57 protein-coding genes and 1 tRNA gene (1 of these 58 only partly in view) are annotated in these 55,000 nt (G+C 55.8%); 33 read left to right on the top strand and 25 right to left on the bottom strand.

The window, feature by feature from the left end; genetic code table 11:
• Both AC0IM9_RS14675 and AC0IM9_RS14670 read right to left on the bottom strand, forming a co-directional pair.
• Positions 1-479 carry the 5' portion of a diguanylate cyclase domain-containing protein gene (locus AC0IM9_RS14675; protein ID WP_278210878.1) on the bottom strand. Its footprint begins 283 nt before the window's first position, so the window shows 479 of its 762 coding nt (coding positions 1-479); its start codon is at positions 477-479; its stop codon lies off the left edge, out of view.
• A 258-nt stretch (positions 480-737) separates the two neighbouring features.
• The gene (locus AC0IM9_RS14670; protein WP_482804516.1) at positions 738-1,850 is read right to left on the bottom strand and encodes an NADH:flavin oxidoreductase/NADH oxidase; all 1,113 of its coding nucleotides are present in this window, start codon (positions 1,848-1,850) and stop codon (positions 738-740) included.
• Positions 1,851-2,111: 261 nt separating this feature from the next.
• Here AC0IM9_RS14670 and AC0IM9_RS14665 point away from each other — a divergent pair, with 261 nt between their 5' ends.
• From AC0IM9_RS14665 to AC0IM9_RS14655, 3 genes are all read left to right on the top strand, one after another.
• The gene (locus AC0IM9_RS14665) at positions 2,112-2,792 is read left to right on the top strand and encodes a hypothetical protein (protein ID WP_482804515.1); all 681 of its coding nucleotides are present in this window, start codon (positions 2,112-2,114) and stop codon (positions 2,790-2,792) included.
• A 17-nt stretch (positions 2,793-2,809) separates the two neighbouring features.
• The gene (locus AC0IM9_RS14660; protein WP_278210881.1) at positions 2,810-3,478 is read left to right on the top strand and encodes a hypothetical protein; all 669 of its coding nucleotides are present in this window, start codon (positions 2,810-2,812) and stop codon (positions 3,476-3,478) included.
• Between the two features lie 210 nt (positions 3,479-3,688).
• Entirely contained in the window at positions 3,689-3,838 is a 150-nt protein-coding gene (locus AC0IM9_RS14655) for a hypothetical protein (RefSeq protein WP_186289520.1), read from the top strand.
• Between the two features lie 58 nt (positions 3,839-3,896).
• Here AC0IM9_RS14655 and AC0IM9_RS14650 read toward each other — a convergent pair whose 3' ends face one another.
• Positions 3,897-4,847 carry a hypothetical protein gene (locus AC0IM9_RS14650; protein WP_482804514.1) on the bottom strand — a complete coding sequence of 317 codons (951 nt, stop codon included), beginning with the start codon at positions 4,845-4,847 and terminating at the stop codon, positions 3,897-3,899.
• A gap of 121 nt (positions 4,848-4,968) precedes the next feature.
• Positions 4,969-5,559, bottom strand: coding sequence for a molybdenum cofactor guanylyltransferase MobA (gene mobA, locus AC0IM9_RS14645; RefSeq protein ID WP_140911773.1), 591 nt, complete (start codon positions 5,557-5,559; stop codon positions 4,969-4,971).
• A 17-nt stretch (positions 5,560-5,576) separates the two neighbouring features.
• Between mobA and AC0IM9_RS14640 the strand changes: the two genes are divergently transcribed.
• The 4 genes from AC0IM9_RS14640 to AC0IM9_RS14625 all read left to right on the top strand — a co-directional run bounded on the left by AC0IM9_RS14640 (position 5,577) and on the right by AC0IM9_RS14625 (position 8,844).
• Positions 5,577-6,035: a DUF302 domain-containing protein gene (locus AC0IM9_RS14640; RefSeq protein WP_482804513.1), complete on the top strand. Its 459-nt coding sequence runs from the start codon at positions 5,577-5,579 to the stop codon at positions 6,033-6,035.
• Between the two features lie 28 nt (positions 6,036-6,063).
• Entirely contained in the window at positions 6,064-6,462 is a 399-nt protein-coding gene (locus AC0IM9_RS14635) for a hypothetical protein (protein WP_482804512.1), read from the top strand.
• 93 nt (positions 6,463-6,555) lie between these two features.
• Positions 6,556-7,086, top strand: a complete 531-nt coding sequence (locus AC0IM9_RS14630; protein WP_482804511.1) for a hypothetical protein — start codon at positions 6,556-6,558, stop codon at positions 7,084-7,086.
• A 6-nt stretch (positions 7,087-7,092) separates the two neighbouring features.
• Entirely contained in the window at positions 7,093-8,844 is a 1,752-nt protein-coding gene (locus AC0IM9_RS14625) for an LTA synthase family protein (RefSeq protein ID WP_482804510.1), read from the top strand.
• Here AC0IM9_RS14625 and AC0IM9_RS14620 read toward each other — a convergent pair.
• Together AC0IM9_RS14620 and AC0IM9_RS14615 are read right to left on the bottom strand one after the other, a co-directional pair.
• Entirely contained in the window at positions 8,807-9,427 is a 621-nt protein-coding gene (locus AC0IM9_RS14620; protein WP_482804509.1) for an alpha-ketoglutarate-dependent dioxygenase AlkB family protein, read from the bottom strand. The genes AC0IM9_RS14625 and AC0IM9_RS14620 overlap by 38 nt on opposite strands.
• Positions 9,428-9,445: 18 nt before the next feature.
• A complete protein-coding gene (locus AC0IM9_RS14615) occupies positions 9,446-11,107 on the bottom strand; it encodes a putative transporter (protein ID WP_482804508.1) in 1,662 nt (553 codons plus the stop codon).
• A gap of 134 nt (positions 11,108-11,241) precedes the next feature.
• On the opposite strand from AC0IM9_RS14615, the gene AC0IM9_RS14610 reads away from it, so the two are divergent.
• Entirely contained in the window at positions 11,242-11,811 is a 570-nt protein-coding gene (locus AC0IM9_RS14610) for a c-type cytochrome (RefSeq protein ID WP_482804507.1), read from the top strand.
• A gap of 34 nt (positions 11,812-11,845) precedes the next feature.
• Here AC0IM9_RS14610 and AC0IM9_RS14605 read toward each other — a convergent pair whose 3' ends face one another.
• The 4 genes from AC0IM9_RS14605 to AC0IM9_RS14590 are packed head-to-tail and all read right to left on the bottom strand — an operon-like array spanning position 11,846 to position 14,920.
• A complete protein-coding gene (locus AC0IM9_RS14605; protein ID WP_482804506.1) occupies positions 11,846-12,361 on the bottom strand; it encodes a hypothetical protein in 516 nt (171 codons plus the stop codon).
• Positions 12,362-12,374: 13 nt separating this feature from the next.
• Entirely contained in the window at positions 12,375-12,770 is a 396-nt protein-coding gene (locus AC0IM9_RS14600; RefSeq protein WP_482804505.1) for a hypothetical protein, read from the bottom strand.
• A 7-nt stretch (positions 12,771-12,777) separates the two neighbouring features.
• A complete protein-coding gene (locus tag AC0IM9_RS14595; RefSeq protein ID WP_482804504.1) occupies positions 12,778-14,232 on the bottom strand; it encodes an ATP-binding protein in 1,455 nt (484 codons plus the stop codon).
• A gap of 1 nt (position 14,233) precedes the next feature.
• Positions 14,234-14,920 carry a response regulator transcription factor gene (locus AC0IM9_RS14590; protein WP_140911784.1) on the bottom strand — a complete coding sequence of 229 codons (687 nt, stop codon included), beginning with the start codon at positions 14,918-14,920 and terminating at the stop codon, positions 14,234-14,236.
• A 184-nt stretch (positions 14,921-15,104) separates the two neighbouring features.
• Between AC0IM9_RS14590 and AC0IM9_RS14585 the strand changes: the two genes are divergently transcribed.
• The 4 genes from AC0IM9_RS14585 to greA all read left to right on the top strand — a co-directional run bounded on the left by AC0IM9_RS14585 (position 15,105) and on the right by greA (position 20,653).
• Positions 15,105-15,545, top strand: coding sequence for a Spy/CpxP family protein refolding chaperone (locus AC0IM9_RS14585; RefSeq protein ID WP_482804503.1), 441 nt, complete (start codon positions 15,105-15,107; stop codon positions 15,543-15,545).
• A gap of 240 nt (positions 15,546-15,785) precedes the next feature.
• Positions 15,786-16,913: a glutamine-hydrolyzing carbamoyl-phosphate synthase small subunit gene (gene carA, locus AC0IM9_RS14580; protein WP_482804502.1), complete on the top strand. Its 1,128-nt coding sequence runs from the start codon at positions 15,786-15,788 to the stop codon at positions 16,911-16,913.
• Positions 16,914-16,935: 22 nt separating this feature from the next.
• Positions 16,936-20,157 carry a carbamoyl-phosphate synthase large subunit gene (gene carB, locus AC0IM9_RS14575; protein WP_482804501.1) on the top strand — a complete coding sequence of 1,074 codons (3,222 nt, stop codon included), beginning with the start codon at positions 16,936-16,938 and terminating at the stop codon, positions 20,155-20,157.
• 19 nt (positions 20,158-20,176) lie between these two features.
• Positions 20,177-20,653 (top strand): transcription elongation factor GreA, encoded by a 477-nt coding sequence (gene greA, locus AC0IM9_RS14570; protein WP_064020763.1) that lies wholly within the window; start codon positions 20,177-20,179, stop codon positions 20,651-20,653.
• Between the two features lie 36 nt (positions 20,654-20,689).
• Here the strand turns inward: greA and yhbY are convergent, their stop codons facing one another.
• Positions 20,690-20,956, bottom strand: coding sequence for a ribosome assembly RNA-binding protein YhbY (yhbY, locus tag AC0IM9_RS14565; RefSeq protein WP_482804500.1), 267 nt, complete (start codon positions 20,954-20,956; stop codon positions 20,690-20,692).
• A gap of 49 nt (positions 20,957-21,005) precedes the next feature.
• Here yhbY and rlmE point away from each other — a divergent pair, with 49 nt between their 5' ends.
• The 16 genes from rlmE (at position 21,006) to AC0IM9_RS14485 (ending at position 38,527) form a co-directional block, all read left to right on the top strand.
• Positions 21,006-21,623, top strand: a complete 618-nt coding sequence (rlmE, locus tag AC0IM9_RS14560) for a 23S rRNA (uridine(2552)-2'-O)-methyltransferase RlmE (RefSeq protein ID WP_140911789.1) — start codon at positions 21,006-21,008, stop codon at positions 21,621-21,623.
• Positions 21,624-21,743: 120 nt separating this feature from the next.
• Positions 21,744-23,660: an ATP-dependent zinc metalloprotease FtsH gene (ftsH, locus tag AC0IM9_RS14555; protein WP_186289524.1), complete on the top strand. Its 1,917-nt coding sequence runs from the start codon at positions 21,744-21,746 to the stop codon at positions 23,658-23,660.
• A 71-nt stretch (positions 23,661-23,731) separates the two neighbouring features.
• Positions 23,732-25,072, top strand: coding sequence for a phosphoglucosamine mutase (gene glmM, locus AC0IM9_RS14550; RefSeq protein ID WP_140911791.1), 1,341 nt, complete (start codon positions 23,732-23,734; stop codon positions 25,070-25,072).
• A gap of 54 nt (positions 25,073-25,126) precedes the next feature.
• The gene (tpiA, locus tag AC0IM9_RS14545) at positions 25,127-25,873 is read left to right on the top strand and encodes a triose-phosphate isomerase (protein ID WP_482804499.1); all 747 of its coding nucleotides are present in this window, start codon (positions 25,127-25,129) and stop codon (positions 25,871-25,873) included.
• Between the two features lie 21 nt (positions 25,874-25,894).
• Positions 25,895-26,305 carry a preprotein translocase subunit SecG gene (gene secG, locus AC0IM9_RS14540; RefSeq protein ID WP_482804498.1) on the top strand — a complete coding sequence of 137 codons (411 nt, stop codon included), beginning with the start codon at positions 25,895-25,897 and terminating at the stop codon, positions 26,303-26,305.
• Positions 26,306-26,313: 8 nt separating this feature from the next.
• A tRNA-Leu gene (locus AC0IM9_RS14535) sits at positions 26,314-26,398 on the top strand.
• A gap of 68 nt (positions 26,399-26,466) precedes the next feature.
• Positions 26,467-29,064: a type I restriction-modification system subunit M gene (locus tag AC0IM9_RS14530; protein ID WP_482804497.1), complete on the top strand. Its 2,598-nt coding sequence runs from the start codon at positions 26,467-26,469 to the stop codon at positions 29,062-29,064.
• 44 nt (positions 29,065-29,108) lie between these two features.
• Positions 29,109-29,399, top strand: a complete 291-nt coding sequence (locus AC0IM9_RS14525) for a GIY-YIG nuclease family protein (RefSeq protein WP_482804496.1) — start codon at positions 29,109-29,111, stop codon at positions 29,397-29,399.
• A gap of 789 nt (positions 29,400-30,188) precedes the next feature.
• The gene (locus AC0IM9_RS14520) at positions 30,189-31,445 is read left to right on the top strand and encodes a restriction endonuclease subunit S (protein WP_482804495.1); all 1,257 of its coding nucleotides are present in this window, start codon (positions 30,189-30,191) and stop codon (positions 31,443-31,445) included.
• The gene (locus AC0IM9_RS14515) at positions 31,438-31,950 is read left to right on the top strand and encodes a DUF4433 domain-containing protein (protein WP_482804494.1); all 513 of its coding nucleotides are present in this window, start codon (positions 31,438-31,440) and stop codon (positions 31,948-31,950) included. The genes AC0IM9_RS14520 and AC0IM9_RS14515 overlap by 8 nt, the downstream gene beginning before the upstream one ends.
• Complete coding sequence (locus AC0IM9_RS14510) at positions 31,845-32,087, top strand: DarT ssDNA thymidine ADP-ribosyltransferase family protein (RefSeq protein ID WP_482804493.1); 243 nt, start codon at positions 31,845-31,847, stop codon at positions 32,085-32,087. The genes AC0IM9_RS14515 and AC0IM9_RS14510 overlap by 106 nt, the downstream gene beginning before the upstream one ends.
• On the top strand, positions 32,087-33,181 hold the full coding sequence (gene darG, locus AC0IM9_RS14505) for a type II toxin-antitoxin system antitoxin DNA ADP-ribosyl glycohydrolase DarG (RefSeq protein ID WP_482804492.1): 1,095 nt from the start codon (positions 32,087-32,089) through the stop codon (positions 33,179-33,181). Before AC0IM9_RS14510 ends, darG begins: the two co-directional genes overlap by 1 nt.
• 17 nt (positions 33,182-33,198) lie before the next feature.
• Positions 33,199-33,558, top strand: a complete 360-nt coding sequence (locus AC0IM9_RS14500) for a hypothetical protein (RefSeq protein WP_482804491.1) — start codon at positions 33,199-33,201, stop codon at positions 33,556-33,558.
• Positions 33,559-33,584: 26 nt separating this feature from the next.
• Positions 33,585-36,845: a type I restriction endonuclease subunit R gene (locus tag AC0IM9_RS14495; protein WP_482804490.1), complete on the top strand. Its 3,261-nt coding sequence runs from the start codon at positions 33,585-33,587 to the stop codon at positions 36,843-36,845.
• A complete protein-coding gene (locus tag AC0IM9_RS14490; RefSeq protein ID WP_482804489.1) occupies positions 36,845-37,552 on the top strand; it encodes a M48 family metallopeptidase in 708 nt (235 codons plus the stop codon). Before AC0IM9_RS14495 ends, AC0IM9_RS14490 begins: the two co-directional genes overlap by 1 nt.
• Positions 37,553-37,624: 72 nt before the next feature.
• Entirely contained in the window at positions 37,625-38,527 is a 903-nt protein-coding gene (locus AC0IM9_RS14485) for a cation diffusion facilitator family transporter (protein WP_482804488.1), read from the top strand.
• 12 nt (positions 38,528-38,539) lie between these two features.
• Here the strand turns inward: AC0IM9_RS14485 and AC0IM9_RS14480 are convergent, their stop codons facing one another.
• The 3 genes from AC0IM9_RS14480 to AC0IM9_RS14470 form a co-directional block, all read right to left on the bottom strand.
• Entirely contained in the window at positions 38,540-39,214 is a 675-nt protein-coding gene (locus AC0IM9_RS14480; RefSeq protein WP_482804487.1) for a transaldolase family protein, read from the bottom strand.
• A 170-nt stretch (positions 39,215-39,384) separates the two neighbouring features.
• Positions 39,385-39,876: a DUF2380 domain-containing protein gene (locus AC0IM9_RS14475; RefSeq protein ID WP_482804486.1), complete on the bottom strand. Its 492-nt coding sequence runs from the start codon at positions 39,874-39,876 to the stop codon at positions 39,385-39,387.
• Positions 39,877-39,889: 13 nt separating this feature from the next.
• Positions 39,890-40,339, bottom strand: coding sequence for a cupin domain-containing protein (locus AC0IM9_RS14470; RefSeq protein ID WP_482804485.1), 450 nt, complete (start codon positions 40,337-40,339; stop codon positions 39,890-39,892).
• Between the two features lie 191 nt (positions 40,340-40,530).
• Here AC0IM9_RS14470 and AC0IM9_RS14465 point away from each other — a divergent pair, with 191 nt between their 5' ends.
• From AC0IM9_RS14465 to AC0IM9_RS14450, 4 genes are all read left to right on the top strand, one after another.
• Complete coding sequence (locus AC0IM9_RS14465; RefSeq protein ID WP_482804484.1) at positions 40,531-41,886, top strand: histidine kinase; 1,356 nt, start codon at positions 40,531-40,533, stop codon at positions 41,884-41,886.
• Positions 41,883-42,533, top strand: a complete 651-nt coding sequence (locus tag AC0IM9_RS14460) for a response regulator (RefSeq protein ID WP_482804483.1) — start codon at positions 41,883-41,885, stop codon at positions 42,531-42,533. The genes AC0IM9_RS14465 and AC0IM9_RS14460 overlap by 4 nt, the downstream gene beginning before the upstream one ends.
• A gap of 193 nt (positions 42,534-42,726) precedes the next feature.
• A complete protein-coding gene (locus tag AC0IM9_RS14455; protein ID WP_140911800.1) occupies positions 42,727-43,068 on the top strand; it encodes a hypothetical protein in 342 nt (113 codons plus the stop codon).
• Positions 43,069-43,223: 155 nt separating this feature from the next.
• Positions 43,224-43,385: a hypothetical protein gene (locus AC0IM9_RS14450; RefSeq protein WP_445371390.1), complete on the top strand. Its 162-nt coding sequence runs from the start codon at positions 43,224-43,226 to the stop codon at positions 43,383-43,385.
• Between the two features lie 53 nt (positions 43,386-43,438).
• On the opposite strand, the gene AC0IM9_RS14445 is transcribed toward AC0IM9_RS14450, so the two are convergent.
• Positions 43,439-44,086, bottom strand: coding sequence for a DUF2959 domain-containing protein (locus AC0IM9_RS14445; protein ID WP_482804482.1), 648 nt, complete (start codon positions 44,084-44,086; stop codon positions 43,439-43,441).
• Positions 44,087-45,076: 990 nt separating this feature from the next.
• Between AC0IM9_RS14445 and AC0IM9_RS14440 the strand changes: the two genes are divergently transcribed.
• Positions 45,077-46,018: a DUF1152 domain-containing protein gene (locus tag AC0IM9_RS14440; RefSeq protein WP_140911802.1), complete on the top strand. Its 942-nt coding sequence runs from the start codon at positions 45,077-45,079 to the stop codon at positions 46,016-46,018.
• A gap of 315 nt (positions 46,019-46,333) precedes the next feature.
• Here AC0IM9_RS14440 and AC0IM9_RS14435 read toward each other — a convergent pair whose 3' ends face one another.
• The 10 genes from AC0IM9_RS14435 to AC0IM9_RS14390 all read right to left on the bottom strand — a co-directional run.
• Positions 46,334-47,296 carry a hypothetical protein gene (locus tag AC0IM9_RS14435; protein ID WP_140911803.1) on the bottom strand — a complete coding sequence of 321 codons (963 nt, stop codon included), beginning with the start codon at positions 47,294-47,296 and terminating at the stop codon, positions 46,334-46,336.
• Positions 47,289-48,053, bottom strand: coding sequence for a 4Fe4S-binding leucine-rich repeat protein (locus AC0IM9_RS14430; protein ID WP_482804481.1), 765 nt, complete (start codon positions 48,051-48,053; stop codon positions 47,289-47,291). The genes AC0IM9_RS14435 and AC0IM9_RS14430 overlap by 8 nt, the downstream gene beginning before the upstream one ends.
• Positions 48,054-48,062: 9 nt before the next feature.
• Positions 48,063-48,329: a DUF6129 family protein gene (locus tag AC0IM9_RS14425; protein WP_140911805.1), complete on the bottom strand. Its 267-nt coding sequence runs from the start codon at positions 48,327-48,329 to the stop codon at positions 48,063-48,065.
• A 2-nt stretch (positions 48,330-48,331) separates the two neighbouring features.
• The gene (gene nifX / locus AC0IM9_RS14420) at positions 48,332-49,024 is read right to left on the bottom strand and encodes a nitrogen fixation protein NifX (protein ID WP_482804480.1); all 693 of its coding nucleotides are present in this window, start codon (positions 49,022-49,024) and stop codon (positions 48,332-48,334) included.
• 4 nt (positions 49,025-49,028) lie between these two features.
• A complete protein-coding gene (locus AC0IM9_RS14415; RefSeq protein WP_140911807.1) occupies positions 49,029-49,229 on the bottom strand; it encodes a 4Fe-4S binding protein in 201 nt (66 codons plus the stop codon).
• 4 nt (positions 49,230-49,233) lie between these two features.
• Positions 49,234-49,455 carry a putative nitrogen fixation protein NifT gene (gene nifT, locus AC0IM9_RS14410; RefSeq protein WP_140911808.1) on the bottom strand — a complete coding sequence of 74 codons (222 nt, stop codon included), beginning with the start codon at positions 49,453-49,455 and terminating at the stop codon, positions 49,234-49,236.
• 96 nt (positions 49,456-49,551) lie between these two features.
• Entirely contained in the window at positions 49,552-51,123 is a 1,572-nt protein-coding gene (nifK, locus tag AC0IM9_RS14405; protein WP_140911809.1) for a nitrogenase molybdenum-iron protein subunit beta, read from the bottom strand.
• Between the two features lie 130 nt (positions 51,124-51,253).
• Complete coding sequence (gene nifD, locus AC0IM9_RS14400; protein WP_140911810.1) at positions 51,254-52,735, bottom strand: nitrogenase molybdenum-iron protein alpha chain; 1,482 nt, start codon at positions 52,733-52,735, stop codon at positions 51,254-51,256.
• Positions 52,736-52,835: 100 nt separating this feature from the next.
• Positions 52,836-53,711 (bottom strand): nitrogenase iron protein, encoded by an 876-nt coding sequence (nifH, locus tag AC0IM9_RS14395; protein WP_445371386.1) that lies wholly within the window; start codon positions 53,709-53,711, stop codon positions 52,836-52,838.
• 654 nt (positions 53,712-54,365) lie between these two features.
• On the bottom strand, positions 54,366-55,000 hold a 635-nt coding region (locus tag AC0IM9_RS14390; RefSeq protein ID WP_482804479.1), incomplete at its 5' end, for a tetratricopeptide repeat protein.

The following is a 55,000-nucleotide window of genomic DNA, read 5'->3' as shown; positions in this document are numbered from 1 at the left end:
GCGACCTCGCTCAACAGACGGTCGCCGGCCGCGTGGCCTAAGGTGTCGTTGACAGCTTTGAAATCGTCCAGATCGATGAACAGCAACGCGAGTTGCGATTGTTGACGGTTTGTCCGAGCCATCGCTTGCTGCAGCCTGTCTTGCAGCAATGTCCGGTTTGCCAGGCCGGTCAGTGCGTCGTGATGGGCCGCATGCAAGGCCTGGTGGTAATGTTCACCGGCTTCTTGCAATTGTTGGCTGAGTTCGGCTCGGTCGGCATTCAACGCTTCGATTTGCCGTTTCGCGTCGGCCAGTTGGCGTTGGCTCAAAGCCAGGGCTTTCTGCAATTCGGCGATTTCCGCGAAGTTTTGGTTCAGCGGTTCGCATTTGCCGGGAGCTGTGCCGCACGAGGTTGGCTTCAGCCATTGCGAGGCCGCAATATTGTCGGAACAGGAAAATGCTGGAATCGGGTTCAAAAAAAGATTGGGTTCGTTTTTCATGGTCAGCTCTGTCGGTAAAGGGATTGTGTAGGCCGTTTTCCGGCGACTTTTTTACCGTATCGATCAAGAGCCGTGCCATTGCGGATTTAATCGAATCAAGATGCTGCAATTCATTGAAATGAAATTGTTTTTATTGTAAGGCGTGGCGGGAACGCTGCTCCGGCAACCCTAGGATTGGCGCAACGGAGACGAAATATCGCCAAGCGCACGATATTTCGTATATTTAACGCGGTCGAGCACTTGGTCTTGGCGGGCAAGTTAGCGTTGGCGAAACCGGATGTCGCCGAACAGTTCCTTCAATTCTCTCGGTTGGCAGCGCCAATATTGCCGTGGCGCGTCAACCTGTGCGCCGAGTTTCGCCGCGGCATGCCAGGGCCAGCGCGGATCGTACAAAATGCCGCGAGCGATCGCGACCAAGTCGGCCCGGCCTTCGGCAATTATGGCTTCGGCCGCTTCCGCTTCGGTAATCAAACCCACTGCAATCGTCGGCAACCCGCAGCCGGCACGAATCGCTTCAGCCAACGGCACTTGGTAGTTGGGGCCTAACGGGATTTTCTGTTGCGGCGACAGGCCGCCGCTGGAGACGTGAATGAAGGCGCAACCGCGCGCTTTCAATTCGTTGGCAAACACGATGCTTTGCTCGACATCCCAGCCGCCGGCCACCCAATCGGTGGCCGAAATCCTGACTCCGATCGGTATTCGCTCGGAAACCGCGCTACGCATCGCCGCAAATACCGCCAGCGGAAAGCGCATCCGGTTTTCCAGCGAACCGCCAAATTCGTCATCCCGCAGGTTGGCCAGCGGCGACAAAAACTGGTGTAACAGATAGCCGTGTGCGGCGTGGATTTCGATCGCGTCGATACCGATCTGTTGCGCCCGTTGTGCCGCCGATACGAAAGCCTGTTCGATTTGCACCATGTCGAGCTGGCTCAGTTCCTGAGGTGGCATATCCTCGGGCATGAAAGCCAGTGGAGACGGGGCGACCGGCTGCCAGCCGCCGTCGTTTGCGCCCAACGGATGGCCGCCGTCCCATGGCGGCGCGGTAGAGGCTTTGCGGCCGGCGTGGGCGATTTGAATCGCAATCGGCATCGGCGAATAGCGCCGAATCGAATCCAGGATTTTACCCAAGGCCGTTGCGCAGGCGTCGGACCAAAGGCCGAGGTCGGCCGGCGAGATGCGGCCGCGGGCTTCGACTGCAGTGGCTTCGATGATCAGCAGCCCGGCGCCGGACAGTGCCAGATTGCCGAGATGGATCTGGTGCCAATCGGAGGCTATGCCGTCGACGGCCGAATATTGGCACATGGGGGCGATCACAATCCGGTTGGGTAAGGTAATCGGGCCTAAACAAAACGCTGTGAATAGTTGGCTCATGGCGTACGTCGGGAAGGTCTTGGTCGGTGAGGCGTGAGTCTATTGGCTGGCGGAGGGATTGGCAATATTGCCTGGCAGTACTGCCACACCTGTCATTCCGCTGCCAGTGCTGTCATTCCGGCATATTGAAAAAATTGATTGTGAACGGAGTCAAATAATTGATTCTAAAAATTTTATAGATATTGGCACAAGGCGTGCTTTGTATAGGGTTAAGGAATTCGTTCCGTACTATCCAACGTTATATTACTGATGCAAAGAAGGATGAAAAAAGTGGACAAATATTTGCCTGGATTACGCCTAGTCTTAATCGCTCTATCCCTAACCTTGTTTGCGGAACATGCTGTCTCCGCGACATTAATCGACGACTTTTCCGATTTTCAAGCAGTCGATAACGGTAGCGACGGTCCGGTGACCATCGTCGGTTCCGACTTGAACGGTATTACCCGCACGCTGACCGCGACCCCGTTTTCGAATGGCGATACCTCCGAGGTGGTGGTTGAAGCGGGTTTGCTGACCGTCAGCAACGGTCCGAGCGGTGGTATTGCCAGCGTTTTCTATAGCTTCGACACGATCGATCTGGCCTCATTGGCGGGTGCATTTACGTTTGCCACCGAATTTATGGATTTGAGCCACCAAGTGCAGTTGATTGCCAATGGCAGCTCGATTTTCGGCTTTACCGATTTGGGGCTGGGCCAGCATGTCATCGCCTTTACCCAGTTTTCCGATCCAGGCGTGTTTTCCAATTTGAATAGCTTAGAACTCAAATTTCAAGGAAGAGACGCTTGGGATGCGCAATTCAAGCTGTTAGCAACTTCTAACAACACGGTACCCGAGCCGCCGGTAGTCGCTCTGTTAGCGATCGGATTGCTGGCGACCAGCTTCAGATCGCCGAAAAAAAATGTTGCTCTTCAAGCTGTGAAGCGCGAATCCATTTCCGTTTAACGTCAGGACTATTCCCCATGTTTATAAAAGCCTTGAAATCCAGTTTGTCGGCGTTGTCGCTGCTCTGCACCCTGTTTATTACGCCTTATGCTGATGCCAGCGTCTTGACGATCGATAATTTTAGCCACGCCCAGACGGCGATTGACCGAGGCAATTCGGTTGGTAGTCCGACTACCGTCAATCAATTGACCGGTACCGATTTGACCAATGCCTCACGTACCTTTATTGCCGTAGCCAGCGGTACGACGTATGCCAATAAGGAAGAAATCGTTTCCGGCGGGAATGTATTGAAAATCGTCAACGGTGGTACTTCGGCCGGCACGGCGTCTATTATTTGGAATTTCGATCCGATCAACTTTAAGGCTTATGGCAACGCGATTTTGTTGGAGATATTGAGCATTGATTTGGGCGTAAAAGTTGAAATGGTCGCGAACGGAACTTCGACTAGCGGTGTGCAAAGTTTCAGCGGTCCAGGCAATTTTTGGCTCGGGTTCGACGCATTCAGCAATCCTGCCGTGTTTTCCAGCGTCAATAGTTTTCGCCTGAACTTTTCCGGCCCGGCAGCTTGGGACGGACAATTCCGGGTGTTGGCGACCACTACTCCGGTGCCCGTGCCTGCGGCATTCGTGTTGATGGGTAGCGTACTGTTGGGCGGACTCGGCATCCGGCGTCGACCAGGCCGCTAATTTCAGCCCCTAAAAAACCAGGCCCTGGGTTACAGGCCTGGTTTTTTGTTGTCTGCAGAATCACGTCGCTGCCCTTGTAATTTTCAGTACTGGGGGTGGAGCGCAGGCAATTTAGGTTTGGCATTGGACAAGCCTGTTTTACGCGGTAATTTCTTCAGTTAGCAAGGCTTTGCCTTGATAGAAAAATAACCGATTGCAGGGGAGAAACTTATGGGACCGTATTACCGCGCAACATCGCAAACCACAGGAGCGTTTTTCGACACGTTTTACCAACACCCGATTTTGATGTTGTTTCTGGTCGCCGGTGTGGTTGGCTTAGGTGTCTGGTTTTGGCGAAAATCCGGCAAGCCGTCCGCCTAGCATGGTGTTGCCGGCGGGTGAGTAATGGGCGAACGCTTTATCGCCGTACCGGCGATTGCTATTTAGACGGTTTCCGTTGGCTGTTGCGCCAAAAGTAAAACAAAGCCAGTGCGGTGGCGAGAGCTAACGCTGACAGCATGAATCTCGGCTCGGCTACCTGCAGAGAACGGTTGTCATCTTTGAATTTAAATTTGGTCAACACCCCTAAAGCCGGGTCGCTGATATCGATAGAGATGGATTTTGCCGGCAGGTTGAGTAGCTGAAGTTCGCTACCGTCGAAAGGTTTGTTGTTACGGGTATCGGTACTGACCATGCCCGGATACAGCGGAGTTTGCGCCAATTGCGCGACACTGAGTTTGCCGGCAATTTCTTGTTCCAGTTCTTTGCTGGTTTTACCGTCGGTTTTGATTCGGATTGGAGTTTGACCGTCGATGGCAATTGAGATTTCACCCTGAGAAGCCGAATGCGATTTTTTGGCGGTGAAGTCGTCCAAATATTCCACGTCGGCGGTATACACCAAATCAATCGCCACCTGCACACCCGCGCTGTTGAAACTTTTATCGGACAAGTCGTACTTAAGTGCTTGATTGGAATAGTCGCGAATCGTGACGTTGGTTACCGAATATCCGGCTTTGTTGGTAATCACCAGTTCTGGCTGTTCCTTGGGTTGGGCCACGGTGACCCCGCGCCAGTTAGGGTCGAGTTGGACCATGCCGTCCTTCATTGCGGTCCACAGCTTTTTGGCTATATAAGCCTCAGGTTTGTCGTGGTCCAATTTTGACGAGTTCAAAAAACTTAAACCGGTGGACCGGTAGGTTTCGCCGTCGTCGATACGCCACTCCACGGTATAGGAGAACAAAGAGTCGCTGGCCCGGCGCGGAAGCCCTGTGTGGATGCGCAGCTGGTCCTGAGCCGCCGCCGTGTTTGCCGCGATGGCGGGTTGGAATTGAACGATGAAAACCGGTAATAGCAGGGCGGGCATGAATTTACGGATCTGTGTGGGCTTCATTTCAATTCCAGGCAATGGCCGTTAAATAATTCAACGTTAGCACAAGCGGCCGGAAAAGACATACTGCACTGTATGTGGGGTAATCCGCGTGGCGCCTCCCCTGAAATTGGTGATGGTCGAGTTAGCCGCGCGATTGCAGGGCTTGCAATTCGACCGGGGTGTTGATGTTGGCAAAAATCTCGGGTGTAGCGCTGAAATCGACTTCCATCAGCGGGTGTTGCCGAAACCAAGTCTGCAATCTACGCTCGCCGCGCAGTAAGTACTCCTGTAAATCGTCGCGTAAATGGGTCTGAATGGCCGCGAACACGGGATGTAAACGCTCGCCGTCGAAAGCTACCGCAATGCCGGCGCTACTGCCGTGTAAGGCCCGCAGCAGCTTTTGCAAATGTTCGGTGCGGACGAAAGGCGAATCGCACGGTGCGGTCAGTAACATGCCCGCCGGTGCGGTTTGCAATGCGGCGAGAATACCGGCCAACGGGCCGTCGAAGTTGGCGCTGGCGTCGCTGATCACCGGGTAGCCGAAGCCGCGGTATAGCTCCTGGTTACGGTTGGCGCTGATCACCAACGTGTCGGTAAGCGGCGCTAACGCCGCCAGCGCATAGCTGACCAACGGCCGGTTGTCGAACAAAATCAGTCCCTTGTCTTGCTGCTGCATCCGTCGCGCCAAACCGCCGGCCAGCACCACGCCGCTCACTTTGTTTTGCCCGTTCATGATGGTAAGCTTTGCCGATGTTTAACAGAGTCGTCATTTTCGCAAGCTTGCCGCTGATTGCAAGCTGTGCCGGTCCCGCACTGCGCACCGAGACGGTGACGTATTACCAGGTCGAGACCAACAAACCGTATGACGAGGTTCTGGCCGAATTGCAGGTGGCGATTGCCGAGCACAATTTTCGGATCACCGGCCATAGCCGGGTCGGCAAGGTGATTCGAGAACGCGGCGCGGAGAATTTTCCCGAATACGACACGCTACAATTTTGCAATTTGACCTTGGCGAAAACGGTACTGGACATCACGCCGCACGCCATCGCTTACATGCCCTGTAATGTCGTCACCTATCAGTTCGAGGGTAAAACCATCGTGCGTACCCATTTGCTGCCGGAAGATACCGACAATCCGGCACTGAACAAATTTGCCGGCGAAATGAACCCGCAATTGAAGCAAATTGTCGATTTTGCCGCCGAACAGTAACTTTTAACTACTATAAACAGCCTGCACCATGAAAAATTTTTTGATCCCGATGCTCAGCGCCTTGGTTTTACTTAGCGGTTGCGCCGTCACCGAACAGAGCGCCAAACCGGATGCCGAAGCCGCCGCCGAGCCTGCGCCAATGGTCAACGATTACCCGACTCGCGACCGAGTCGATTACGTTTTGGAATGCGTTGCCAAACACGGCGGCTTGACCTACATCAGCCAGTACGCCTGCGGCTGCAAGATCGACAAGATCGCCGAGAAATTGAGTTTTGCCGAATACGAAGCGGCCAGAACCTTCAGCCAGATGCAGAAAACCGCCGGAGAAGCCGGCGCCGCGTTCCGCGACCCTAAGCAATCCAAGGATTTACGCACCCGCTTGAAGGAAGCCGAAGCCGAAGCCGAGAAAGCCTGTTTCGTCAAATAAACGGCTCCGCCACTCCAGGGCTTTAGCGTCGCTAAAGCCCTTTTGATTTGCAAATTTTTTCTTGCCTTTTTCGGCATGTCGGGCCTGTCGATCATGTTCAATACCTCCGCGATCCAATATCCTAAATTCAAATTGGCGATTCTGGCATTGCTGGCGCTGAATGCCGTCATCTACGGTTTTACCGATACGCTGACCAGTTTTACCGACGCCTTGGTCTGGCTGGTGTTACTGGTGATTTACGAACTGGAAGCCAATAAGGTCGAGTTGCCGCTGGGGGAAACAGCCATGCGCCGTTTACGCAGCGGTTTGATCGCGGTGATCGGTTTGGTTTTCGGTAGTTATTGGCGCGACAACGAATGGCTGGATATCGCCAACTCCGTGCTTTGGTTTGGATTGATTGCGATCTTGGAAACCGAAGTCCGCTGGCCGGACTACGTACGCCGCCACGAGCGGCTGTTTTGGCTGGCGACGATTGTGACTTTTGCCGGTCTGCTGGCGATGGCCGGGATCTGGTTGGCGCGCGGCGCCTGGTTGGACGGCTACGACGCGTTGTTATGGATAGTCGCGTTCGGTTTCATCGAAGTCGATATTTTTCATCTGTTAAAACCCAAGCACGCGGTTTAGCCCGGCATGGCCAAGCGCTTGGGTGTATTTGCCTTCCTATTGGCGCCGTTGCTACTGAAAGGCCTGTTCGTCGATCATTTTATCTACGAATACACCGGCACCCGTTTCCTGGGATGGGCCCGGGTGTTGGCTAACGACGCGGTGGTCTATGCGGTATTGCTGTTGCTGCTGTACCTGTCGTGCTGGCCAGGTATTTGGCGTGTGGTTTCGGCACTGTTGCGCCTGCTGGCATTAGTCCTGTTTGCGATTTACTGGATCGATTATTTGGTCATCGCCAATTTCGACACCCATCTGGCACTCGGCGATGCGATCAAATACGCCGGCTATTCGCATAAGTACATTCAGCAAATTTACGGATTACCGGATTGGGCCTTGTGGGGAATCTTGCTGATACTGTTGGCTGCGATTGCCGCGTTGGTCTCGGTGCCGTACCGCCTTCCCGCTGAACGCAACCGTAAACTGCCGTTGTTTGCTATCGCCGGGCTGCCGTTAATTTCCGGTTTCACCGATAACGACGTTTACGCCCACGCCTGGATTTATAAAAACGTTTTCGATTACAACCTGACCATACGTTCCGAGGCTGAGCCTTACAGCGCCGAGTTTATCCGCGACTTTCGCTACGACGAAGCGCAAACTTGCCACGCCGAGCCGGCGCAAACCAAAAACATCGTGATACTGATGGTGGAATCGCTGTCCGCCTACCAAAGCCGTTACTTTTCCGGGATTCGCGATTGGACGCCGCAACTCGATGCGATTGCGGCAAACCATCTGGCGTTTCGTAACTTCTATGCAAACGGGTTCATCACCGAAGACGGCGAAATCGCTCTGCTGACCGGCTTGCCGCCGATCTATTCGCCGTCCAGCTATTCCGACGGCGGTAGCGCGTCTTTTGCCGGGTTTTACGCTGTCGAACAATCGTTGCCGCATCGGCTGAAAGCGCGCGGCTACCGCAGCGAATTTCTGACCAGCGCCGATCTCGAATTCGGCAATACCGGAGTCTGGGCCAACAGCATCGGCTTCGATTACGTCGAGGGCCACGACCATCCCGATTATGCGGGTTGGGAACGGTTTCATTTTCGCGCCGCGCCGGACGAAGCTCTTTACCTGCGGGCGCTGGATAGAATCGCCAAAGCTGGACCACAACCGCTGTTGTTGTTCATCAAAACCGTCAGCACCCACCATCCTTATCTCGATCCGGAAACCAAACAAAAATCGGAAGAGGCCGCGTTTCGTTATGCCGACAAACAATTGGGCCATTTTTACCGGCAATTGCAGGACGCCGGATTTTTTCGCAACGGCATACTGCTGATCGTCGGCGACCACCATTCGATGACGCCATTGAAGCAGGAAGAAGCAGCGCACTTCGGCCATTACAAAGCCTCGGCCAAAGTGCCGCTGCTGATGGTGTCCGCCAGCGGGCACGCAGACGAGGACCGGCAATTTCAACAGACCGATGTGTTCAATACCTTGCAAGGCATGGTCGACGGCAGCCAATGCAGTAGTGCTTGGCAAGGCGTGATGTGGGGCGAGCATGCCGCGCCGCCGCGCTTTATCGCCCACCGCCGCGGCGACAATCGCGATAAGGTCAGCGTATTCAGCGACGACGGCGACTATCTGGTGAAACTGGACGGCGATACTACCCGACTTGGTAACGCAGCGGCGGAGTCGGCGTTGAGCCGCATGCTGGTCGACAAGATCAATGCCTTGCGCATCGCCCGGCTCAATTGGCTGGCAAAATCCGCCGAAACGTCAAATTGATCCGTGCTTGTTTGATTTGCCGGGTTTTCGGCAGTTCGTGGCGCCAATGGTGTTGCAGCGCGCCGGCCATCAGCAGCAAATCGCCGTTGGCCAATTCGATATCCAGCCGCTGTTTGCTGCGGTTGTGACGCAGACGGAACAGACGGCTGTCGCCGAGGCTGAGCGATGCGATCAACGGATTGGCGCCCAGTTCCGGCTCGTTATCGGCGTGGCAGCCCATCGAATCGCGGCCGTTGCGGTATAAATTGGCCAGCACGCTATTGAAGCGATGCCGGCAAACCGATTCCAGGTCGGCTTTTATCGCCAATAAAGCTCCGTTCCAAGGCAGCGGAGCGTGGTCGACGCCGGAATAGCGGTAATGGGCGTCCGGATCGCCGTACCAAGCCATCAGCCGCGGCACTGTCAGCAAGCGGCCGAAGATTTGGATTTGCTCGGTTTGCCATGCCAGGCCGTGCAGCAGGTCTTGAAAATAACGGTCGGCGGTATTGCTCGGGTAAAACCCGTGCAGCAAATACAGTTCGCCGTCGCACGGCGCCAGATTTTCTGTGTTGGCCGGCATTGCGGCGGCGCTGTCGCTAACCATGCGCCCGCCGAATCAGGCTTAGTTGACCAGTAAAATAATCAATTGCGCGGCTATGATGCGCAAAATCATCACTAGCGGATACACCGTCGCATAAGCCATCGACACCGCCGCCGACGGACTCAGATTGTTGGCGAAGGCCAGCGCCGGCGGATCGGTCATGCTGCCGGCCAACAGACCGCACAGCGACAGGAAATTCAATTTATAGAAGATGCGGCCAACCGCAGCAACGGCCAATAGCGGCAGCAAGGTAATCAGTGCGGCGCAGGCCATCCAGTAAAAACCGTCGCCCTTGACCAGGGTTTCGACGAATTGGTCGCCGGAGTGCAGCCCGACGCAGGCTAAAAACAGCACGATGCCGATATCTTTCAAAATGATGTTGGAGCTTTTCGGCAGATGCCAGGTCATCGCGCCCCAATTGCCGATCCGGCTGAGCATGATCGCCACCAGCAAAGGCCCGCCGGCCATGCCCAGTTTGACCGCGGACGGGATGCCGGGCAGATATAGCGGAAAACTGCCCAACAACACGCCGAGCGAGATGCCGATAAAGATCGGCATGATTTGCGGATGGTCCAGTTCCTCCAGCGAATTGCCCAGCGCTTTTTCGATGCTGGTTAGTGCATCCTGGCTGCCGACCACGTGCAACTCGTCACCGAATTGCACATGCACGTGGCTGGTCGGCGAAAATTCGACGTCCGGCCGGTGAATCCGCGAGATCGTGACGCCGTAAAGCAGGCAGAGGTTGCCGATGGTCTCATTGATCGCCGCCTTATTGGTGACCACCAAACGTTTGCTGTGCAGATTGGTGGCAATTTGTTTCAGGTCGATATCCGATTCCGGGCCGATCAGGATTTTCAGTTGCTCCAGCGGTTCGCGCTCGCCGACCAGCCGGATCGTATCGCCGACCGCAAGCCGACTGTCCTGGCCGGCGACGTCGACCTGGCCGTTATGCAGAATTCGAGTCATGACCACGTTCATACCTTCGAAAAACGGAATCTGGCTCAGCATCAGGCCGTTAAGATTGGGGTTTTCGACTTTCAAATCTTTCCAGATCGGTACGTGCGCCTGTTGCTGCTGGTTGTCGTCGAACAGCTTGGCTTCGTGGGCGATATCGATCTTGAACAGGCGCTTGTTCAACAACATCGCCAGAATGATTCCGGCTATGCCGAACGGATAGGCCACGGCGTAACCCAAGCCCGGCATTTTCAGGGTCTCCGGGCCGATATTGGGTAAAGTGTCCAACACTTGCTGAGCCGCAGCCAGCGATGGCGTGTTGGTCGTCGCCCCGGAAAACAGGCCCACCGCGACCGGCATCGGAATGTCGCCGACGATGCTGATCAGTACCGCTATCAACGCTCCCAGCAAAACCACGGCGGCGGCCAGCCCGTTCAAGCGCAGGCCGTAACGAAAGAAAGCGCTGACGAAGCTGGGACCGACCTGCAAACCGATGGCGTAAACGAACAATACCAAGCCGAACTCGCGCAGGAAGTGCATGACTTCCGGATTAATGCTGAGATGGAAATGGCCGAAGATCAGGCCGGAGAACAACACGCCGGCGATGCCGAGCTGAATGCCGGCCAGCGACAAGCGGCCCAGCACCAGGCCGCTGGCGACTACCAAACTGATAATGAGTAGCGTGTGGGGTACGGAATCTTGATTGAAAAGCGATAGCAACCAGGACATGGCCTATTCCTTAGGGATGGGATTTACGGGATTTTAGGTTTGCTTACTCAAAACGGCCTGACTATGATGGGTCTTCCCCGCCGGTGCGAAAGCGCTGATCGGATTGTACAACAAGCCAACCAAGGGTGATCGGGATGAACAATAACTACTACAACATCAAATTATTCGTCATGCTGGGGTTGTTTGCCGCCGGAGCGAATGCGGCGGATATCAATGCCGGCAAAGCCAAGGCGGCGGTTTGCCAGGGCTGCCACGGCAGCGCCGGCGTCAGTAGCAGTCCGCTGTGGCCGAGTTTGGCCGGGCAAGGTGCAATCTACATCGAAAGCCAGTTGAACAAATTCAAGTCCGGCCAACGCGAAAACGAGGTGATGAAACCGATTGCGGCCGGTTTATCGGAAGCCGACATGCAGAATCTGGCGGCTTACTACGCCAGCTTGCCGGGCAAATCGGCGGGTGGCGGGGTTGATGCCGCCTTGATCGCTCAGGGTAAGGAAAAAGCCGGCATGTGTCTGGGCTGCCACGGCAATAATGCGCAGGGAACCGGAATGGTGCCCAAACTCGCCGGCCAGCAGCCGCAATATCTGGCCAAGCAACTGGCCGATTTCAAGAAAGGTGCGCGCAAGGCTTCGCAAATGAATGCGATGGCGCAATCGTTGAGCGACGACGATATCAAGGCTTTGGCCGCTTATTTAGGATCGTTGTAGCGGCGTTTGCCCCAGCCATTTGTTTGGCGGCGGATCAGCGGTAGGGAGGTGGCGGCGGAGAACCTGGCGGTGGCGGCGGAATTCTCGCCGGAGTAACCCTTTGCGCAGGGGATTGATCAGAAAATTCTGCCGATACCGGAACCTTGTGGCCTTTGCCGTACATGCACTGAACGTAGGCATAGTCGTAGTTTTGTTGGGTGGCATAACCGGCGCGGCGGGCTTCGCCGCTGCCGGCGATGGTGCCCGCCATTAATCCGGTACCGGCGCCGATGGCAGCACCGCCGCCACCGCCCAAAGCCGCGCCGGCAGCCGCACCGACCGCCGTACCAACGGCGGCGCTGCCGATCTGGCTATCCGCGCTGGCTTGATTCGGTGTGGCGCCGACTTGTCCGCCAGCGTACTGTTGGCACAGATAATCGTCCTGGCGGAATTGCTCGAACGTCATGCCGCTGCCGGGCAAGGCCATCACGCTCGGCCCGGATGGCAGGTGGGCGCAGCCGCCGCTCAGCAAAGCAACGCCGACCAAGCCGATAACGCCGTTACGTTTCATGACGCGTCTCCACTCAATTCGGCGGCGTTGGCACGACTTGGCGCCAGCCGCCGGGGCATTGGTTGATGTAAGGGTAATAGCCGGCCGGATTGTCGCAGTAATACCAATAGCCTTCCGGCAAGGGTGCGTTGGGTGTGGCCGGTCGTTCGCGTTCGATGTAAACCGGCGGTTGGGCCGGAACCGTTATGATTTCCCGCGGATAGTAAGGATATGCCGGGTAGTAGGGATAAGCCGGATAATAAGGCCGCGGAAACAGTGGGACTCCCAAGTAAAAACCGAAGCCGGGATGATAGTGGCGGCCGAAACCATGGACGTGGTGGTGCGGGCCGGCGTCGGCGCCGAATGCCAACACCGACATGACCGCACCTGCGGCCAGCCAAGGCCGGAGTCTAAGTTTGTCTCTACCCATAAAATCCTCAACTGGTTTGCCGACTGGGGAACGGGATATCGATCGTGACGCGCAAGCCGCCGGCTTCGCGGTTTTCGGCGCCGATCCGGCCGCCGTGCGCTTCGATCGCGCGTTGGGCGATGGTCAGGCCCAAGCCGGTGCTTTGGGCTTTCGCCGGTGTGCCGCTGCGAAAAAACGGCTGAAATATCGCCGTTAAATCTCGATCGGGAACCCCTGGGCCGGTATCGTCTATCCGGATTCTTAAGCGCGTATTATGACGGTCGAAATCGGCGGCTAACGCCACGCGACCGTCGCGCCGGCTGTGCTGGACCGCATTGCGCAGGACGTTTTCGACGGCTCGGTGCAGCAATTCGGGCAGGCAATAGCCGCGCGCGTCGTTGATCCCGGAATAATTCAGTGAAATTCCGTTCTGTTGCGCTTCGAAGCCGACGTCCTCGACGATATCGGCCAACAAGTCGGCAATATTGATCAATTCGAACGTTTGCTTATTGATCCCCGCTTCCAACCTGGACAACATCAGCAGTTCGCCGACCAAGTCGCTGATGCGCTGAGACTCCCGTTCGATGCGCTCCAAGGTTGCCGGTAATTTTTCCGGCTGTTGCTGGGCCAGGCCGATCGCAGCTTGAATCCGCGCCAACGGCGAGCGCAATTCGTGCGACACGTCGTGCAGCAAATGTTGCTGGGCGCCGACCAAATTGCCGATTTGCTGGGCCATGTGGTCAAAATCCCGTCCCAAATCGCTTAATTCGTCGCGGCGCCGGCCCATGCCCAGGCCGATACGGGTATCCAGCCGGCCTTGGGCCACGGCATGAAAGGCATTGCGCAGATTGCGGATCGGTCTGGCGAAGTACCATGCCAACAGCGCGCTAAAAACCAGGCTGGCGACGCTGCCGGCCAGTATCGGTGCAATGGGCGACGGCGGCGTGCGCGGCGGCGGCCGGCGATTGTCGCGGTCGGGCGGCGGGTGTTGGCCGGGGCCAGCCAAGCCCAGCAGGTCCGGCGGATTGGGCGGCAGGGCCATTCTGAAATTGTCGGCGAAACCGTTTTCCGGCGACGGTACGAATAACAGATAACGGTGGCCGTCGTCGGCAGAGATCATGCGGATCGCGTCCGGATATTGGCCGTCTGCGTAAAGCGTCCGCGCCTGTTGCAAAATCTCCGCCGAGATTTCGCGGCCCAACAATTCCCGGTCCTGGTCGTCCACCGCGTAAATCGGCGGAAACCGTTCCTGGCGCAAAGCATGGATAAAATCGCGCAAACCGGCGACGCCGCTGCGCGGTAACAAATTGGCAGCAACACTGACCATCGAAGCGATATGCCTGACGTTGATCCCATTGGGTTGATTGGCGCGTTCAGCTTGTTGTTGCGATTCCCGCAGCCAGAATATCGTGCCGACGCCGATGCCCGCCGTCAGCCAGGCCAGCCAGAATGCGAAAAAGAACTTCCAGAACAAGCGGCCCATCTCAATCCTTAACCAGTTGGTAGCCTTGGCCGCGCACGGTCTGGATGTAGGAGCGGCCGTCGGCCTGATTGCCCAGTTTCTGGCGAATACTACTCATGTGCACGTCTATGCTGCGGTCGAAGCGGGCCAGCGGCCGGCCCAAGGCTTTTTCCGACAGGGCTTGTTTGCTGACCACCTGGCCGGCCTGGCAAGCAAGCGCTTCGAGTAGATTGAATTCGGTGCTGGTCAATTCCAGGGTTTGGTCGAACCAGATCGCCTTGCGTTTTTCGCTCCAGATTTGCAGCGGTCCGACCAAAATCGGCCCATGTTGCCGGAGGTCGGCCGCAGCCTGGGTTCGGCGCAAAATCGCCCGGATTCGGGCGACCAGCTCGCGCGGTGTGCAAGGCTTCGGCACGTAATCGTCGGCGCCGGATTCCAGGCCGATGATCCGGTCCACATCGTCGCCTTTGGCGGTGAACATCAGGACTGGCACCCGGCTCTCCAGTCTGATTCGGGCCAGGATTTCGGTGCCTTTGATGTCCGGCAGCATGATGTCCAAGATGACCAATTGGTGTTTGCCGGACAGGGCCTGTTGCAGGCCGGAATGGCCGGTCATGGCGATGTCGACTGCGAAGCCTTCCCGCTGCAAATACTCGCTGAACAGCCCCGCCAGTTCCTCATCGTCGTCGATAATCAACACGTTGCTCATCTGCTTTGACTCCACCAAAATTCGATGCCGCATGATAGCGGTTGCCGGCGCAATCGCGCCAACCGCTTTTACTTGATTTTACTTTGCGCTAACCGCAGTTAACTCCCTGTTTGCAATACTGGATTCCGGCATATAGCTGCTCGGCGTTGCCGTTTATCCGATCAATCCAAGTCACGGAGTTGTTATGAAGAAGTTCTTAATTGTTGTAAGTCTGTTGCCGCTTGCCGTCTTCGCCGGCCCTCGCCACGGCGAACCTCGTTGCGAGGGCGGTTTCGATTCGGCTCATCATGGCGAGTTTGTTGCAGGCGAGCATCTGCCGCACTTTCTGCGGCCGCTGAATCTGAGCGATGCGCAACGGGCGGAGATCAAAAACCTGTTGCAGAACCGGTTTAGCCAGGGCAAGGAGAAGATGGGCCAGGGGCGGGCGATGCACGAGGAGTTACGGAAACTGAGTTTTTCCGCCGACTATAGCGACGAGAAAAGCCTGAGCCTGGTCGAAAAGTCGTTGGAATTGCACAAGCAAGCCGTGTTGGATAAGGCCAAACTCGAGAATCAGATCTATAAACTGCTGACCCCGGAGCAACAGCAGAAGTTACAAGCCGAGCTGGACAAAGCCGAACATTGAATCACACTGTTAATTGCCCATGATCCCAGGCAAGGCATGCTGGTCGGGGAGTCGGTGGATTGAAGGCCGGTTGGCGTCGGTTGACCAGGATTCTTGGCTCGGTGTGGCCGGTGTGCACCAAAACGGAAAATTGTTAATGACCAAACAAGCATAATTTCGTAAAATCTCGCTGTTTTTATCTCTCCGGAACGGGATCGGCCGCAAGGCTTATCCCGTTTTCTACATCTAAGGTGGCCAATCTTGAATAAACCCGCATTACTGGTATTAGAGGATGGGACTGCGTTTCACGGCGTTTCGATCGGCGCCGATGGCTGTTCCGTCGGGGAAGTGGTATTTAATACGGCGCTGACCGGTTACCAGGAAATCCTGAGCGATCCTTCCTACGCCAGACAAATCGTGACTCTGACCTACCCGCATATCGGCAACGTCGGCACCAATGCCGAGGACGACGAGTCGGCAAAAGTATTCGCCAGCGGTTTGGTGATTCGCGACTTGCCGTTGCTCGCCAGCAGCTGGCGCCAGCAACAAACCCTGCCCGAATATCTGCAACAGCACAATGTGGTGGCGATCGCCGATATCGATACCCGTCAGCTGACCCGCTTGCTGCGCGATAAAGGCGCCCAACGCGGCTGCATCATGGCCGGCGAAACCGTCGATATCGCAGCGGCTACCCGGGCAATAGCCGATTTCCCAGGTTTGCAGGGTATGGATTTGGCCAAGGACGTCACCACCGGCCAGGCCTACGAGTGGACCGAAAATGTCTGGCGATTGGGCGCAGGCCATGAAACCGCGCCGGACTTGGTCAAACATGTCGTCGCCTACGACTTCGGCGTCAAACGCAATATCCTGCGGCTATTGGCGAACCGGGGCTGCCGGGTTACGGTAGTGCCGGCGAAAACGCCGGCGGCCGAGGTATTGGCTCTGAATCCGGACGGGGTGTTTCTGTCCAACGGCCCCGGCGATCCGGAGCCTTGCGATTACGCGATCGAGGCGATCAAGGTTGTTTTGGAGAAAAAAGTACCGGTGTTCGGGATTTGCCTGGGCCACCAATTGTTGGCGCTGGCCAGCGGTGCGAAAACCGAGAAAATGAAATTCGGCCACCATGGCGCCAACCACCCGGTCCAGGACTTGGCTAGCGGCCGGGTCATGATCAGCAGCCAAAACCACGGATTTGCGGTCAGCCCCGACAGTTTGCCGGCCAATCTGAAAGCCACCCACGTGTCGCTGTTCGACGGCAGCTTGCAGGGCATCGCCCGCACCGACGTACCGGCCTTCAGTTTTCAAGGCCACCCGGAAGCCAGCCCGGGGCCGCACGATGTGGAATCGTTGTTCGACGATTTCATTATGCTGATGGACCAGTCCCGTTAAGCCCAGTTTTTTATAGAGTGATATGCCAAAAAGAACCGACATAAAATCGATTTTATTACTGGGCGCCGGACCGATCGTCATCGGCCAGGCCTGCGAGTTCGACTATTCCGGCACCCAGGCCTGCAAAGCCTTGCGCGAAGAAGGCTACCGGGTGATTCTGGTCAACTCCAATCCGGCAACGATCATGACCGACCCGGACATGGCCGATGCGATTTACATCGAGCCGATCGACTGGCAGACCGTCGAAAAAATCATCGAAAAAGAACGCCCGGACGCGATTTTGCCGACCATGGGCGGCCAGACCGCACTGAACTGCGCGCTGGCGTTGGATAAGCACGGCGTGCTGGCCAAATACGGCGTGGAAATGATCGGTGCCACCAAGGAAGCCATCAACAAAGCCGAGGATCGCGACCTGTTCAATCAGGCCATGCGCAAGATCGGCCTGGAAGTGGCCAAATCCAAAGTTGCCCACAGCATGGAAGAAGCCTTTGCCGCGCAGGAAGAGGTCGGTTATCCGACCATCATCCGGCCCTCGTTCACGATGGGCGGCAGCGGCGGCGGTATTGCCTATAACCGCGAGGAATTCATCGAGATTTGCGAGCGCGGCCTGGATTTGTCGCCAACCAACGAGCTGTTGATCGAGGAATCGATTCTGGGTTGGAAGGAATTCGAAATGGAGGTGGTGCGCGACCGTAACGACAACTGCATCATCGTCTGCTCGATCGAAAACTTCGATCCGATGGGCGTGCACACCGGCGACTCGATCACCGTCGCCCCGGCGCAAACCTTGACCGACAAGGAATACCAAATCATGCGTAATGCCTCGCTGGCGGTGTTGCGCGAAATCGGCGTCGATACCGGCGGTTCCAACGTGCAGTTTGCAGTCAATCCGGACAACGGCCGCTTGATCGTGATTGAAATGAATCCGCGGGTCAGTCGTTCCTCGGCCCTGGCTTCCAAAGCCACCGGTTTCCCGATTGCCAAAGTCGCGGCAAAACTGGCGGTCGGTTTTACGCTGGACGAGCTGCGCAACGAAATCACTGGCGGCGCGACGCCGGCTTCGTTCGAGCCGAGCATCGATTACGTGGTGACGAAGGTGCCGCGGTTCGCGTTCGAGAAATTCCCGCAAGCCAACGACCGGCTGACCACCCAAATGAAGTCGGTCGGCGAAGTGATGGCAATCGGCCGTACCTTCCAGGAATCTCTGCAAAAAGCCTTGCGCGGCTTGGAAGTCGGGGTCGATGGTCTGGACGAAGTGGCGGATTTGACCGATTCGAACGCACAGGACATTATCCTGCGCGAATTGCGTTACCCCGGTCCGCAACGTTTGTGGTACGTGGCCGACGCATTCCGCAGCGGTTTGAGTTTCGCAGAAATTAACCAGGCCTGCAAAATCGACCCCTGGTTCCTGGCTCAGGTTGAAGATTTGATCGCCACCGAAAAGGCGCTGTCCACCAAAACCCTGGCAACCTTGGAGCCCGGCGAATTGCTGCGGCTGAAACGCAAAGGTTTCTCGGACAAGCGTCTGGCGAAATTGCTGGAAACCAAAGAGTCGGAAGTGCGCAACGTCCGACACAAGAAAGGCATTCGGCCGGTGTTCAAGCGCATCGACTCTTGTGCGGCCGAATTCGCCTCCGACACGGCTTACCTGTATTCCACCTACGAGCAGGAATGCGAAGCCAAGCCGTCGGATCGGGAAAAAATCGTGATCTTGGGCGGCGGTCCGAACCGGATCGGTCAAGGCATCGAGTTCGACTATTGTTGCGTCCATGCGGCCTTGGCGTTGCGCGAGGATGGCTATGAGACCATCATGGTCAACTGCAACCCGGAAACCGTATCGACCGACTTCGACACCTCCGACCGCTTGTATTTCGAGCCGTTGACCTTGGAAGACGTGCTGGAAATTATCGATCTGGAGAAGCCCAAGGGCGTTATCGTGCAGTACGGCGGCCAAACCCCGCTGAAACTGGCGCGTGCACTGGAAGCTGCCGGAGCGCCGATCATCGGCACCTCGCCGGACTCGATCGATTTGGCCGAAGACCGCGAACGCTTCCAAAAATTGCTGGAGCGCTTGAATCTGTTGCAGCCGCCCAACGCGACCGCGCGTTCGGTGGAGCAGGCGGTCAATTCCGCCAAGGAAATCGGCTATCCGCTAGTGGTGCGGCCGTCCTACGTACTGGGCGGGCGGGCGATGGAAATCGTGTTCAACGAAGACGGCCTGCGCCGCTATATGAAAGAGGCTGTCAGCGTCTCCAACGATTCGCCGGTATTGCTCGACCGTTTCCTGGACGACGCGGTGGAAATGGACGTCGACGCGATTTACGACGGCGAAACGGTGCTGATCGGCGGTTTGATGGAACACATCGAACAGGCCGGCGTGCATTCCGGCGACTCGGCCTGCTCGATTCCGCCTTACGATTTGCCGGCCCATTTGCAAGATCAGTTGCGGGCGCAGGTGGCGAAAATGGCCGAAGCCTTGGGTGTGCGCGGGTTGATGAACACTCAGTTCGCGATTCAAGGCGAGACCGTATACGTGTTGGAGGTTAATCCACGCGCGTCGCGGACTGCGCCGTTCGTCTCCAAAGCCACCGGCTATCCGCTGGCGAAAATCGCCGCGCGTTGCATGGTCGGCAAATCGTTGAAAGAGCAGGGCGTGACCGAAGAACGTATCCCCGAGTATTTCTCGGTCAAGGAAGCAGTGTTCCCGTTCATCAAGTTCCCCGGCGTCGACCCGTTGTTGGGGCCGGAGATGAAGTCCACCGGCGAGGTAATGGGCGTCGGCAAAACCTTCGGCGAAGCCTTCGCCAAGTCGCAACGCGCTTGCGGTGTGGATTTGAGTCATAGCGGCAAAGTGTTGATCAGTATTCGTGATGCCGATAAACCCAAATTGCCGGAATTGGCGAATATGCTGATCGCCAAAAATTACGAAATCGTCGCGACTCCAGGCACCGCCCGCGTGTTGCGCGAGGCCGGGATCGCTTGTAAAGACGTGTTCAAGGTCAACCAGGGTCGGCCGCATACCGTGGATATGATCAAGAACGGCGAAATTCAGATGGTCATCAACACGACCGACGGCGCGAAAGCGGTAGCGGATTCGTTCACGATGCGGCGGGAAGCGCTGCAGCGCAAGGTGACTTATTACACGACGATGGCCGGCGCCAGAGCGGCTTGTTACGCGCTGGGTGAACTCGATGCCGGCGACGTCAATTGTCTGCAAGATTTGCATAACAGTTTTAACGGATGAAGCAAAAGGGGAGCAGTAGATGCAAAAATTTCCGCTGACGGTGGCTGGCGCCAATAAGCTGCGTGCCGAGCTGGAGGAATTGAAAACCGTAATTCGGCCGCGGATTATCCAGGCCATCGCCGAGGCCCGCGAGCACGGCGATTTGAAAGAAAATGCCGAGTACCATGCGGCGCGCGAACAACAAAGTTTTGCGGAAGGGCGGATTGCCGAAATCGAAGGCAAGTTGTCCAATGCCAATATCATTGACGTGACCAAAACCGATGCCAACGGCAAGGTCGTATTCGGCGCGACGGTGGAAATCGAGGATCTGGATTCGGGTAAGGTTGTGACTTACCAAATCGTCGGCGAGGACGAAGCCAATATCAAGGAAGGCAGGATTTCGGTCGGATCGCCGATCGCGCGGGCCTTGATCGGTAAGGAAGTTGAAGATGTCGTGACGGTGAAGGCGCCGGGCGGCGATGTCGAGTACGAGATTATTTCGGTCAAATATATCTAGCCGGTTCGAGCGGGGAGGCGCTGCCTCCCCAATAGGCTATTTTTTCGGGTTCTGCCGGTAAACCACAGCAATTTGGCCGATAGACTGAATCAGCTCGGCTTGGGTTTCAGCGCAAATTTGTTCCGAGATCACTGCGCGTTCGTCCCGGTCGGCGCGAATTTTAATTTTGATCAGTTCGTGCGCATCCAGCGCGACATTGATTTCTTTCAGCACCGCTTCGGTCAGGCCGGCCTGACCGATGATCACCACCGGGTTCAAGGCATGTGCCTGGGATTTGAGTTTTTTCTTTTGGATGGGATTCACGCAGTTTCCTTGACTTCTAAAACCGAGCGATTTTACACGAATAGAAAATATGGCACGCAGCAAAAGTAGCCAGCAGTGGATGCAGGAACATTTCCAGGACGAATATGTCAAGAAAGCCCAGGCCCTGGGTTACCGCTCGCGGGCGGTATTCAAGCTGATCGAAATTCAGGAAAAAGACAAAATCATCAAACCTGGTATTAATATAGTTGACCTGGGTGCGGCGCCCGGAGGTTGGTCGGAATACGCCAGCAAGATCGTCGGCAAGAAAAGTAAAGTGATTGCGCTGGATTTGTTGCCGATCGAACCGATCGAGGGTGTCGAATTCATTCAAGGCGACTTTCGGGAAGACGAAGTCCTGGAAAAATTGTACAAAGTGCTTGATGGTGAGCCGGTGCACTTGTTATTGTCGGATATGGCCCCCAATATGAGTGGTAGCCGGGAAATGGATCAGCCGCGCTCTATCTATCTCGGGGAATTGGCATTGGACGCCGCCCAGCGGATTTTAGTCAAGGGTGGGACGTTTTTAATAAAAATGTTCCAGGGCGGCGGTTTCGACGAGTACTATAATCAGGTGCGGCAGCAATTCAGCAGCGTCGCAATCAGAAAACCCAAGGCTTCGCGAGCGCGGAGCAACGAAGTCTACATTCTGGCGAAAGGTTTTAAATGAACCGGCGAAATGCCTCGATTACAGGCGGTCCCAGCCGGTAGGGTGCGAGTACTCCTGATACAATTACTCGGTTTTTAAATATGTTGGCCATTCCTGGCTGGAGCGCGTAACTTGAGCGATATGATTAAAAATTTGGTTTTGTGGGTGGTCATCGCGGTGGTATTGATGGCCGTATTCAACAATTTCGGGTCGCGGGCGGTTCGTAGCGACGCCAATTTGTCGTATTCGCAACTGATCGACGCGGTTAAAGCCGGTCAGGTTCAGCAAGTCGCGATCTCCGATAATACGGTCAAAGGCCGCATGCACACCGGCGATAAGTTCAAGACTTATATGCCGAATGACCCGCATTTGATCGACGATTTGTTGGCGAATGGGGTCGAAATCACCGTGCAGCCGCCCGAAGAACCGTCGATGCTGATGCAGATATTCGTGTCGTTCGGCCCGATTCTGTTGCTGATAGCGGTTTGGGTGTTCTTCATGCGGCAGATGCAGGGCGGTGGCGTCGGCGGCCGTGGCGGTGCGATGGGTTTCGGTAAAAGCAAGGCCCGGATGCTGGACCAAGATCAGAACAAGGTCACCTTTGCCGACGTCGCCGGTTGCGACGAGGCCAAGGAAGAAGTCCAGGAAATGGTCGACTTCTTGAAAGACCCGGCCAAATACCAGCGCTTGGGCGGTAAAGTCCCCCGCGGCGCGCTGATGGTCGGACCTCCGGGTACCGGTAAAACCTTGTTGGCGCGGGCAATTGCCGGCGAAGCTAAGGTGCCGTTCTTCACCATTTCCGGTTCGGACTTCGTCGAAATGTTCGTCGGTGTCGGTGCATCCAGGGTGCGCGATATGTTCGAACAAGCCAAGAAGCACGCGCCATGCATTATCTTCATCGACGAGATCGATGCGGTCGGTCGTTCCCGCGGTGCCGGTCTCGGCGGCGGCAACGACGAGCGCGAACAAACTTTGAACCAGTTGCTGGTCGAAATGGACGGTTTCGAAGGCCACGAAGGCATTATCGTCATCGCAGCGACCAACCGCTCCGACGTACTGGATAAAGCCTTGTTGCGTCCCGGTCGTTTCGACCGTCAAGTGGTGGTCGGCTTGCCAGACGTCCGCGGCCGCGAGCAGATTCTGAATGTGCATTTGAAAAAAGTGCCGATGGCCGACGACGTAAAAGTCAAATACATCGCCCAAGGCACGCCCGGCTTTTCCGGTGCCGACTTGGCCAATCTGGTTAACGAAGCCGCATTGTTTGCCGCCCGCTTCAACAAGCGCTTGGTCAGCATGGTCGATTTGGAAAAAGCCAAGGACAAACTGATCATGGGTGCGGAACGGCGCTCGATGGTGATGGACGAGAAAGAGAAGAAAATGACAGCCTACCACGAAGCCGGTCATGCCATCGTCGGCCGCTTGGTGCCGGACCACGATCCCGTCTATAAAGTCAGCATCATGCCGCGCGGCCGGGCTTTGGGTGTGACGATGTTCCTGCCGGAACGCGACCAGTACAGTGCCAGCAAGCGCAAGTTGGACAGCATGATTTCCAGTCTGTACGGCGGCCGTATCGCGGAAGAACTGATCTTCGGTTGGGAAGAGGTGTCGACCGGCGCGTCCAACGATATCGAGCGTGCCACCGAACTGGCCCGCAACATGGTGACCAAATGGGGTTTGTCGCAGCGCCTGGGGCCGTTGGCTTATAGCGAAGAAGAGGGCGAAATCTTTTTGGGCCGGTCCGTGACTCAGCACAAATCGGTTGCCGAGGAAACCTCGCATACCATTGACGAAGAGATTCGCTCGATCATCGATCGCAACTACGAGCGCGCCGAAACCATTCTGAAAGAAAACATGGACATCCTGCACGCGATGGCAGAGGCGTTAATGAAGTACGAAACCATCGACAAGTACCAAATCGACGACTTGATGTCGAGAAAACCGGTTCGCGAGCCTAAAGGCTGGGACGATACGCCGTCGCCAAGCGATGAGCGGAAAAACGACCATTGGGATCAAAAAAGCGGCGATGAATCGATTGGCGGTGCAGCCGAACAGGGCTGATAACGCCGCATGGAATAACAAGAGAGGCTCCGGCCTCTCTTTTTTTTGGTTTAAATAAGGTAGATTCGAGAATGGCAAAAAAATATTTCGGTACCGACGGTATTCGGGGTAAGGTCGGCGAGTACCCGATAACCGCCGACTTCATGTTGAAACTGGGCTGGGCCACCGGCAGGGTCTTTGCGCGGGAAGGCAGCGGCTTCGTCTTGGTAGGCAAAGACACCCGGATTTCCGGCTATATGTTCGAATCGGCGCTCGAAGCCGGTTTGTCGGCGGCCGGCGTCGATACCCGGATGTTGGGGCCGATGCCGACGCCGGGTATCGCCTATTTGACCAGGACGCTGCGGGCCAGAGCCGGCATCGTAATCAGCGCTTCGCATAATCCTTACTACGACAACGGCATCAAGTTCTTCTCGGTCGACGGCGCCAAATTACCGGACGAAGTCGAGCACCAAATCGAGCAATATCTGGACGCGCCGATCACGACCGTTGAGTCGGCGAAATTGGGCAAGGTCAAGCGCATCAGCGACGCGGCCGGACGCTACATCGAATTTTGCAAGGCTACGGTACCGCCGCATCTGGACTTCAAAGGCATGCGCATCGTCATCGATTGCGCCAATGGCGCCACTTACCATATCGCGCCGCATGTGTTCAGCGAGGTCGGGGCTGAGGTGGTGACGATAGGCGCCGAGCCGGACGGCTTGAATATCAACGACGAATGCGGCGCTACCAAACCGGAGTATCTGGCCGCCAAGGTGCTCGAGTACCGCGCCGACTTGGGTATCGCGCTGGACGGCGACGGCGACCGCGTCATCATGATCGACCATAAGGGCGAGATCGTCGACGGCGACGAACTGATCTACATCATTGCCAAATCGCGCCTCGACGAAGGCAAATTGCTTGGGCCGGTAGTCGGTACGCTGATGTCCAATCTGGGTATGGAACACGCCTTGAACGCATTGAACCTGCAACTGCTGCGAGCCAAGGTTGGCGATCGCTATGTAATGGAAATGCTGACGGAGAACAAAGGCATGTTGGGCGGTGAAGGTTCCGGCCATATCATTTGTCTGGACAAAACCACCACCGGCGACGGCATCGTCGCGGCATTGCAGGTGCTGGCGGAAATGCAGCGTACCGGCAAAAGCCTGCACGACCTCAAATCCGGTATGAAGAAATACCCGCAAGTGCTGGTCAACGTCAGAACCGAGAAAAAAGTCAAAATCGAGGAAATTGACAGCATCAAGAAAGCCGTCGAAGCCGTCGAGAAAAAACTCGGCGACAAAGGCCGGGTGTTGTTGCGTTCGTCCGGCACCGAACCATTAGTCCGGGTGATGGTGGAAGGTGTCGACGAAGACGATGTCACCCGTTACGCCAACCAGTTGGCGGCAGACGTGAAGAAGGCCATTGCGGCTTGAATAAGTGGGCTTATCCCGATATGATATGCGGTCTTATTTAGCTTGGAGGGTGCAATGCGTCGATCTTTGATTATGGGGAATTGGAAAATGAACGGCTCTCGGGAAGAGGGGCAAAAGCTGGCGCAAGCCCTGGCCGACGGCCTTGGTAACGTCGAGCAAGAAGTTGCCGTGTGCGTTCCATTCGTCTACCTGTCAGATATCCGCTCGGTGTTGGCATCCTCGCCAATCGCATTGGGTGCGCAAAATGTCGCGGACCAAGCGGCCGGTGCCTATACCGGCGAAGTATCCGCCTCAATGTTGGCCGATGTCGGCTGCAAATACGCTCTGGTCGGCCATTCCGAGCGCCGCAGCTACTACGGCGACACCAACGCATCCGTCGCCAAACGTTTCGCTCAAGCTTTGAGCAAAGGCGTGGTGCCGGTATTGTGCGTGGGTGAAACCCTGGAAGAGCGCGAGCAAGACAAAACCTTCCAAGTCGTCGACGAGCAATTGGACGCAGTGATTGCCGAAGCCGGCATCGAAGCGTTCGAAAAAGCGGTCATCGCTTACGAACCGGTGTGGGCGATCGGTACCGGCAAAGTCGCTACCGACGAGCAAGCGCAAGAAGTGCACCAGTACATTCGCAAACGCATCGCAGACAGAAATGCTGCCATTGCCGAGAAAGTACAAATTTTATACGGCGGTAGCGTCAAACCTGATAATGCCAAAGGTTTGTTTGCGCAGCCGGACATTGATGGCGGTTTGGTGGGCGGTGCATCTCTCGATGCCAAAGGCTTCCTGCAAATTTGCCATTCGGTTTAGTTCCATCCGATTAAGGTCTTTATGTTGTACCAAATTATAATAATTATTCATATCTTCCTGGGCATAGGCATCATTGGTTTGGTGCTGATGCAACAAGGAAAAGGCGCGGATGCCGGAGCAACTTTCGGCGGCGGCGCATCCGGTTCGGTGTTCGGCGCCCAGGGTTCCGCATCGTTCCTGTCCAGAACCACTGCAATTTTCGCGACCCTGTTTTTCATAACCAGCTTGGGTCTGGCGGTGATGGGCGGTTATCAAGGCAAAAAGACCGACATCGTTCTGGAATCGGCTCCGGCAGCGGCAGAACCCGCTAAGTCGGAACTGCCGTTACCGCAGAGCGCTGCCGATGTTCCGGCTGCAGTGCCGGGCGTAGTCGACGCCAAAATCCCCGAAGCGCCGGCCATCAAAGAAGTCGAAAAACCGGCCGCGCAATAAGTGTTAATGCCGACGTGGTGAAATTGGTAGACACGCCATCTTGAGGGGGTGGTGACGCAAGTCGTGCCGGTTCAAGTCCGGCCGTCGGTACCAAAATAAAAAACCCGCCTGCGGTGACGTTAGGCGGGTTTTTTTTGCAAACGAGAAACCGGTAAGGAATCATGCCAAACAAACTCACGCTTGCCCGGCTGGAAAGCCTGTTACTCACCGCCTGCGACGACCTGCGCGGCAACATGGATGCCAGCGAGTACAAAGAGTACATCTTCGGCATGCTGTTTTTGAAACGCGCCAGCGATTTGTTCGACCAACGTCGGGAGGAAATCAAGCGCGAAGGCCAGACGGCCGGCTTAAGTGACGCCGACATCGCCTACAACCTGGAGGACCGGGACCAGTATTTCGGCAAGTATTTCTTCGTACCGCCGCGGGCGCGCTGGAACGAAGCGTGGACTGACAGAAACGGTCAGCCTCAAACGGCCTTGAAACACGTCAAGCAAAATGTTGGTACGGCATTGACCAAGGCGCTCGAAGAACTTGAAGACGAAAACCCCGACGCGCTGGAAGACGTGTTGAAAGGCACCATCAACTTCAACCGCAAGATCGGCCAGCACACCCTGGACGACGACACCCTGGTCAATTTCATCCAGAACTTCGACAAAATCCCGCTGCGCGACGACGATTTCGAATTCCCGGATTTGCTCGGCGCGGCCTACGAATGGCTGATCAAACATTTTGCCGATTCGGCCGGCAAGAAAGCCGGCGAATTCTACACCCCGGCGGAAGTGGTGCGGATTTGCGTGGAAATCTGCGATCCGCAGGAAAACATGAGCATTTACGACCCGACGGTCGGCTCGGGCGGCATGTTGATTCAGGCCCGCGACTACGTGCGCGAATGCGGCGGCGACCCGCAAGAACTGGCCTTGTACGGCCAGGAAAAAATGGGCACCACCTGGTCCATCTGCAAAATGAACATGCTGCTGCACGGCATTTCCCACGCCGTGATTCGCCAGCAAGACACCCTGCGCGATCCGCAGCATCAAGACGACCACGGCGAACTGCAACGCTTCGACCGGGTATTGGCCAATCCGCCGTTCAGCCAGAACTACATCAAAAAAGACCTGAAATTCCCCGGCCGCTTCCCGGTATGGATGCCGGAAAAAGGCAAAAAAGCCGATTTGATGTTCGTGCAGCACATGCTGGCGGTGTTGAAAGCCGACGGCCGCTTGGCGACCGTGATGCCGCACGGCGTGCTGTTCCGCGGCGGCGAGGAACGCGAAGCCCGCCAATATTTCATCGACAAAGGCTATCTGGAGGCCGTCATCGGCCTGCCCAGCAACCTGTTTTACGGCACCGGCATCCCGGCCTGCATCCTTGTGCTCAACAAAGCCGGCGCCGCCGCGCGCCAGCAGGTGCTGTTCATCAACGCCGACCGCGAATACCGCGAAGGCAAAGCGCAAAACCACCTGCGCCCGGAAGACATCGACAAAATCGTCCACGCCTATCGCGCCGGCACTAACATTTATGGATACGCTCGCTTGGTGCCGCGCAGCGAAATCCAGGCCGAAGACTATAACTGCAACATCCGCCGCTACGTTGACAATGCCCCGCCACCGGAACCGCACGACGTCCGCGCCCATCTCCACGGCGGCGTGCCGCTGGCCGAAATCGATGCGCTGGCGCATTTCTGGCAAAACTATCCCAGCTTGCGGGAAAGCTGTTTTGTGGAACGGGAAAATGTAGGTTGGGTTAGCGATAGCGTAACCCAACAAACCGAAGCTAGCGTCGGGTTACGGCTATCGCCTAACCCGACCTACGCGGATTTTGCCGACATTCTGGGAGACAAACGCGCCATCGCCCACCACGTAAACCAGCATCCCGGCGTCGAGCAGCGCCAGGCGCAATTCATGGCGCAACTGGCGCAGTGGTGGCAGCAGCATTTACCGTTGATCGAAGCGTTGGCACCGAATGCCGCCAACCGACAGGCCAAGCCCAACAACGTCTATGCCCTGCGCGCCACCTTGCTGGACAGCATCGAGCGCACCTTTGCCGAGCAAAACCTGCTGACCCGTTACCAGATACGCGGCGCGTTCGCCAACTATTACAATCAGCTAAAGGCCGATTTCAAATCCATCGCCGCCAGCGGCTGGGGCGCGGAACTGATCCCGGACCAGGACATCCTGCACAGCCAGTTCCCGCAGGTTTTAGCCGAACTGGAAAGCCAGCACGCCCGGCTGGCGGAACTGCAAGCCCTGTTTGCCGCAGCCGGCGAGGACGATTTCGAAGACAGCGACGATACCGGCGTATTGCCGCCGGACGAAGTCAAAGCCCTAAAGGCCAACTTGAAAGAAGCCAAAGGCATGCACAAAGCCGCCAAACGCGACAGCAGCCTGGGCGACCCGGACAGCTACCGCCGCGAGGCCGAACGCCTGGAGGCGCAACTGGCCCGCCACAAACGACTGGAAGACGAAGCCAAGCAACTGAAAGCCGAAATCAAAACCACCGAAAAAAGCCGCGACCAACTGGTGGAACAGGCCCGGTTAAAGATCGGCAGCGACGAGGCCCGCCAGGTCATCGTCGAACGTCTGAAAACCCAGCTGTTCGACAGCTATAGGCTATACCTGCGCGCCGACCAGCGCGCCTGCATCGCCGCCATCGAAAACCTGTGGAATAAATACGCCGTCACCGCCAAGCAAATCGAAGCCGAACGCGATCAGGCAGCGGCGGAATTGCAGGCGTTTTTGCGGGAGTTGGGGTATGAGTAACATTTGTCACTCCAACGAAAGCAGGAATCCAGGGAGTTCAAAGCATGAAACAGCCTGCAGTCTATATTTTGGCGAGTCAGCGCAACGGGACACTTTACATTGGCGTAACCAGCGACCTGATCAAACGCATATGGGAGCACAAAAACGATGCGGTCGAAGGGTTTACTCAAAAATATCGCGTGCATTTATTAGTTTATTACGAACTACACAGCGACATGGCGGCGGCGATTATTCGAGAGAAGCGATTGAAAAAATGGAATCGCGCCTGGAAACTGGCGCTGATCGAAAAAAACAACCCTCAATGGCGGGACTTATGGGAGGACTTAGTGCTGTGATTACCCGCTGTTCTTTTCACCAAGCCCCTTACCGTTTCCGTCATTCCCGCGTAGGCTGGAATCCAGCGAGGGCTAGCCTACCGTCCATGGCACTGGATTCCGGCAATCCCCCCGTTCGAGGCGGGGGCAAGCTCAGCCGAAGTGACGCGGTTTTTCAGTCTGCAAAAACGCTGTTACCGGCTTTGTGTTCCCCCATCCGCCGTCATTCCCGCGCAGGCGGGAATCCAGCGAGGGCCTGTCTACGATCCATGGTGCTGGATTCCAGCAATTACTCTGTTCGAGCCGGGGGCAAGCTCCGCCGAAGTGACGCGGTTTTTCAGTCTGCAAAAGCATTGTTACCGGCTTTGTGTTCCCCCATTCGCCGTCATTCCCGCGCAGGCGGGAATCCAGCGAGGGCCTGTCTACGATCCATGGTGCTGGATTCGAGCAATTACTCTGTTCGAGCCGGGGGCAAGCTCAGCCGAAGTGACGCGGTTTTTCAGTCTGCAAAAGCATTGTTACCGGCTTTGTGTTCCCCCATCCGCCGTCATTCCCGCGTAGGCGGGAATCCAGCGAGGGCCTGTCTACGATCCATGGTGCTGGACTCCGGCAATCGCCCCGTTCGAGCCGGGGGCAAGCTCAGCCGAAGTGACGCGGTTTTTCAGTCTGCAAAAACATTGTTACCGGCTTTGTGTTCCCCCATCCGCCGTCATTCCCGCGCAGGCGGGAATCCAGCGAGGGCTAGCCTACCGTCCATGGCACTGGATTCCGGCAATCCCTGCCGGAATGACGATTCCTGGGAGTTGGGGTATGAGTGATTTCACGGAAGTTGCTGTTGGCGAGCATCTGAAGCTTACCAGCGGATTTCCCTTCCCGTCTTCTCAATTCTCTAATGAAGGATTTCCACTCATTAGGATTCGAGATGTTTTGACCTCGCAGACTGAAACCTATTTTCAAGGTGCCTTCCCACCTGGTTACGTCATCAAAAAAGGTGACATTCTTATTGGCATGGACGGAGACTTCCATGTCGTCAAATGGCGCGGAAGAGATGCTTTGCTGAATCAGCGGGTTCTAAAAATAGATGTTCAAACTGAAGAAGTCATTGTATTGGACTATTTGTTTTACTGGCTTGGCCCTTTTATCAAAAAGATAAACGACATAACGGCCGCCACTACCGTAAAGCACTTATCGACAAAAGATCTTGTAAAAGCGATAGCAAAGTTTCCTGAAGTTGCCGCTCAGCGCAAAATCGCCGCCATCCTCACCAGCATTGACACCGCCATCGAAAAAACTGAAGCGCTGATCGAGAAATACCGGCAAATCAAAGCCGGGCTGATGCACGACTTGTTCACCCGCGGCGTCCTCCCCAACGGCCAACTCCGCCCACCCCACACTCAAGCCCCCGAGCTGTATCAGGAAACCGAAATCGGCTGGATTCCGAAGGAGTTTGACTCGAAAAATCTTCGTGAGGTTTGCTTTGAAATCAGTGACGGTGCGCACTATTCGGTAACTCGGTGCGTTGAAGGCATACCATTTCTATTTGTCTCTTGCGTCAAAAATGGACGTATTCTCTGGGATGATGCTGCTTGTATTTCTTCAGCAACTTATGAAGAAATATCAAAAAAGAGCAAGCCGTATCGAGGAATGATTTTATTCACTGTCGTTGGCTCATATGGCCATGCTGCATATGTACCAACGAGTGATCCTTTTGGTTTTGAACGCAACATTGCCTACTTGAAACCAAACACTGTATTCATAGAGCCAAAGTTCTTGTATTACTGGCTCATGTCGAGTTGTGTCAAAAACCAAGTCGAGCGTTTAGTTATCGGGAATGCCCAAAAAGTACTGACGCTCGGAAATATGGGAAAAGTGTTTGTTTCTTTACCTAGGGCGGATGAGCAAAAGGCTATAGTCTCAAAACTTGAGTCGATTGATAGCGTGTTGAATTGTGAACAACTAGGGCTAGCAAAACTGAAAGATAAAAAACTCGGCCTAATGCAAGACCTCCTCACCGGTAAAGTGCAGGTCAAGGTTGATGAACCACTGGCGGAGGCCAGCAGTGGGTAACCACTATCCCAGTCTTAACCCTGAAAAGGCGTTGATCTGGCGCATCGTTCATCGCGATAATTTGCCGTGGTTTCTGGATAACGGCTTGCATTGCGCCAATTCAACGCTGCAATCACCGGATTACGTTAATATCGGCAATCCGGATTTGATCGACAAGCGCCGGCATCGCCCGGTGCCGATTGCACCGGGCGGCACCTTGGCGGATTATGTGCCGTTTTATTTCACGCCGTTTTCGGTGATGTTGAAAAACATCCATTCGGGTTGGGGCGGCGTACAGCAGCGGCCGAACGAGGAAATCGTGATTTTGGTGTCCAGCTTGCCGCGTGTCGCGGAAATCGGGCTTAACTTTGTCTTTACCGACGCACACGCCTATACCGGCATGGCCGTTTCTACAGCGAGTTGGCCGACCTGGACAAGATCGACTGGCCTATCCTGCAACGGCGGGACTTTAAACGCGACCCCGACGATCCGAGGAAAATGGAACGTTATCAGGCGGAAGCGTTGATTTACCAACACCTGCCGGTCAACGGATTGCTGGGCGTGGTGTGTTACACCGAACAATTAAAACTAAACATAGAGTGGGAGATAGCCGCGCGCAAGCTGGATTTGCCGGTTTATGCGCGTAGCGGGTGGTATTTTTGATGATTACATTTACTCAAGGCAATTTATTAGAGGCACCGGTCGAAGCGCTGGTGAATACCGTCAACACCGTGGGTGTGATGGGTAAAGGCATTGCGTTGATGTTTAAGGAGCGTTTCGACCGCAATTACCGTTTGTATGCCGACGCCTGTAAGGCCAAGCAAGTCCAGACCGGCAAGATGTTCGTGACCGAAGTGAACGAACTCGACGGCCCGCGCTGGATCGTCAATTTTCCGACCAAGCAGCATTGGAAAGCCAAGTCGCGTATGGAATGGATCGTCGACGGTTTGCAGGATTTGCGACGGTTTTTGCTTGAGCATCAGATCAAATCGATTGCCATTCCGCCGTTGGGCGCTGGCAACGGTGGCCTGGAATGGTTAGCCGTGCGCGCGGAAATCGAAAAAGCCTTAGGTGATTTGGACACTGAGATTTTAATCTTCGAGCCGACGGCAAAATATCAAAATGTCGCTAAACGGGAAGGCGTTGAAAAGTTGACTCCGGCGCGGGCATTGATTGCCGAGCTGGTGCGCCGTTATTGGGTGCTGGGCATGGAATGCAGCCTGTTGGAAATTCAAAAACTGGCTTGGTTTTTGGAACGCGCAATCGAGCAGTTTCCCACGGATAAGAACCCATTAAATCTAAAGTTTGTCGCGCATAAATACGGCCCGTATGCTAATCGCTTGGATCATTTGTTGAACAGCTTGGACGGCAGTTATTTGCATTGCGAAAAACGCATCAGCGACGCCGATCCGTTGGATGTGATCTGGTTTGACGATAGCCGTAAAAGCTATGTGCAGACTTATCTGAAAACCGAAGCCGCGCAATATGCCCAGGCGCTAGAATACACCACGGCTTTGATCGACGGCTTCGAATCGCCGTTCGGCATGGAATTATTGGCGACGGTGGACTGGCTGGTCAGCCGGGAAAAGGTTGAGCCCACGGTGGCCGGCGTCCGCGAGGGGTTGAAACGATGGCCGGCGGATGGTGGCGCGGCGCAACGCAAACTCAAGTTATTCGACGAACGGGCGATAGGCATTGCGCTGGAGCGGTTAAAGCAATCGCCGATTACAAATAGTGGTCTTGCCGCGAGCATTTAGAGTCAAGAGACTTGGAAATGCATCAGCCAGCAGAACTTTCCGAGGAAGGCCAGAGAACCTTGGCGGCACTGCAAAAAGCCGCCAGCCGGGCGCTGGAACGCAAGGCGCGCTTGGGGCAATACGCCGTGGTCTGGCGTGACGGCCGACCAACGATTCTGGACGACACCGTTAGCGAACGCGATTTTTTGCGGGCCGACAAGGCTTTCAACGAAAGGATGCTGGCGGAAACCCCGGCCAATGCCCGCTTGACTCGCATGAGCATCGAAGCCCGCATCAAGAGGGCCGATACCTTGCTGGCGCGTCTGGAAAGCTTGTCGCCTTTGGATGTCGGTTTGCCGGCGATTGAGGACTCACCGGCGCGGGACGACGAAAGTTAAGCATTACGCCTGGAGCCTTAGGATTTATGTCCGAATACACGGAAGTTGAACAGCCCTTTTTAAGCCAGCTCGCCGGGCTGGGTTGGGAGATCATCGACCAAGGCAGCGGGGTGCCGCAAGATGCGGCGCTGAGTCTGCGCGACAGTTTCCGGCAATGGTTGTTGCCGGCGGTCTTCGACGAGGCGGTCAAGGCCATCAATTTGACCGAATCCGGCGAGCCGTGGTTAACCGACCGCCAGCTTGAGGATTTGCGCAGCCAGTTGCTGCGGCAACCGAACCGGACGCTGCTGGAAGCCAACGAGGCCATTCAGTCCCTGTTGTTCAAGGCGCAGGTTGATGTCAACGAAATCAGCGGCGAAAGCGATCCGGTGGTGAATTTGATCGACTTTCACCAGCCGCAAAACAACCGTTTCCACGCCATCAACCAGTTCCGTATCGATACGCCGGGCTGCGTCAAAAACTTCATCATTCCCGACATCGTGCTGTTCGTAAACGGCATTCCGTTGGTGGTGGTCGAGTGCAAGAAAGGTTCGGAAATTTGCGCCAACCCGATGCAGGAAGCCTTTGTGCAATTGCAGCGCTACATGCGCAAACGCCAGGCCACCGAGCAGGCGGGCTTGAAGGAAGGCGAGCCGCGCCTGTTTCACAGCAACTTGTTATTGATCCGCAGCTGCGGCACCCAAGCCGATTACGGCACCATCACCTCCGGCGAAGAGCATTTTTACGCCTGGAAAACCCTTTACCCCGACGACGATGCGCAACTGGCCGGCATGAATGCGCAGCAGCAATTGATTGCCGGGATGTTGCCGCCGGCGCATTTGCTGCAAATCCTGCGCACCAGTGCGGTGTTCATGGATACCGACAGCGGCCCGCGCATCAAGGTGGTGTGCAGTTACCAGCAATATCGGGCGGCGCACAAGATCATGGCGCGACTGCGCCAGGGCAAAACCGGCGCGGAACGCAGCGGTGTGGTCTGGCATACCCAGGGCTCGGGCAAGTCGCTGACCATGGTGTTTTTGGCGCGCATGCTCCGCGCCAGCCGCGAGTTGAACGATTACAAGATCATTCTGGTGAACGACCGCCAGGACTTGGAGCAGCAACTGAGCGAGACGGCGACGCTGATCGGCGGCCGGGTGAACATGATCGACAGCCGCCAGGCTCTACGCAGCAAATTGGCCAACGATAGTTCCGACGTCAATATGGTGATGGTGCACAAGTTTCAGGAATACAAACAAACCCTGAGCAACACCTTGGCCGAGGCCTTGGGCACCTACCAGGCCATGCCGTCCGGCAGAACCTTTGGCGTGGTCAATGACTCGGAACGCATCATTTTGATGATCGACGAGGCCCACCGCACTCAGAGTTCCGATTTGGGCGATAACCTGTTCGAAGCCTTTCCCAACGCCACCCGCATCGCCTTTACCGGCACGCCATTAATTACCGAGCGCCACGGCGAGCGTAAAACCCACAAGCGTTTCGGCGAGTATATCGATACCTACAAATTGATGGACGCGGTCAACGACGGCGCGACCTTGCAGATTCTCTATGAAGGCAAGACCGCCGACAGCGCGTTGAACGAAAAGCATGATTTCGATCAGGCCTTCGAAGACTTGTTCAAGGATCGTAGCGAAGAAGAACTGCTGGCGATCAAGAAAAAATATGGGGCCACCGGCGACATTCTGGAAGCCGAGCAACGCATCCACGCCATCGCCAAGGATTTGGTCAATCACTATGTCAGTAACATTTTGCCGAACGGCTTCAAGGCGCAGGTGGTGTGCCATTCCAAACTGGCTTGCGTACGCTATCAGGCCGGCATCCGCGCAGCGTTGCAGGAACGGATTACGTTGGAACAGGCGCGGGCCGAACCCGATGCGGAGTTGATCAAACGCCTGCGGTTTCTGAAAACCGCCGTGGTGGTGTCGTCCGACGGCACCAACGAAGCGGCGTACATCACTCAGGTTCGCAAGGAAGCGGCGCGGTTGAATGCGGTCGCTAATTTCTGCAAAAACTTCGATTTTGACGATCCGGAAAAAGAAAACACCGGCATCGCCTTTTTGATTGTTTGCGACATGCTGTTGACCGGCTTCGATGCGCCGATCGAACAGGTCATGTATTTGGACAAAAAGCTGCGCGAGCATACCTTGTTGCAGGCCATCGCTCGCACCAACCGCGTCAAAAAGGGCAAGCAGCGCGGCTATATCGTCGATTACATCGGTCTGGCCAATCATTTGACCGAAGCCTTGACCTTGTATGCCGCCAGCGACGAATTGCAGGAATTGCATGACGGTTTGAAAAGCATTACCTCGGAATTGCCGATCCTGGAGGAACGCTATCAGCGCTTGTTGCAACATTTTCGAGCGTTGAAAATCGAGCAGATCGAAGCGTTTGCGACTGGGGCGTTACCGTCGATCGATGCCGACGCGGCGGTGGTGCATCAGGCGGTCAAAGCGTTGCAGGACGAAAAGCAACGCGCCGACTTTGAAGTGTATTTGAAAAAGTTTTTGAGCAGCCTGGACATCATCCTGCCGCATAGTTCCGGCCAGCCTTACCGGGTGCCGGCCAAGCGCTTCGGTTACATCTTGGCGGTTTGCAAGGAACGTTACAAAGACAGCAGCCTGGATTTGGGCGATGCCGGTGAAAAGGTCAAAGCGCTGATCAACGCCCATTTGATCAGTTTGGGCATCAATCCCAAAGTTGAACCGGTGGAACTGTTGGCGGAAGATTTTCTGGAAAAGCTGGCGGAGCATGCCGGCGGCAATCCGGAAGCCAAGGCCAGCGAGATGGAGCATGCAATCCGCAAGCATTGCACGGTTCATCACGATGAAGACCCGGCGTTTTATCAACGCTTATCGCAAAAGGTCGATGCGCTGCTGGAAAAGCACCAGGAGGAATGGGAGCTATTGGTCGAAAAGCTGGCGGAGCTGCGCACCGAGGCCTTGCACGGCCGCCAACAAGGCGAAGCCGGCATGAGCAAGGAAGCCACCACGTTTTACGAATTTATCGTGCAGGATGGATTCGAGGACGGGAGAATTCCGGAAGGCGACGAGGCCAAGTTTCGGGCGCTGATGGAAAGCGTGGTCGACATTTTGCAGGATACCATAGCCAGCATCGATTTTTGGCGCAACCCGGACAAACAAAAGCGGGTGCGCGGCTTGTTGAAAACCGAGATCAGCAAAACCGGCATCGAAGCGTTAAAGCAGAATCGAGAGCGTGTCGTTGTCGAAATCATGAAGTTAGCAAAAAATCGGCACGACGAATTGTTGAACGCCGGGCGCGGGGAAAATTGATGCAGCTACGCCAAGTGCGAGACATTGAATATCAGCTGTTGCCGGGCACCGAGCGGCAGACGACCGATATTGTGATCGAGCGGGACGGCGTGATTACCGTGCGGCCGCCGCGCTGGATGACGCCGGAGCAAGTCGATGAAACCGTGCTCAGTAAGCGGATGTGGATTTACCGCAATTTGGCCGAATGGCGCGAACTGAATGCCGGCAAAGTCGAACGGGAATGGGTCAATGGCGAGTCGTTTTTGTATTTGGGCCGGCAGTATCGGTTGCAGTTGGTTGCGGACCAAGCTATTCCACTGCAGTTAAAAAACGGCCGTTTTTGTCTGTCGCAATCGGTTCTGAATAGCGGTGGCGCTGACGCTGCATATCGTGCATTCGAAGCGTTTTACCGCGAAAAGGGTGTTTCGATCATCGGCAAGCGAGTGGCCTTGTATGCGGCCAAAGTTGGCGTTACCCCAGGCAAGATTGCAGTTAAGGACATTGGATTAAAATGGGCTGCCTGTCGCAGGAACGGCGATCTGCAATTTCACTGGAAATGCCTGTTAGCGCCGCTGACCATTGTCGATTACATCGTGGTACACGAGTTGTGCCATTTGCGGGTTCCCGACCATTCGGCACGATTTTGGAACGAGGTGGATAAAATAATGCCGGATTATGGCCGGCGTAAGGAATGGCTGCGTGATCGAGGGGTTGCTTTAGCGATTTAGTATGCGCCGGACCGGCCATAGCAAATGAATTGTCTATAATCAGGCTTGGCGAATTTATTTTACCGAGCAGCCATGTCCGACAACCACTCAAGCAAAGCCATTCTTTATGCCTTCACCGCCAATTTGGCGATTGCGCTGACCAAGACCGCGGCCGCGGTTTGGACCGGGTCCGGTTCGCTGGTGGCCGAGGCGGTGCATTCGTTTGCCGATTGCGGTAACCAAGTGTTGCTGTTCATCGGCATGAAGCGGGCGGTGAAGGAGCCGACCGCGCGCCATCCGATGGGTTACGGTCGCGAGTCCTATATCTGGTCGATGATGGTGGCGATTACCTTGTTCTCGGTGGGCGGCCTGTTTTCGATTTACGAAGGTATAGAGCGTCTGCACGACAACCATGCGGTGGAAAACGCGGAGATCGCGATCGGCATCCTGGCGGCTGCCGTGGTGATGGAGGCGCTTTCGTTGAAAGGTGCGTTGGGGGCGATGCGCGGCGAACGGGGCGAGCGCAGTTTGTGGCGCTGGTTCCGCGAGACCCATTCCAGCGAGTTGATGGTGGTGATAGGCGAGGACCTGGCCGCCTTGCTCGGCCTGGTTCTCGCCGCCGGCATGCTGGGTTTGACGTTGCTGACCGGCGACGCGATTTACGACGCGATCGGCTCCATGCTGATCGGCGGCTTGCTGATTCTGGTGGCGCTGGCGGTGGGCCGCGAGGTACACGCCTTGCTGCTGGGCGAAACCGACCGCGAGATTCGCGATGCGGTGGTGGATTTTCTAAAACAGCAACCGGTCGTGGTTCAGGTGTTCAACGTTTGGGCTGTCAGTCATGGTAACGACGTGATGCTGGCGATCAAGGTCGAATTGTTGCCGGATTTGACCGTTTCGCAGGCCGTGTCGCTGAGCAACTCGTTGGAGAAGAACATCAAAGCCAGCCAGCCGCGGGTGAAATGGGTGTTTTTCGAAATTGATAACGCCGATTAACCGACTTTGGTTTCAAGTTTCGAAAGACCGTTTTTCGGCGAAGACCGTTTGCCAATCCTGCTCGAATTTGGTGACGGCGGCATCGGTGGCCGGCACCTGCAACATCTGCCGGGCAATATCCGTCGGTAACGTGGCCGAATGCACGCCCAGCTTTAACACCTCCAAAACCTGGCGGACGTTCTTGAAGCTGGCGACCAACAGTTTTGCCGGCAATTGGTAGCGCTCGACGAACTGCTGCAAATCGGCAACCACGCCGAGGCCGTCGCAGCCCAGGTTGTCGATCCGATTGAGATAGGGGGCCAGATAGTCGGCGCCGTTCATTGCCGCCAAGATGCCCTGCTGCGCGTTGTAAATCGCCGTCGCCAGCACCGGAATGTTCAGTTGTTTCAGGCGTTTGATCGCGGCCAAACCGGCGGCGTGGGCCGGAATCTTGACCACGATGTCGTAGGGCAGCGCATGCAGGCGTTCGGCTTCGGCGACGATTTGGTCGGTGGTATTGCTCAGCACCTGCACATGCAGCCGGCAGGCCGGACCTAAAATATCGCTAACTGCCGGCAGCAGCGCAGTCAAACCCAAGCCGCCGGTCGCCATGATGCTGGGGTTGGTGGTAATGCCGGCCAGAGGCAGAGTCGCTGCTAGCGCCCGGATTTCGGAAATATCGGCGCTGTCCAGATAAAGTTCGTACATAGTGCTTCCCTAAAAATAACGTCAGGCCGGCGATTATTCAGAATGGCGGCGGCAAAGGCAACTAATGATCCGGTCCTAAATGATTTAGTTCGTGCTGAGCTTGTCGAAGTACAACAGCCTTTCGACAGGCTCAAGGCGAACGGACATTAAAACTTCACAAGGCCGGACCATTAATGCTTGGCGAGTGCCTGTTTGATTTTGTCGGCCAGGGCGGCGACGCCGCGTTCGGTGACTTTGCGGTGATTGCCTTTCAACTCGATATCGAATTGATAGGCCGCCGTTTCGGTGTTGACCTTGACCAAATCGCCGATCAAATACGAAAACAAAAAGCTGGGCTTGCTGTGCTGCCCGACCAGCACCCAGTCGGCGCCGGCCGCGCGGCCCAGTTTTGCCGCCTGGTCGGCGTAACGGAACAGGTAACCGAAGCCGGCATTGGCCGCGGCTTGCCGTTGCGGCGCAATCCTGACGATTTCGATGTCGCCACCCTGGCTTAAAGCCTGTTCCAGCAAGGGACGGATGCTGCCGGTGCGAGCCACTTCTGCCGGCGTGTTCGGCAGCGAGGTCAGGTCGTTGGCTTCGAAGTCCAAAATCGCCAGCCGTTGCGCGCTATGGCTGCAGGGGCTTAACAATATCCATGCGGCGCAGCAGAGCGGTCTCAACATGGCGCACCTCGGTTCAGGCCGCGGCCGCTGCGGCGCATTGGGCGCGGTACAGTTCCGCGAACTCTGTCATGCCCAAGCTGGCCACTATTTGGCCGGCATCGTCGAGAATTTCGTAGAACACGCCGCCGTCGCCGACTATTTGAAACAGCACGATGACATCGATTTCGCCACCGCCTTCGCGGTGCGGTTCTTCCTTGGCCGGGCTGACCGTGTAGCTGCCGGTGGCGCGAATTTCCTTCAACGAACCGTCGGGGTGGTACAAGCGGTGTTCGCCCTGGACGACAAAGGTCTTGTTCAATACTTTGTGGCGGTGCAGCACGATCTGGCTGTTAGCGGCAAATTTGAACAAAACATCGACACTGCCGCGGGTCTGGTCCAAGTCCAGAATCGAATAGGTCAAATGTTCGAAGCCGGCCAGGGTTTGCCAGCGGATGCGGCGGTCGTCGAATCGGTACGCGGTCATAATACTCTCCAATGGGGTTGGCGAAATAGCGGTGGATAACTGCGGCCACAGCTTAGCGACAGCGCATTGGTCTGTAAGCCGAAATTTGCCCGGCGGATACGGGCAAATTGCCCGGCGTATGCGGCGGGCTTTGCCGGCGGCGGTGCGGCTTTTAGAATGAAGCGACTTTTTGTTATCCGGACCGGCGGAATATGGCATTACATTGGCATTTGTTGATTCGAATCGTGCTGGCCGGCGGGTTGAGCTTGCTGGCAACGCTGACCTACGCCCTGTATCAAAGCCATAGCCTGGCGGAGCGGAACGCGGCGGAAGTGGCGGATGGCGTAGTGCGGCAGTTGGAAGCGCAATTGCTGTTGATCGATGCCGGCCTGGGGCGCGGCGGCAGCTTTCCGGATTTCGAGTTGTGGAAACAGGCCGGCGGCCAGGCCGGTACTTGTCTGGCCTACCAGCCGGAAACCGGCGGAACTCCGCGTAGCCTGTGTTACGGCGGCAAGCCGACGGCGCGGAATTGGCCGTCGGATTTCGAGACCGCTTACCGTAGCCTGTTTCAGCCTGGCCTGCCGGTATCGCGCAGCATCCGCCGTCAGGGTGGGCAATTCGGCGTGCTGACCTTCGCCGCCAGCGCGGAAACCGAAATCGCCGCCGCCTGGCAGAATGTGCGCGATCTGGCGACTTTGTCGGCGGTGACCCTGGCCGCGGTTTGCGCTTTGGTGTATTGGAGCGTGCGCCGGGCGTTGCGACCGGCGCAAACCATCGTCCGCGGCTTGACTAGGTTGTCGGCCGGCGATTTGGCGCACCGCTTGCCCGGATTCGGACTCGACGAATGGCGGCGCATCGGTATCGCGGTCAATGCCTTAGCCGAATCCCAACAACAGTTGCTGCAACAGCGGCGCCAACTGGCAGCGAAACTGATCCAGCTCCAGGAAGACGAGCGCCGTTATTTGGCCCGCGAACTGCACGACGAATTCGGCCAATGTCTGACCGGTATCAACGCGGTGGCCAGCTCGATTCGGTTCGGCGCTGCCGAACGGGCGCCGGATTTGGCGGCCGAGGCCGAACAAATCAATGAAATTGCCGGCGGTATGTTGCAGCGCTTGCGCGGCTTATTGCAACGGCTGCGGCCGGCCGAGCTGGAGCAGTTGGGGCTGGCGGCCAGTTTGCACAGCGCGGTCGCGGATTGGAATCGGCTCGCAGCCGGCAAGACCGCTTACCGCTTGCAGGTGGCCGGCGACTGCCGCCGCTTAACGGACCAGCAGGCGTTGGCTTTATTCAGAATTACCCAGGAATGCCAGACCAATATCGCCAAACATGCCGCGGCGGCAAACGTGAGGTTGGCGTTGCAAATCGATGAAGGCCGGGCCTTGTTGCAGGTTGAGGACGACGGCGTGGCGCGCGAGTTGCCGGTTGCCGGCGGCGGCCTGGGCTTGCTTGGCATGCGCGAGCGGGTTGCGGCTTTGAATGGCGAACTCAGTCTGGCAATTGCCGAACCGCACGGTCTGCGGGTTGCGGTGAGCCTGCCGCTGGCCCCGGAGCCGGAAGCGCAATGATCGCCATCCTGTTGGTCGACGACCACGCCGTGGTCCGTGCCGGCTACCGGGCCTTGTTGACGAAACAGCCCGATTTGCAAGTCATTGCCGAAGCCGCGGATGCCGCCGAGGCTTACCGGAAATACCGGCAGCAGCCGGCGGATTTGGTGATTACCGATATTTCCTTACCCGGTAGCAGCGGCTTGGAGTTGGTTGCCCGCTTGCGCCAGTTGCAGCCGGACGCCAAAGTTCTGGTGTTCAGTATGCACCAAAATCCGCTGTTCGCCGAGCAGGCCTTGCGGGCCGGGGCCCTGGGGTATGTCAGTAAAAGTAGCCAGCCGGAGGAGTTGCTACGCGCGGTGCGGGAGGTAGCTGCCGGACGGCATGTGTTGAGCGCCGATATCGCCCAGGCCATGGCTTTGGCAAATTTGGGCGACGGCAGCCCGGCCTTGCGCAGTTTGACGGTACGCGAGTTCGAAATCATGCGTTTGCTGGTGGCCGGCCATAGCGTCGATGCCATCGCGGCGATTTTGCATATCAGTCCGAAAACGGTCTGCAATTGCCATTATTTAATCAAACGTAAACTCGGGGTCGGCAGCGACATCGAAATGACCCGTCTGGCCATTCAATGGCAGGTGCTGGATTTGGCGGAGCTGGCCGGTAAATAACGGGTAATGCCGTTAATCCAAGCTCGGCGTCGTCCCGGCAGGGAAACAGAGCTCCCGCCAACGCGGGAGCCACGGTCGTTACGGGCCGCTGTAAAGGCTGTTCGATTTTCATCAATTCTTAATCTGTTCCTAATCGGGACTTCAATTACGCGCATTAGAATCCTTGGCAATGGAATTTTATATGGAGCGTTTTATGTTAAGAGCGGTAACTGTTGCATTCGCGGGATTATTGACTTGTTCGGCCGCATTTGCGGATGGCCACGGCCACGGGCACAAACACGGTCATCATAAACACCATCATCACGACCACTATGTCGAAGTGGAACGCGCCTACTATCCGGAACGCGTCGTCCAGTATGTGCCGGCCCCGCAACCGGCGCCACGCTACAACAGTTACGACCAGCGCTCCACCCAGGGTTTGGTCGGCGGTGCGTTGGGCAGCATGGCGGGTTACGAGATGAGCAAAGGCGATCCGTTGGGCGCGGGTATCGGTGCGGCGGCGGGTGCGTGGCTGGGTAACGGGATGAGCCGTTAGTTCTTTTGCTACGTTGGCAGTTTGTCGTCATGCCCGCCAAGCTAACCAAAGGGCACAAACGCGGGCGGCCAGCGCCATGGAGGGTCAGCTTCGATGCCTAACATACGGAACTAGGCGAATCGGTTTTAGCGTGGCGGAATAGCCCAGGAGTCGGAATGTCGCACAGAGTATTGGCAGGGCGCTTGAAAGCCCGGAAAACCAAGAAAGAAACCCACGACAGTTGCAGCAGGATAGAGCGATTGCTCAACGCACTGCTGTTTTTCATCGCCGTCTGCTACGGCTACTACGTATTGTCCTTCTCCCACCATCTGGTTTGATGTTGCGCTGCCCGTTCGTGGCGTTAGTCATCGAACGGGCCGGCCGGACTTAATCACTGTTTTTCCATGGTCTTAATGAAGGCGTCCGCTTCGTTAATCGACTTTTCCATTTCCACCACCAGCGCCGAGACGTCGGCTTTAACCGAGTCCAACTGGCCTTTCAACGACGCGATGGCTTGGGCGTTCAGGTTATGTTTGAGGTAGAGCACCTGGTCTCTGAACACGCTCAACACCGGTTCGATTTTGGTCTCCGCTTTCCGCATCGCCGTAATCAATTGCTGGTAATGGGCTTTGGTGGCCGTCAGCTTTTGCTGGCTGTCGCGGCGCAGTTTCGGATTGCTGTACTGGCTTAACTCGGTTTCCCATTCACTGAACAACGCCGCGGATACGTCTTCGATATCCGCTATCCGCTTATTGACTTCAGTCGCTTTGCTGACGCTGGCTTCGTATTCGCCGTTCAACTTGTTATAGGTCGCTTCCAGATCGCCGCCTTTGAAGTTGGTGACGAAGGTGAATTGCTCCAGCGCCGATTTGAACTGTTGTTTGGTTTCTTCCTGGGTATCGCGGGCCTTTTCCACCCGATGCACCATCACATCTCGCTTCGGAATGCCGATTTTTTCCAGGCCGCTGTAATAGACCTTGGAACAGGCGGTGGCCGCCAAAAGCAGGCAGCATAAAAAGAGGCGTAAAAATTTCGGCATAAAAACTCCCATTGAACTGGCCGGCCATTATAAGGCGGAGCAGTTGCCGGACAAGCGGAAATCGGGGGCGTTAGGGCCATACCGTTGAGTTAAGCCGTTATATCGACATGGCTGTAGGGGAACCCTCGTTCCCACGCTAACCGTCATTCCGGCAGGGATTGCCGGAATCCAGGCTGCAAGGATCGCTTGAAGCTGCCGTCCATGGCACTGGATGCACGCGTCCTGCGGGCATGACGGCACTTGTGTATAACGATGAGCGCTTCCGCGTGGGGACGTCTAAGGTTGGAGTTGTTATTTTGGGTGGGTGCGGTTTGGGAATTACGTGTCGCTATCGCGACGGGTGTTTTAATGCCGGTTCGCGGACCGGCGACCGCGATATTTTCGTTACGAAAACCATCCCTGGTTTTCGCCCTCCGGGCCAGCCTATCGGCTGTTCAAATTCGTTCCGGACGAATTTGTGCTCCGCCAAAGAAAAGTATCCAAAAGAAAGGCGGCCCGGATGCCGCTTGTTTCCTGCGCGCCGAAGTTTTTGAATGGGGTTGACGGAAGGGGCTTCCTGCCCCTCCGTCAACGCGATGCATCCCTGCATCGCCCCTGCGGGCTATACCATCCAAAAACTCCGGTGCTCGGCGCGGCATACGGGAGGAACAGCGTCGCGGGCTTGAAAGGCTTTGAAGATTCTTTTGGGATTAGTGGAGTAGCTCCGAATAGCGAAGCGTATTCGGAGGAACGAGGGATATTCCAAACAGCGTTTGGACCATCTGCGAGAGTGCACACGTCCCAAATATTTGGCCAACATGCGTCCGATTACGCTACGCTAATCGGACCTACGAGCTGGAGAAAAACGATCCCGAAGTTTGCAGGACACTTTAGTTTTTATAAAAATGTAACCTCGATGGAGTGTAACGAAATCGAGGTTTTGATGGCTTTGGTTATCCCGGATTTCGCTGCGCTTCATCCTGGCTACTTTCTCAATCAAAGGTTGATTACGTGAAAATTCCATTTTTTGATGCGTTGGCAAAAGGACAACGCCTTTTAATCGCTGGTGTTGGCGGCGGATTCGACATTGTCAGCGGTGTCCCCATTTACCTATATTTGCGCCGCCTTGGTAAGCAAGTGGCCATGGCCAATCTCTCTTTCACAGCGCTAGGTTTTTCTAAATGTGAAGAAATTAGCCCTGGCGCTTTTTTTGTTACCAAACAAGCTGCCGATTTGCCATATTTTCCAGAAAGACACATTTTGAATTGGTTGTCGTCTCGGGGAGAAGAGCCAGCAATGTATGCTTTTTCTAATGAAATGGGTGTCTTACCGTTAAGGAGTGCGTACGCCGAAATTGTCGAGCGCCATCAAATCGATACGCTGGTGCTGGTGGACGGCGGCACCGACAGCCTGATTTTTGGGGATGAACCAGGTATAGGAACAGTTGTTGAAGACGCGTGTTCAATGATTGCCGCCAGTGGCGTTGCCGTAAAACAAAGTTTTATGGCCGTGGTCGGCTTTGGAATAGATCATTTCCACGATGTTAACCACCATGCCTGTCTTGAGAATATTGCGACCCTAATCAAAGATGATGGCTATTTGGGTGCTTTTTCTCTAACTAAAGATATGTATGAGGGGAGGGGGTTCTTAGAATTGGTCGATTACCTCAATCAAAATATGCGCGTCCGACATTCTATCGTTACAAATTCGGTTGCTAGCGCAATGCAAGGTGAGTTTGGAGACCATCAAGTGACCAGTAGGACCAGTGGCAGCGAGTTGTTTATAAATCCATTAATGAGTTTGTATTGGACTTTTTCGTTACCTGCTGTGATAAGACGAATGGAGTTTGCTGCAAAAATTGAGAACAGCACTGAAATGGAAGAAGTTGCTAAATTGATCCGCTCTTTCAGGATAGGAAGTAGGATAAGGGTTCGTAAACGTATTCCATTATAAAAACTCGTAGCTTTGAATCAGATTGCGGGGTTGTACGTTGATACCGCGAGGGTTTCCCTCCCGTATGCCGCGCCGAGCACCGGAGCTTTTGAACGGATCAGCCCGTTAGGGGCGCCGCAGGGATGCGGCGCGTTGCCGAAGGGGCAGGAAGCCCCTTTCGGCGACCCCGTTCAAAAGCGAGGAGCGCAGGGAATAAGCGGCGTCCGGGTGTCTTTTCTTTTGGATACTTTTCTTTGGACAAGCAAAGAAAAGTATCGCGGTTGTCGGTCCGCGAACCGACATTAAAACAACCGTCGCGTTAGCGACACATAAACATCAAACGTTATACGGCGTAGAAATCCAGTCCCTCAGCACCGCCTCGTCCCGCTCGGGCAAGTAGGCGAAGTCCCCGGAAATGTCCTTGTACACCGATTCGGCGCTGTGGGTGGATACCAGCTTGCCTTTCAGCATGTAGAAAAACCAGGCAAAAGGATAGCCGGCCTGGCGGTCGAAGCGACTCAGCACGTTGCTCAGCGAGCTGCCTTTCTTGCCGGCGAAGTCTTCCAGGTGCGGCAGGTGATTTTTGTGGGTGTTGACGATTTCGACGTTGACGATTTGTTCGCCGAAGCGGCCGGTGTGGCGGTAGGGGCGGATGATCCAGTCCTCGCTCATCCGGTGTTTCTGGCCGGCGCTGCTGCGGTTCCAGTCGTCCATGAAGCGTTGCGCCGGATGCTCGCCGGGGTGGCGTTCGTTGATCACTTCCATGAACAGCCTGACGTCGGTCTTACGCCGGTAGGTGTAGCGGGAGTGGCCGAAACCGTAGCTTTCGATGCAGAACGGCTGGATCGGGTCGATCAGCTCTTCCAGGTCGGCCGGCGGATTGGTTTCGTCGATCAGCATCCGGTCCGAGACTTCGTGGGTTTTGTCGATTTCGATCAAGGTAAAGTCTTCGGCCTTGTCGCCGGTTTGCACGACGAAATACAGGGTCTTGCCGGTCTGGCGGGTGGCGATTAACTGCAACTCGAGAGCGTGGTCGATCAGGGTTTGCAGATTCTGGCCGCACTCCAGGTAGGTGCGTTCGGCCCACTCGATGATGTCGTTGGCGATGCGGGAGCCGTTCATGTCGACCACGCCGCCCAGCTTGTACCACTCGTCGCCGGTCAGGGCCAGATGAATCGGGTAATCCGGCACCAGTGCCTGCAATTTGCTGAGCAGCAGGTCGTCGGTTTGCCCCGGAATGACTTTTTTACAGCAGTCGGTGATGTCTTGTCCGGCAAGATTGAGTTTGGCTTCAGTCATGATCGGCTTCTGGAGTAGAGGTTGATTGTAAACGTTGCCGCACCAGTTCGCGCACGTCCGGTTCCGGGTCGTCCGCCAGCGCGACCAGTTCGGCCGGATCGGCCTTCAGCGCCGCGGTATAACGCACTACCCAGTCGCTATCGTGCAGCAGCAGCGCCGCATCGTCGGCCGGCATGCGTTCGGCGACGATGCGGCGCACGTCGGGCGCCGGGTCGTTGGCCATCAGGCCCAGGCTGACTTCCGGCAGGCGTTCCGCGACCCGCTTGCGCACTTGCAAATCCTCGTCCTTGATGAAGCGGAACAGCCGACCCGGCGGCAGGCGCTTGGCGACGGTGAGGCGGACGATGTAATCCGGATCGTCCGCCAGCCGTTCCAGATTGTCGGCGTCGATCCGATCGGCCACGGTCATCCGCACTTCGCGATCCGGGTCGTCGATCAGCGCCGCCAATTGTTGCGCGGGCAGGCGGAAGGCGACGGCGCGGCGTACCACCTCGTCCTCGTCTGCGATCAGCGGCAACAAGGCTTTCAGCGGCGAGTAACGCACGGCGATGGCGCGGCGCTCCCAGAATTTATCGCGCAGAAAATTGACTGCGTACACCGGGTTGACTCGGAAGAAACGGTCGATTTGGCGGCCGCTTTGGGCGGCAACGCAGGTGTCGCCGGGCATGCAGCGGCCCATCAGCAAGGTTTTGCCGCGGAACGGGCAAATGCTGCAATCGGCGATCGGTAGGCTGACGGGACGGTCCGCGTCGCTCATGCCGCCACCCTATTCGGGAATGACTTCGGCGATGACGATGCCTGACGCGTGTTCGTAGTTACGGGTCAGGCACAGGCAATGTTCGCGGCCGTCGACCAGATACAGATTGAAGCCGCTGCCTTCCAGCAACGGTTCGTGGTTGGGAATGTCGTCTTCCATGCAATAGGTGAAGTGGATGCCCGGAAATTCGCCGCGCAATTCGGTGACTACGCTTTCGCTCAGCGTGGTGCCGTTGATGCGGTCGGCAATGGTTTGCAGTTGGTCTGGACTGATCATCTTTAAGATTCCTGTTCGAAACAAATGCGTGGTGCCGGGGCAATCCCCATCGATTTGGCCAGCCATGGCGGCGGGGTTTGGCTCAGCACGCTTTGCAGTTGGTGGATGACTTGGTTGATCGCTTCGCCTTGCTCGGTTTTAATCGGGTGCAGGCCGTACTTGATGATTTTGGCGGCGGCCGGCCCGCCGATCGAGGCCACATACAGCACGCGGCAATCGGCGATCAATTGCGCGCGGTAGGCGTTTTTGTCGTCGTGGCGGCGTTGGGCGTCGCTATCGACGCTGCGGATATCGATCAAACGCGCTTCGCTAGCCGAAACCTGATACACCAGGAATTGGCGGCAAGAGCCGAAATGGCCCACGACTTGTTGCGGATCGTCGCTGCCCACGGCTACCAGGATGGAGCCGGGCAGGTCGGCCAAGCGCGGTTGCGGCGCCGGACTGGCGTGCGCTGTCGGGCTTTGCAGGAGCGTCAGTGCGGTGCGCACCGAATCGGCATCGGTTTTTACGCCGAAATTGCCGAGCGCTTGATGCAATTGCGCTTCGCCGAGTTGGGCGAGCTTCGTTTCGTCAAGCACGGGGCCGGCGCAGGCGCGCAACACCGAGACGAACAATTTCGGCGAGGTATCGGGCAGGGCGCGTGCGGCCAACCCGATCCTGAGAGCCAGTTCCCGGCTTAAGCTCGACCGGTCCATCGCTCTACGCCGCTAGCGGCAGAATGCAATTGTCGATCGGGCAGACTTTGACGCATTGCGGTTCGTCGTAATCGCCGTTGCACTCGGTACAGGTTTTTTTGTTGATTTCAAAGACGATGGCGCCTTCCTTGATCGAATCGGTCGGGCACACCGGCAGGCAATCGCCACAGGAAATACACTCTTCGGCTACGATGTAAAGGGACATGGCTTTATTCCTCCGCTAAACGTTTCGCTTGTAACGTGGTCGGGATTTTCGGTGCCGGGGACAGCGGTTCGAAGTAGTATTTCGAGCCGTCGCCGAGCATAACTTCGCCGCCCCATTTGTCGGCGGTATCGAACTCGAGGGATTCTATGGTTTCTTCCAAGTCTTTTTTGGCAATGTAGAACAACAGCTTACCGTCTTCGCGCTTTCTAAGCATGACGCTGGGCATGGGGATTCTCCTTTTGGATAGCGTGAGGCGGGCAATTGCCCGCCTGGCAGGAATGGCGGTGGGCGCCTGGCGGCGCCCACCCTACGCGCTGCGATCTTAGCGGATCAAGTCGTAGTTGTAGTCGGTAGTGCCCATGCCTTTGGTTTCTTTGTCCAACTGCTCCAGAACCGCATTGACCAGGGTGGTCAGCACATACATGCCGCCTTCGTAACCCAGGGTGGTCATGCGGTGCAAGTGGTGGCGGTCGAAGATCGGGAAACCGATGCGGATCAGCGGCACTTCGAACTCTTCACCTTTGTAGAAGGTGTCGCGTTGGATGAATTTGCCGTAGCTGTTGCCAATCATGAAGTCCGGTTTGTTGGTGAACATCAAGGAACGGAAGTGCCACAAGTCGCGACCGATATGTACCGTGGCATTTTGGCCGTAAGGAGATTCGGCCAGGATAGCTTCGCAGGCTTTTTTCCAACGTTTGTTGGCGTGGTTAACCAGCACGTCGCTGACTTCGGCACCGAATTCCAGCAGCATTTTGGTCATGCCCAAGGCAAAGTCGGCGTCGCCGTACAGCGCGAATTTTTTGCCGTGCAGCCAGGCGTGCGAGTCGGTGATCATGTCCACGTAACGACCGCGCTCTTTTTCCAACGATTCCGGAATGGCTTTGCCGCTCAGTTCGGAGATTTTCATCAGGAATGCGTCGGTCCATTCCAAGCCCATCGGAATGTTCAGTTTCGGTACGTCGTGATTCCAAGTGGTTTCGGCGAACTTTTTGGTTTTTTCCAATTGCCAGGGTTGCAGCAGCACGGTGGTAATCGCGTTCGGCGCATCCTTGATTTCGTCCATGGTGGTGCCGCCGGAATACATCCGGAAAGTACCGTCGGCCGGAGTATCCAATACTTCGGTCGGATCGCTGAGCAGGGTATAGCCCACGCCCATTTCTTTCATCATCCGGTGGATGATGCGGTAGTTGCCCAAATAGGTTTCGAAACCGGGTACAAAATTGATTTTACCGTTTTTGCCTGGCTCTTTGCCTTCCATGCTTTTCAGCGTGAAGTAACGCGCCATGCCTTCGAACATGTTGTCCCAGCCGGTGGTGTGGCTACCCACGAAGCTTGGGGTGTGAGCAAACGGTACCGGGAAGTCTTGGTCGACGTGGCCTTCTTTTTTGGCGTTGTTGATAAACGCGTTCAAGTCGTCGCCGATAACTTCAGCCATACAGGTGGTCGATACCGCGATGATGTCCGGTTTGTACAAGGCTTTGGCGTTTTCCAGGCCGGCGAACATGTTTTTCTGACCGCCGAATACCGCCGCATCTTCGGTCATGGAGTCGGAGACGCAAGATACCGGCTCTTTGAAGTGACGGTTGAAGTAAGTCCGGAAGTAGGCAACGCAACCTTGCGAACCGTGCACGTACGGCATGGTTTTTTCGAAGCCCAGTGCGCACAGTACCGCGCCCAGAGGTTGGCAGGCTTTAGCCGGGTTGATCGTGATCGCTTCGCGGCTGAAGTTCAGTTCTTGGTATTCCTGGGTGGTGGTCCATTGGAATACTTCGTCGATTTGATCTTGCGGATGACGTTCTTCGTACATCGCGCGCTTGTTGGCAAGATTTTCCTTGTATTCGTCGGTACGGAATAAAGGATAACTCGGTTGGATATTGTCGACTTGTTGGCTCATGATAATCTCCTAAACGCGCCACTAATCTGTGGTCCGGCGTTGAATGGATTGGGTCTGGAGGGTGATCGCCGTTTCGACGTCCACCCATCGATCTGGGAAGGTGAACGCGATACCGCGTCCACCCTGCCGATTAAGCAACCGCTTTTACCGCTTCGCTTTCGGATTCGGCTTTTTTCCAGGGCACCTGGATTTGTTTCCAGCAAGGGTTGTTCAGGGTCATGTCCATATCGCGGGCGAAGATGGCGAAGCCGTCGTAGCCGTGGTATGGGCCTGAATAATCCCAGGAGTGCATTTGCCGGAATGGGATGCCCATTTTTTGGAAAATGTATTTTTCCTTGATACCGGAACCGACCAAGTCGGGTTTGACCTTTTTCACGAATTCTTCGAATTCGTAGCCGGTGACGTCGTCGTACAACAAGGTGGCATTGCCCATTTCCTTGATGGTACGGTCGTAGTCATCGTTGTGACCGAATTCGTAACCGGTACCGACCACTTCCATACCCAAGTCTTCGTATGCACCGATGACGTGGCGTGGACGCAAGCCGCCGATGTACAACATGACTTTTTTGCCTTGCAGGCGTGGTTTGTACTTGGCGATAACCGCTTCGTACTCGGCTTGGTAACGAGCGATCACGCGTTCTGCGCCTTCTTTGATGGTGTCATCGAAGTGAGCGGCGATTTTGCGCAAGCTCTCGGCGATTTTGGTCGGGCCGAAGAAGTTGTACTCGATCCAGGGAATGCTGTACTTTTCTTCCATGTGCCGGGCGATGTAGTTCATCGAACGGTAGCAGTGAATCAGGTTCAGTTTCACTTTTGGGGTTTTTTCGATCTCGGCGATGGTACCGTCGCCGGACCATTGCGCAACGACGCGCAGACCCATTTCTTCCAACAAAGTCCGTGAAGCCCAAGCGTCACCACCGATGTTGTAGTCGCCGATTACCGCGACGTCGTACGGAGTGGTTGGGAAGCTATCGTCGCCGTCGCGTTTGTCCAATACCCAGTCACGAATCGCGTCGTTGGCGATATGGTGGCCCAGAGATTGGGATACGCCGCGGAAACCTTCGCAACGCACCGGCACCACGGTTTTACCGATGTCTTTGGCTTTGTTTTTGGAAACGGCTTCGATGTCGTCGCCGATCAGACCGATCGGGCACTCGGATTGCACGGAAATACCTTTGTGCAATGGGAATAAAGCTTCGATCTCGTCGATACATTTGGCCAGTTTTTTGTCGCCGCCGAAGACGATGTCTTTCTCTTGGAAATCCGAAGTGAAGTTCATCGTACCGAAGGTGTTGACACCGGTGGTACCGACGTAATAGTTACGGCGGCCGGCGCGGGAATATTGGCCGCAGCCGACAGGACCGTGGGAAATGTGGATCATGTCCTTGATCGGACCCCAAACCACACCCTTGGAACCGGCATACGCGCAACCACGGATGGTCATCACGCCTGGCAAGGATTTACGGTTTGAAGTAATGCATTTATTGGATTTTTCCAAGCTTTGATCGTTTACCGCCAAGTGCTTGGCGCGGTCTTTCTTGGCTTTCTCAGGATAGACTTCCAGCACTTCTGCGATCAGCGCTTCAGTCTCTTCTCTTGTCATGGCAGCCATGATGTTTTCCTCCTAATGTCGTGGGTAATCCCCCAACAGACAGTTTTTGGGAACAGATAGGGTGGCGGGCGCTCATCCGCCCGCCGGTTTCTCGCTAGACTTATTCTTCAGCAGCGGTTTTGCCGACCAAAGTTTCGTCTTCTTCTTCCATCAGGCCGAAGTTCATCAACAATTCTTCCAGTTCGTCCATGCTGATCGGAGTAGGGATCACCAGGTTTTTGTTGTTCAGAACTTTTTGAGCCAAAGCGCGGTATTCGTCTGCTTGTTTGGCGGTTGGTTCGTACTCGATAACCGTCATACGACGGATTTCGGCACGTTGTACAACGTTGTCACGTGGTACGAAGTGGATCATTTGAGTGCCCATTTGTCTTGCCAACTCTTCGATCAGTTCGTCTTCACGAGCTGTTTGACGTGAGTTGCAGATCAAACCGGCCAAACGGACGCCGCCTGAGTTGGCGTATTTGACGATACCTTTGGCGATGTTGTTGGCCGCGTACATGGCCATCATCTCGCCAGAGCAAACGATGTAAATTTCTTGCGCTTTGTTTTCGCGGATAGGCATCGCGAAACCGCCGCAAACAACGTCACCCAATACGTCGTAGAACACGAAGTCGAGTTCGTCGTCGTAAGCGCCTTCCTCTTCCAGGAAGTTGATCGCGGTGATAACACCACGGCCGGCGCAGCCAACTCCTGGCTCTGGACCGCCTGATTCAACGCATTTAACGTCGCCGTAGCCGACTTTCAACACGTCTTCCAGTTCCAAGTCCTCGACGCTACCAGCTTCAGCAGCCAAGTGCATGATGGTGGTTTGAGCTTTTGAGTGCAGGATCAAGCGAGTAGAATCGGCTTTAGGGTCGCAGCCGACGATCATCACTTTTTTACCGGCTTCCGCCAGAGCGGCAACCAGGTTTTGGGTAGTGGTGGATTTACCGATACCACCTTTACCGTAAATAGCACATTGACGTAGTTTCGCCATGGTCTTCTCCTCTTGAGTGGGTGTTGTTAATAACAACCTGATAAGAGCAATGGCCGTGCCAATGTGGTATTTGTTTTTATCTTGTTGATTTTAAATGATAAAAAATTCGGATTTTCCGGTTTGGCATGGTGGGGTTGGCAACATTGTTTGTAGGGTCTTGTTATTTAACCAACATAAAAAGCGGGGTTTTTGGCGGGAGAGGTCAGGCGGGATGTTTGATTGGTTGGTCGATGGTTGTTGAGAGAATCTAAACCGTTAGGCGTCGCGGACCGTGACTTTTGAGTTTGTTAGGATTCTCACGCTTTAGATTTGCTGCGGTATTGCCTACCCACAGTTTTTATGCCGGTTTCCATGTAGGTTGGCGGCAAGGTATGAGTTCCAAGTTTTAAAGTTCAACAAAATAAGCAGTTGCCGTGCGGTTCCAGGTTCGCTGCCGCCGTGGTAAATGATGTTCAGCACTTCGCCAGTACCAAGCGTTTCCGTTGAGCGCCGCTTTAATTCATCAATGTCCATACAGCCTTATGAACCGGTAGATTAAAGCAATTAAGCATAGTGTGTACCTTTGTCCTTGGCTAAAATCGATCAAAACCGATAGCCGCTAGGCGTGTTTCGAATATAAGCATTCGGCCTAAAACAGTTATAGCGATTGGGACTCTAGTCTTGCTCATACAACTTGTTGAGAGCAATATTGACTATGTCGGCTACTTCCTTACCTTTAACGGAACCGGCCCGCTCTGCATAGCCGATGGCCGCCCGGTAAAATGCTTCCGCCTGCTCACGCCGCTGCTGGTTAGCGTAAAGATCACCGAGGTATAAAGCTGAATCTGCTGCCGCAATCCAGCCTTCGACAGTATTAGACTGTTGCGCGTATTCCAAGGCCTCCATAAAACGGGCTTCAGCCAGATCCGTGCACTGAAGTTCTTTATAAAGAAAACCGAGGTTACGAGCTGCGTTGGAAGCTGCAGCCCAGCCTTCTGCTGACTGGCCCTGTTTTCCGTAGTGTATAGCTTTTAGGCAGTAGCCTTCCGACTGCTCCAGACTCTGCTGTTGATAGAGCACAACTGCGCAGTTTGAAGCAGCATCGGCGGCAATAACCCAGCCTTCCGCCGAGTCGGCCCGCTCGCCGTAGTCGATGGCCTGGCGGTACGCGTCGGCGGCCGGTTCCGGGCGCTGCTGCTCCTCGTGTAGCAAGCCGAGATTGTAGGCGGCCCTGGCGGCTTCAACCCAGCCTGCCGCCGAGTCGGCCCGCTCCCCGTAGTCGATGGCCTGGCGGCACGCGTCGGCGGCCG

It is taken from the genome of Methylomonas sp. Uni0011 (genome assembly GCF_056850255.1).
The sequence above is the reverse complement of the archived record's forward strand: the minus strand, read 5'-3'. Positions and strand labels throughout refer to the sequence as shown.

What these genes read in the sequence shown, in the direction of transcription:
- AC0IM9_RS14670 (WP_482804516.1), bottom strand. Translation starts at nt 1,850, where the DNA reads ATGAGCCAACTATTCACAGCGTTTTGTTTAGGCCCGATTACCTTACCC.
- AC0IM9_RS14665 (WP_482804515.1), top strand. Translation starts at nt 2,112, where the DNA reads ATGAAAAAAGTGGACAAATATTTGCCTGGATTACGCCTAGTCTTAATC.
- AC0IM9_RS14660 (WP_278210881.1), top strand. Translation starts at nt 2,810, where the DNA reads ATGTTTATAAAAGCCTTGAAATCCAGTTTGTCGGCGTTGTCGCTGCTC.
- AC0IM9_RS14655 (WP_186289520.1), top strand. Translation starts at nt 3,689, where the DNA reads ATGGGACCGTATTACCGCGCAACATCGCAAACCACAGGAGCGTTTTTC.
- AC0IM9_RS14650 (WP_482804514.1), bottom strand. Translation starts at nt 4,847, where the DNA reads ATGAAGCCCACACAGATCCGTAAATTCATGCCCGCCCTGCTATTACCG.
- mobA (WP_140911773.1), bottom strand. Translation starts at nt 5,559, where the DNA reads ATGAACGGGCAAAACAAAGTGAGCGGCGTGGTGCTGGCCGGCGGTTTG.
- AC0IM9_RS14640 (WP_482804513.1), top strand. Translation starts at nt 5,577, where the DNA reads ATGTTTAACAGAGTCGTCATTTTCGCAAGCTTGCCGCTGATTGCAAGC.
- AC0IM9_RS14635 (WP_482804512.1), top strand. Translation starts at nt 6,064, where the DNA reads ATGAAAAATTTTTTGATCCCGATGCTCAGCGCCTTGGTTTTACTTAGC.
- AC0IM9_RS14630 (WP_482804511.1), top strand. Translation starts at nt 6,556, where the DNA reads ATGTTCAATACCTCCGCGATCCAATATCCTAAATTCAAATTGGCGATT.
- AC0IM9_RS14625 (WP_482804510.1), top strand. Translation starts at nt 7,093, where the DNA reads ATGGCCAAGCGCTTGGGTGTATTTGCCTTCCTATTGGCGCCGTTGCTA.
- AC0IM9_RS14620 (WP_482804509.1), bottom strand. Translation starts at nt 9,427, where the DNA reads ATGGTTAGCGACAGCGCCGCCGCAATGCCGGCCAACACAGAAAATCTG.
- AC0IM9_RS14615 (WP_482804508.1), bottom strand. Translation starts at nt 11,107, where the DNA reads ATGTCCTGGTTGCTATCGCTTTTCAATCAAGATTCCGTACCCCACACG.
- AC0IM9_RS14610 (WP_482804507.1), top strand. Translation starts at nt 11,242, where the DNA reads ATGAACAATAACTACTACAACATCAAATTATTCGTCATGCTGGGGTTG.
- AC0IM9_RS14605 (WP_482804506.1), bottom strand. Translation starts at nt 12,361, where the DNA reads ATGAAACGTAACGGCGTTATCGGCTTGGTCGGCGTTGCTTTGCTGAGC.
- AC0IM9_RS14600 (WP_482804505.1), bottom strand. Translation starts at nt 12,770, where the DNA reads ATGGGTAGAGACAAACTTAGACTCCGGCCTTGGCTGGCCGCAGGTGCG.
- AC0IM9_RS14595 (WP_482804504.1), bottom strand. Translation starts at nt 14,232, where the DNA reads ATGGGCCGCTTGTTCTGGAAGTTCTTTTTCGCATTCTGGCTGGCCTGG.
- AC0IM9_RS14590 (WP_140911784.1), bottom strand. Translation starts at nt 14,920, where the DNA reads ATGAGCAACGTGTTGATTATCGACGACGATGAGGAACTGGCGGGGCTG.
- AC0IM9_RS14585 (WP_482804503.1), top strand. Translation starts at nt 15,105, where the DNA reads ATGAAGAAGTTCTTAATTGTTGTAAGTCTGTTGCCGCTTGCCGTCTTC.
- carB (WP_482804501.1), top strand. Translation starts at nt 16,936, where the DNA reads ATGCCAAAAAGAACCGACATAAAATCGATTTTATTACTGGGCGCCGGA.
- greA (WP_064020763.1), top strand. Translation starts at nt 20,177, where the DNA reads ATGCAAAAATTTCCGCTGACGGTGGCTGGCGCCAATAAGCTGCGTGCC.
- rlmE (WP_140911789.1), top strand. Translation starts at nt 21,006, where the DNA reads ATGGCACGCAGCAAAAGTAGCCAGCAGTGGATGCAGGAACATTTCCAG.
- ftsH (WP_186289524.1), top strand. Translation starts at nt 21,744, where the DNA reads ATGATTAAAAATTTGGTTTTGTGGGTGGTCATCGCGGTGGTATTGATG.
- glmM (WP_140911791.1), top strand. Translation starts at nt 23,732, where the DNA reads ATGGCAAAAAAATATTTCGGTACCGACGGTATTCGGGGTAAGGTCGGC.
- tpiA (WP_482804499.1), top strand. Translation starts at nt 25,127, where the DNA reads ATGCGTCGATCTTTGATTATGGGGAATTGGAAAATGAACGGCTCTCGG.
- secG (WP_482804498.1), top strand. Translation starts at nt 25,895, where the DNA reads ATGTTGTACCAAATTATAATAATTATTCATATCTTCCTGGGCATAGGC.
- AC0IM9_RS14530 (WP_482804497.1), top strand. Translation starts at nt 26,467, where the DNA reads ATGCCAAACAAACTCACGCTTGCCCGGCTGGAAAGCCTGTTACTCACC.
- AC0IM9_RS14525 (WP_482804496.1), top strand. Translation starts at nt 29,109, where the DNA reads ATGAAACAGCCTGCAGTCTATATTTTGGCGAGTCAGCGCAACGGGACA.
- AC0IM9_RS14520 (WP_482804495.1), top strand. Translation starts at nt 30,189, where the DNA reads ATGAGTGATTTCACGGAAGTTGCTGTTGGCGAGCATCTGAAGCTTACC.
- darG (WP_482804492.1), top strand. Translation starts at nt 32,087, where the DNA reads ATGATTACATTTACTCAAGGCAATTTATTAGAGGCACCGGTCGAAGCG.
- AC0IM9_RS14500 (WP_482804491.1), top strand. Translation starts at nt 33,199, where the DNA reads ATGCATCAGCCAGCAGAACTTTCCGAGGAAGGCCAGAGAACCTTGGCG.
- AC0IM9_RS14495 (WP_482804490.1), top strand. Translation starts at nt 33,585, where the DNA reads ATGTCCGAATACACGGAAGTTGAACAGCCCTTTTTAAGCCAGCTCGCC.
- AC0IM9_RS14490 (WP_482804489.1), top strand. Translation starts at nt 36,845, where the DNA reads ATGCAGCTACGCCAAGTGCGAGACATTGAATATCAGCTGTTGCCGGGC.
- AC0IM9_RS14485 (WP_482804488.1), top strand. Translation starts at nt 37,625, where the DNA reads ATGTCCGACAACCACTCAAGCAAAGCCATTCTTTATGCCTTCACCGCC.
- AC0IM9_RS14480 (WP_482804487.1), bottom strand. Translation starts at nt 39,214, where the DNA reads ATGTACGAACTTTATCTGGACAGCGCCGATATTTCCGAAATCCGGGCG.
- AC0IM9_RS14475 (WP_482804486.1), bottom strand. Translation starts at nt 39,876, where the DNA reads ATGTTGAGACCGCTCTGCTGCGCCGCATGGATATTGTTAAGCCCCTGC.
- AC0IM9_RS14470 (WP_482804485.1), bottom strand. Translation starts at nt 40,339, where the DNA reads ATGACCGCGTACCGATTCGACGACCGCCGCATCCGCTGGCAAACCCTG.
- AC0IM9_RS14465 (WP_482804484.1), top strand. Translation starts at nt 40,531, where the DNA reads ATGGCATTACATTGGCATTTGTTGATTCGAATCGTGCTGGCCGGCGGG.
- AC0IM9_RS14460 (WP_482804483.1), top strand. Translation starts at nt 41,883, where the DNA reads ATGATCGCCATCCTGTTGGTCGACGACCACGCCGTGGTCCGTGCCGGC.
- AC0IM9_RS14455 (WP_140911800.1), top strand. Translation starts at nt 42,727, where the DNA reads ATGTTAAGAGCGGTAACTGTTGCATTCGCGGGATTATTGACTTGTTCG.
- AC0IM9_RS14450 (WP_445371390.1), top strand. Translation starts at nt 43,224, where the DNA reads ATGTCGCACAGAGTATTGGCAGGGCGCTTGAAAGCCCGGAAAACCAAG.
- AC0IM9_RS14445 (WP_482804482.1), bottom strand. Translation starts at nt 44,086, where the DNA reads ATGCCGAAATTTTTACGCCTCTTTTTATGCTGCCTGCTTTTGGCGGCC.
- AC0IM9_RS14435 (WP_140911803.1), bottom strand. Translation starts at nt 47,296, where the DNA reads ATGACTGAAGCCAAACTCAATCTTGCCGGACAAGACATCACCGACTGC.
- AC0IM9_RS14430 (WP_482804481.1), bottom strand. Translation starts at nt 48,053, where the DNA reads ATGAGCGACGCGGACCGTCCCGTCAGCCTACCGATCGCCGATTGCAGC.
- AC0IM9_RS14425 (WP_140911805.1), bottom strand. Translation starts at nt 48,329, where the DNA reads ATGATCAGTCCAGACCAACTGCAAACCATTGCCGACCGCATCAACGGC.
- nifX (WP_482804480.1), bottom strand. Translation starts at nt 49,024, where the DNA reads ATGGACCGGTCGAGCTTAAGCCGGGAACTGGCTCTCAGGATCGGGTTG.
- AC0IM9_RS14415 (WP_140911807.1), bottom strand. Translation starts at nt 49,229, where the DNA reads ATGTCCCTTTACATCGTAGCCGAAGAGTGTATTTCCTGTGGCGATTGC.
- nifT (WP_140911808.1), bottom strand. Translation starts at nt 49,455, where the DNA reads ATGCCCAGCGTCATGCTTAGAAAGCGCGAAGACGGTAAGCTGTTGTTC.
- nifK (WP_140911809.1), bottom strand. Translation starts at nt 51,123, where the DNA reads ATGAGCCAACAAGTCGACAATATCCAACCGAGTTATCCTTTATTCCGT.
- nifD (WP_140911810.1), bottom strand. Translation starts at nt 52,735, where the DNA reads ATGGCTGCCATGACAAGAGAAGAGACTGAAGCGCTGATCGCAGAAGTG.
- nifH (WP_445371386.1), bottom strand. Translation starts at nt 53,711, where the DNA reads ATGGCGAAACTACGTCAATGTGCTATTTACGGTAAAGGTGGTATCGGT.